37 protein-coding genes and 2 riboswitches (1 of these 39 running past the window's edge) are annotated in these 40,548 nt (G+C 71.5%); of the genes, 24 read left to right on the top strand and 13 right to left on the bottom strand.

The genetic code is table 11. The features are described from left to right. Positions 1-70 precede the first annotated feature (70 nt). Positions 71-778 carry a hypothetical protein gene (locus tag AB0C66_RS29725; protein WP_362445315.1) on the bottom strand — a complete coding sequence of 236 codons (708 nt, stop codon included), beginning with the start codon at positions 776-778 and terminating at the stop codon, positions 71-73. A gap of 479 nt (positions 779-1,257) precedes the next feature. Here AB0C66_RS29725 and AB0C66_RS29720 point away from each other — a divergent pair, with 479 nt between their 5' ends. The 10 genes from AB0C66_RS29720 to AB0C66_RS29675 all read left to right on the top strand — a co-directional run bounded on the left by AB0C66_RS29720 (position 1,258) and on the right by AB0C66_RS29675 (position 12,706). Beyond that, positions 1,258-4,059, top strand: a complete 2,802-nt coding sequence (locus AB0C66_RS29720) for a SpoIIE family protein phosphatase (protein WP_362445312.1) — start codon at positions 1,258-1,260, stop codon at positions 4,057-4,059. Between the two features lie 444 nt (positions 4,060-4,503). Further along, complete coding sequence (locus tag AB0C66_RS29715) at positions 4,504-5,181, top strand: hypothetical protein (protein WP_362445309.1); 678 nt, start codon at positions 4,504-4,506, stop codon at positions 5,179-5,181. Positions 5,182-5,320: 139 nt separating this feature from the next. Beyond that, positions 5,321-5,941 (top strand): DUF4352 domain-containing protein, encoded by a 621-nt coding sequence (locus AB0C66_RS29710; RefSeq protein ID WP_362445306.1) that lies wholly within the window; start codon positions 5,321-5,323, stop codon positions 5,939-5,941. A gap of 57 nt (positions 5,942-5,998) precedes the next feature. Next, positions 5,999-6,790, top strand: a complete 792-nt coding sequence (locus AB0C66_RS29705; RefSeq protein ID WP_362445303.1) for a GntR family transcriptional regulator — start codon at positions 5,999-6,001, stop codon at positions 6,788-6,790. A gap of 175 nt (positions 6,791-6,965) precedes the next feature. After that, positions 6,966-8,096, top strand: coding sequence for a TIGR03364 family FAD-dependent oxidoreductase (locus AB0C66_RS29700; RefSeq protein ID WP_362445300.1), 1,131 nt, complete (start codon positions 6,966-6,968; stop codon positions 8,094-8,096). Positions 8,097-8,101: 5 nt separating this feature from the next. Then, a complete protein-coding gene (locus AB0C66_RS29695) occupies positions 8,102-8,803 on the top strand; it encodes a phosphonatase-like hydrolase (protein ID WP_362445297.1) in 702 nt (233 codons plus the stop codon). A 13-nt stretch (positions 8,804-8,816) separates the two neighbouring features. Further along, a complete protein-coding gene (locus AB0C66_RS29690) occupies positions 8,817-9,953 on the top strand; it encodes an ABC transporter ATP-binding protein (protein ID WP_362445294.1) in 1,137 nt (378 codons plus the stop codon). Beyond that, positions 9,946-10,848, top strand: coding sequence for a 2-aminoethylphosphonate ABC transporter permease subunit (locus AB0C66_RS29685; protein ID WP_362445291.1), 903 nt, complete (start codon positions 9,946-9,948; stop codon positions 10,846-10,848). Before AB0C66_RS29690 ends, AB0C66_RS29685 begins: the two co-directional genes overlap by 8 nt. Further along, complete coding sequence (locus tag AB0C66_RS29680) at positions 10,835-11,632, top strand: ABC transporter permease subunit (RefSeq protein WP_362445288.1); 798 nt, start codon at positions 10,835-10,837, stop codon at positions 11,630-11,632. The genes AB0C66_RS29685 and AB0C66_RS29680 overlap by 14 nt, the downstream gene beginning before the upstream one ends. A 15-nt stretch (positions 11,633-11,647) precedes the next feature. After that, the gene (locus AB0C66_RS29675) at positions 11,648-12,706 is read left to right on the top strand and encodes a 2-aminoethylphosphonate ABC transporter substrate-binding protein (RefSeq protein ID WP_362445285.1); all 1,059 of its coding nucleotides are present in this window, start codon (positions 11,648-11,650) and stop codon (positions 12,704-12,706) included. A gap of 4 nt (positions 12,707-12,710) precedes the next feature. On the opposite strand, the gene AB0C66_RS29670 is transcribed toward AB0C66_RS29675, so the two are convergent. The 4 genes from AB0C66_RS29670 to AB0C66_RS29655 form a co-directional block, all read right to left on the bottom strand. Then, complete coding sequence (locus AB0C66_RS29670) at positions 12,711-13,178, bottom strand: hypothetical protein (protein ID WP_362445282.1); 468 nt, start codon at positions 13,176-13,178, stop codon at positions 12,711-12,713. Positions 13,179-13,313: 135 nt separating this feature from the next. Next, positions 13,314-14,852, bottom strand: a complete 1,539-nt coding sequence (locus AB0C66_RS29665; RefSeq protein WP_362445279.1) for a Rieske 2Fe-2S domain-containing protein — start codon at positions 14,850-14,852, stop codon at positions 13,314-13,316. 230 nt (positions 14,853-15,082) lie between these two features. Beyond that, positions 15,083-15,865 carry a CbtA family protein gene (locus AB0C66_RS29660; RefSeq protein WP_362445276.1) on the bottom strand — a complete coding sequence of 261 codons (783 nt, stop codon included), beginning with the start codon at positions 15,863-15,865 and terminating at the stop codon, positions 15,083-15,085. A 48-nt stretch (positions 15,866-15,913) separates the two neighbouring features. After that, complete coding sequence (locus AB0C66_RS29655; RefSeq protein ID WP_362445273.1) at positions 15,914-16,138, bottom strand: CbtB-domain containing protein; 225 nt, start codon at positions 16,136-16,138, stop codon at positions 15,914-15,916. A gap of 35 nt (positions 16,139-16,173) precedes the next feature. Further along, a riboswitch (cobalamin riboswitch) is annotated at positions 16,174-16,333 on the bottom strand. Between the two features lie 65 nt (positions 16,334-16,398). On the opposite strand from AB0C66_RS29655, the gene AB0C66_RS29650 reads away from it, so the two are divergent. Next, positions 16,399-16,968, top strand: coding sequence for a histidine phosphatase family protein (locus AB0C66_RS29650; RefSeq protein ID WP_362445271.1), 570 nt, complete (start codon positions 16,399-16,401; stop codon positions 16,966-16,968). Positions 16,969-16,977: 9 nt separating this feature from the next. On the opposite strand, the gene metE is transcribed toward AB0C66_RS29650, so the two are convergent. After that, positions 16,978-19,302 (bottom strand): 5-methyltetrahydropteroyltriglutamate--homocysteine S-methyltransferase, encoded by a 2,325-nt coding sequence (gene metE, locus AB0C66_RS29645; protein WP_362445268.1) that lies wholly within the window; start codon positions 19,300-19,302, stop codon positions 16,978-16,980. Positions 19,303-19,462: 160 nt separating this feature from the next. Continuing rightward, positions 19,463-19,649, bottom strand: a riboswitch (cobalamin riboswitch). Positions 19,650-19,810: 161 nt separating this feature from the next. On the opposite strand from metE, the gene AB0C66_RS29640 reads away from it, so the two are divergent. The 3 genes from AB0C66_RS29640 to AB0C66_RS29630 all read left to right on the top strand — a co-directional run bounded on the left by AB0C66_RS29640 (position 19,811) and on the right by AB0C66_RS29630 (position 22,677). Then, positions 19,811-20,320 (top strand): GNAT family N-acetyltransferase, encoded by a 510-nt coding sequence (locus AB0C66_RS29640; protein WP_362445266.1) that lies wholly within the window; start codon positions 19,811-19,813, stop codon positions 20,318-20,320. A 103-nt stretch (positions 20,321-20,423) separates the two neighbouring features. Continuing rightward, positions 20,424-21,764, top strand: coding sequence for a S1 family peptidase (locus tag AB0C66_RS29635; protein ID WP_362445335.1), 1,341 nt, complete (start codon positions 20,424-20,426; stop codon positions 21,762-21,764). A 118-nt stretch (positions 21,765-21,882) separates the two neighbouring features. Beyond that, positions 21,883-22,677, top strand: coding sequence for an SDR family oxidoreductase (locus AB0C66_RS29630; RefSeq protein ID WP_362445263.1), 795 nt, complete (start codon positions 21,883-21,885; stop codon positions 22,675-22,677). 146 nt (positions 22,678-22,823) lie between these two features. Here the strand turns inward: AB0C66_RS29630 and AB0C66_RS29625 are convergent, their stop codons facing one another. From AB0C66_RS29625 to AB0C66_RS29615, 3 genes are all read right to left on the bottom strand, one after another. Next, a complete protein-coding gene (locus AB0C66_RS29625; protein ID WP_362445260.1) occupies positions 22,824-23,057 on the bottom strand; it encodes a hypothetical protein in 234 nt (77 codons plus the stop codon). 89 nt (positions 23,058-23,146) lie between these two features. Continuing rightward, positions 23,147-24,208 carry a cation diffusion facilitator family transporter gene (locus AB0C66_RS29620; RefSeq protein WP_362445257.1) on the bottom strand — a complete coding sequence of 354 codons (1,062 nt, stop codon included), beginning with the start codon at positions 24,206-24,208 and terminating at the stop codon, positions 23,147-23,149. 164 nt (positions 24,209-24,372) lie between these two features. Continuing rightward, positions 24,373-25,005: a hypothetical protein gene (locus AB0C66_RS29615; protein ID WP_362445255.1), complete on the bottom strand. Its 633-nt coding sequence runs from the start codon at positions 25,003-25,005 to the stop codon at positions 24,373-24,375. A gap of 254 nt (positions 25,006-25,259) precedes the next feature. Between AB0C66_RS29615 and AB0C66_RS29610 the strand changes: the two genes are divergently transcribed. Together AB0C66_RS29610 and AB0C66_RS29605 are read left to right on the top strand one after the other, a co-directional pair. Beyond that, complete coding sequence (locus tag AB0C66_RS29610; protein ID WP_362445332.1) at positions 25,260-27,143, top strand: amino acid transporter; 1,884 nt, start codon at positions 25,260-25,262, stop codon at positions 27,141-27,143. Between the two features lie 135 nt (positions 27,144-27,278). Continuing rightward, complete coding sequence (locus tag AB0C66_RS29605; RefSeq protein WP_362445252.1) at positions 27,279-27,845, top strand: hypothetical protein; 567 nt, start codon at positions 27,279-27,281, stop codon at positions 27,843-27,845. 54 nt (positions 27,846-27,899) lie between these two features. On the opposite strand, the gene AB0C66_RS29600 is transcribed toward AB0C66_RS29605, so the two are convergent. Then, positions 27,900-29,243 carry a radical SAM protein gene (locus tag AB0C66_RS29600; protein ID WP_362445329.1) on the bottom strand — a complete coding sequence of 448 codons (1,344 nt, stop codon included), beginning with the start codon at positions 29,241-29,243 and terminating at the stop codon, positions 27,900-27,902. A 199-nt stretch (positions 29,244-29,442) separates the two neighbouring features. Between AB0C66_RS29600 and AB0C66_RS29595 the strand changes: the two genes are divergently transcribed. The 4 genes from AB0C66_RS29595 to AB0C66_RS29580 are packed head-to-tail and all read left to right on the top strand — an operon-like array spanning position 29,443 to position 34,237. Continuing rightward, the gene (locus AB0C66_RS29595; protein ID WP_362445249.1) at positions 29,443-30,492 is read left to right on the top strand and encodes an NAD(+)/NADH kinase; all 1,050 of its coding nucleotides are present in this window, start codon (positions 29,443-29,445) and stop codon (positions 30,490-30,492) included. 30 nt (positions 30,493-30,522) lie between these two features. Next, positions 30,523-31,146, top strand: a complete 624-nt coding sequence (locus tag AB0C66_RS29590; protein WP_362445246.1) for a 2Fe-2S iron-sulfur cluster-binding protein — start codon at positions 30,523-30,525, stop codon at positions 31,144-31,146. After that, entirely contained in the window at positions 31,143-32,141 is a 999-nt protein-coding gene (locus tag AB0C66_RS29585) for a xanthine dehydrogenase family protein subunit M (RefSeq protein ID WP_362445243.1), read from the top strand. Before AB0C66_RS29590 ends, AB0C66_RS29585 begins: the two co-directional genes overlap by 4 nt. Continuing rightward, entirely contained in the window at positions 32,138-34,237 is a 2,100-nt protein-coding gene (locus AB0C66_RS29580; protein ID WP_362445240.1) for a xanthine dehydrogenase family protein molybdopterin-binding subunit, read from the top strand. The genes AB0C66_RS29585 and AB0C66_RS29580 overlap by 4 nt, the downstream gene beginning before the upstream one ends. A 132-nt stretch (positions 34,238-34,369) precedes the next feature. Here AB0C66_RS29580 and AB0C66_RS29575 read toward each other — a convergent pair whose 3' ends face one another. Further along, positions 34,370-35,593 (bottom strand): S1 family peptidase, encoded by a 1,224-nt coding sequence (locus AB0C66_RS29575; RefSeq protein WP_362445238.1) that lies wholly within the window; start codon positions 35,591-35,593, stop codon positions 34,370-34,372. A gap of 300 nt (positions 35,594-35,893) precedes the next feature. Here AB0C66_RS29575 and AB0C66_RS29570 point away from each other — a divergent pair, with 300 nt between their 5' ends. The 4 genes from AB0C66_RS29570 to AB0C66_RS29555 all read left to right on the top strand — a co-directional run bounded on the left by AB0C66_RS29570 (position 35,894) and on the right by AB0C66_RS29555 (position 39,423). Beyond that, positions 35,894-37,111: an MFS transporter gene (locus AB0C66_RS29570; RefSeq protein WP_362445235.1), complete on the top strand. Its 1,218-nt coding sequence runs from the start codon at positions 35,894-35,896 to the stop codon at positions 37,109-37,111. 21 nt (positions 37,112-37,132) lie between these two features. Beyond that, positions 37,133-37,957, top strand: coding sequence for an aldo/keto reductase (locus AB0C66_RS29565; RefSeq protein WP_362445232.1), 825 nt, complete (start codon positions 37,133-37,135; stop codon positions 37,955-37,957). Positions 37,958-38,015: 58 nt separating this feature from the next. After that, positions 38,016-39,002, top strand: coding sequence for an asparaginase (locus AB0C66_RS29560; protein WP_362445229.1), 987 nt, complete (start codon positions 38,016-38,018; stop codon positions 39,000-39,002). Between the two features lie 181 nt (positions 39,003-39,183). Then, on the top strand, positions 39,184-39,423 hold the full coding sequence (locus AB0C66_RS29555; protein ID WP_362445226.1) for a hypothetical protein: 240 nt from the start codon (positions 39,184-39,186) through the stop codon (positions 39,421-39,423). 27 nt (positions 39,424-39,450) lie between these two features. Here the strand turns inward: AB0C66_RS29555 and AB0C66_RS29550 are convergent, their stop codons facing one another. Next, complete coding sequence (locus AB0C66_RS29550) at positions 39,451-40,044, bottom strand: XRE family transcriptional regulator (RefSeq protein ID WP_362445223.1); 594 nt, start codon at positions 40,042-40,044, stop codon at positions 39,451-39,453. A gap of 77 nt (positions 40,045-40,121) precedes the next feature. Continuing rightward, a protein-coding gene (locus AB0C66_RS29545) for an acyltransferase family protein (RefSeq protein WP_362445221.1) crosses the window boundary here: on the bottom strand, positions 40,122-40,548 show its 3' end. It continues 653 nt past the right edge of the window; 427 of the gene's 1,080 nt are visible here — the last part of the coding sequence; its start codon lies beyond the right edge, outside the window; its stop codon occupies positions 40,122-40,124.

The raw sequence follows: 40,548 nt of genomic DNA, 5'->3' as shown, positions 1-40,548 counted from the left end.
CCGAAGTTGTTGGATGAGCGCGTGACACACACCGGCACGCCGTGGGTCTGACAGGGGGGGGGCGGCCGGATCAGCCCACGCGCTCGATCCGGGCATTGCGGATCAGGAACTTCCCGGCCTCGCGGACCTGCTCGAACGCGGCGTTGTTGAGCAGGGCGCAGCTGCCCGAGGCCGAGGTCACGGAGACGGTCGTGGACTTGTTGTTGTCCAGGTTGGTCACCTTCAACTTGGTGCCGACCGGGAAGTCGCCGCTGGAGGCGGCCGGGGCCCCGCCCTCGCCGGAGAGCGTCACGGTCGAGCCCTTGCAGACGACCTCGCCCGCGGCGGCCCCGCCACCGGTGTCGTCGGCGCCGCCCGCCTGGTCGCCCGCGCCGCCCTGGTTGCCCGCGGCCTGGTCACCCGCCCCGGCTTCGTCACCCGCGCCCTGATCGCCCGCTCCGGAGTCGGCCGGGGGTTCGGCTCCGGCCTGACCGGCGCTCTCGCCGACCTCACAGCCCGACGCCTCCTGCTTACGCTTGATCTCCTCGATCACGGCCTCGCGGTTCTCGATCCGCGCCTCGGACTGTGCGTCCGGATCGGCCTTCTGGTCCGCGATGAACTTCTCGTTGTTGGCCAGCGCCTGGGCCAGTCCGGAGCAGGCCGTGGAGGACTCGGCCGCCCCCTCGGTGCTCGCGTTACTGGTCGCCGCCATGACCCCGGCCCCGGTGCCCGCCAAGGCGAGTGAGCCGACCAGCAGGCCGAGCTTCTTCTTGCGGCTGAGCGTCCTCTTACGTGTCATCTCCGACTCCCTTTTCCGACTGTCCGCATGTCCATACGGTCGGGATCCGGAGTCGTTTCAGAGCGTTCGGAAATTTCTGCCACGAATTTTTTGCGGAGGGCATCGAAAGGTGCATTCCGGGCCGGACCTTAAAGCAGCCTTAAGTCTTAATGAAGGCTTAAGGTGTCCTGCCGCGAGCGGTGGTCCAGCAGGTCAGCGCCCTTGTCCGGGCTGGCTGTTGTCCGGAGGAGCCGCGTGCCCGGGACATTGTGCGGTACGGCACAGAAGTGGCGAAGTGGCCCGCCGGAAGCGGAACTCGACCCGCAATTCCGGACCGCCGGAAGGCGGCTTCCGAGGTCCATTGACGGCCCGACGGCGCCCTTTTCCGGTGCCCCTTATGCGGTGCCGGGCGCCTCCGTGCCGGCCGGGCGGGCCGCATGGCGGCGGAGGCGCCCCGCCGAAGATCAACACAACGCCCCCTATGATGTAGGGTTTTTGCTATGAATGGGCGACTTGCCCTGCTTGCTGCCGTGGACCGGAACACCACGGAGAGCGAAGCCTTCCGGCTGGCCCTTCAGCATGCGATGGCCGAGCTCGGCGGGCTCGGCGGCATGGTCCACCTGCGCGGCCCCATGTCCGCGTTGCGTCTGGTGTCCTCGGTCGGACTGCCCCCGGCCCGCACCCTTCCCTGGGAGATCGTCGACCAGGAGGACGACACCGCCCCCGCCGAGGTCGTCCGCCGGGGCCACCAGCTCTGGGTGCCCCCGTCCCCGTCGGACGACGAACCCGGGCCCCGTACCGGTATGGCCGCCGTGCCGGTCTTCGGCGGTGGGCGCACCGTCGGCGCGCTCACCGTCTGGCAGGGGGAGCGCGGAGAGCCGACCGAGCGGCAGTGGGCCTTTCTGCGGGAGGTGGCCTCCTGGGTCGAGGAACGGATGAGCCAGGCGCCCCCGCCGGTCCGCCCGGCGCGGGGGGAGACGCTCGGCAGCCACCTCACCCGCGCCCGCCGGACCCTGGAGGTCGGCTCCTGGGACTGGAACATCCGCACCGGCGAACTCGACTGGGACGAGGCGGCCATGAAGGTCTACGGCACCGACCCGGCCGACTTCGTCCCCAGTGTCGAGAGCTGGATGAAGGTCGTCCACCCCGATGACCTCCCCGCCGCCCTGGCCGCCGCCCAGCAGGCGATCCGCGACCGCGGCGTCTTCGAGGCCGAGTACCGGGTGCGCCGTCCCGAAGGCGGCTATGGCTGGACCCAGGCCCGCGGCCGGGTGGTCGTCGACGACCGGGGCGAACCGGTCCGGATGGTCGGCCACGGATGGGACAGCAACGAGGCCCGCTCGGCCTCCGACGCGCTCAGCCGCGCCCTGCGCCATATGACCGACGGCTTCCTCGCTCTCGACGACACCGCGCGGATCGCCTTCGTCAATCTGACGGCGGAGCGCACCCTCGGCTCCTCCGAGGAGGAACTGGTCGGCCGGACGCTGTGGGAACTGCCCATCCTGCGGCGGGTGCCCGGTCTCGAGGAGCGCTGCCGCGAGGCCATCGCCACCGCCACCCCGGCCGGATTCGAGATCCAGCTGCCGGACTCCGGACGCTGGTACCACCTGCGTCTGGTTCCGGTGCCGGGCGGTACCACCTGCTACTTCTCCGATGTCACCGAGCGGCGGCGGCATGACGCCGAACGCGAGGCCGCCGAACAGGCCGCCGCCCGCCGTGCCGCCCGCATCTCCGAGCTGACCACGGCCCTCGCCAAGGCGACCACCTCCCGGGATGTGGTGGACGCAGTGGCGCGCCGGGTACTGCCGCCGTTCGGCGCCAGTGGACTGATCGTGCAGGCCATCGAGGACAACCGCGGCCACAACGTCGGAGCCGTCGGCTACTCCCGGGAGTTCCTGGCGGAGATGGACGGCGACCTGGTCTCGGAGTCCACCCCGATCGCCCATGCGATGCGCACCGGCGAACCGCTCTTCGTCTCCTCCGCCGCGGAGTATGCCGACCGCTATCCCAATCTGGCCGACCGTCCGCACGCCGTCGGCAAGCAGTCCTGGGCGTTCCTGCCGCTGACCGCCTCCGGCCGCCCCTTCGGCGCCTGTGTGATCAGCTTCGACCAGCCGCGCCGTCTCAACGGTGAGGAACGCACCCTGCTGACCGCGATCGCCGCCCTCGTCGCCCAAGCCCTGGAGCGTGCCCGGCTCTACGACGCCGAGCACATCCGGGCCCAGGAGTTGCAGCGCGGGCTGCTGCCCCGTGAACTCCCCTCGCCACCGGCGTGTACGGCCGTCGCCCGCTATCTCCCGGCCGGACAGGGCATGGAAGTCGGCGGCGACTGGTACGACGTCATCCCGCTCTCCGCGGAACAGGTCGCCTTCGTCATCGGCGATGTGATGGGCCACGGCCTTTCCGAGGCGGCCACCATGGGGCGGCTGCGCACCGCCGTCCACACCCTCGCCCATCTCGAACTGCCCCCCGACGAGATCATGAGCCATCTCAACGAGATCGTGGGCGGACTCGGCGCGGACTCCTACGCCACCTGTCTGTACGCGCTGTACGACTCCACCACCCGCGGCTGGACTTTCGCCCGTGCCGGGCACCCCCCGCCCGCCGTGGTCCACCCCGACGGCACCACGTACTTCCCCGGAGTGATCCCCGACCCGCCGCTGGGCGCCGCGGTCCCGCCCTTCGACACCGTCGATCTGACCCTGCCCGAGGGCAGTCTGCTGGCCTTCTACACCGATGGGCTGGTGGAGTCGGTGGAGCGCGATATCGACGAGGGCATGGAGCGGCTCTCCCGGCTGCTGCGCGATTCCCGGAACCTGGATCTGCACCGCGTCTGCGACGCCGTCATCGCCGGTCTGCTCCCCGTCGAGCAGCAGACCGCCGACGACGCCGCCCTGCTCGTGGCCCGGGTGCGGGCGCTGTCCCCGGAACAGATGGCCTCCTGGCCGCTGCCCGAGGATCCGCAGGCCGCGGGGGAGGCTCGCAAGCACGTCCGCGAACAGCTGACCCTATGGGGCCTCGACGAACTGGCCATGACCACCGAGCTGCTGGTCAGTGAGCTGGTCGGCAATGTGGTGCGGCACGCCAAGGGGCCGGTGCGGCTACGGCTGCTGCGCAGCGCCAGCCTGGTCTGTGAAGTGTCCGACGGCAGTCTGACCACCCCGCGGATCCGCCGGGCCCTGGAGATGGACGAGAGCGGCCGCGGTCTCCAGTTGATCTCCGCGCTCTGCCAGCGGTGGGGCACCCGCTACACCGCCACCGGCAAGAGCATCTGGACCGAGCAGACACTGCCCGGTCGGTGACCGGCGGCCGCGCCAGCGGGTGCGCGGGCCATCTCGTGAGAGGGCGGCGGGGAGAGCGGGGAGGGCGGAACGTGCCACCGTCGACGGGGGGACCGACGCGCACTCAGGTACGGTGCGGGGCACCGTGAACACGTCGGGCCGTGGTGCTCGGCGGCGACGGTGCTGGTCATCGCGCCGGGCCCGCCCGTACGGCGGAGCACCCGTTCCGCGGCTCTCTCCGCCGCGCGCCTCCACTCTCACCCCGCCCCGGCCACCCGCGCAATTCCCTTGTCGCCCCTCTGACACCGGATCCCGAGGGATTTGACGCGAGCTTTACGTCCGGTGCGCCGCGCGGTGCCGCGCCCGGCTCTTCCCGCCGCGGCCAATCGCCCACTGACCAGCGGCGACAGCAGCCCCGATACCCTCGTCGGGCCCCTGGCCCCGAGGTACATGAGGTGAACCCCCGTGGAGTTGCGCCCGTATGAGCTCCAGCGGATCCAACGGAAGCTGGACTCCCCGGCGTCATGGGGCACCTGGTGCCGGATCGGACGGATTCCCCGGCCGCCCGCCGAGGTCCACCGGGCGGCCGGGGGTGGGCGGCTGCGGCCGGGGTGGATCCGTCCGCATGTCCTCTTCGGCTATCTGCTGGTGTCCCCCCTCGTACTGCTGGGCCTGGCGATCCCCCTCGTCCTGGCAGCGATCGGGGCCGCCGTGGAAGCGGTGCACCAGGCGTTCTCGGCCACCGAGCGGGAGAAGGCGCGCCGGGCGAAGCGGGGGAGCGAGGAGCGGGCGGAGGGGTCGGCGGCGCAGCTGTCCGCGCACCGGCTCGACGAGACCTTCGACGGCGACTGGAACGGCCGCGCGGGTCAGCTCGTACTGCGCTGGTACGGGATGTCCCGCTACCCCCGTCGACTGCTGCTGCGCACCGACAGCCAGTTGGTGATCGCCGGACCACGGGGGCGGGTGAGCACCGGAACCCTGCGGAAGTCACGGGTGCTGGAGCGGATACCGCTGACGGAGGTGGCCATCGAGACCCCGCTGCCCGAGCGGGCCGAGCTCAACCGGCTGCGATTTCAGGATGGTTCATGGCTGGTCGTCACCTATGTCCCGGATGAGGGGATGCTCGGCCAGCTCAGCTTCTAGCCCGGCCGTGGCTCACGCGCCCCCGGTGGTGGGCGTGTTGCCGGTCGCGGCATTTCGGTCTGATCCCTACACATCGTCCCGCTCGCCCGATACAGTGCCTCTCCCCCACGAGCCCCAACCACCACATACAGGGGGACACATGTCCATCCGCACCGCGGCGCTCCTCATCGCTGCCCTGGGCCTGTCGCTGACCGCGTGCGGCACCGAGGACGGCACCACCGTGGACGCCGCACCCCAGGCCGGGGCGTCCTCGTCGGCCGCCGGGAGCCCGGAGGGTGCCAACGCCGCCGACGCCCCGCGGGACGAGGCCACCACCGGCGGAGCCCGGGGCCAGGGGGTGTCGACCGTCGGCGACACCATCAGCCTCAAGGGCGCGGAGGACGGCGAGAAGCTGGACGTCACCCTGGTGAAGTGGCTCGACCCGGCCAAGAGCGCCGACAGCCACACCATTCCCAGCCCCGGCAAGCGCTGGGTGGCGGCCCAGCTCCGGCTCGTCAACACCGGCTCCGCGACCTACCGGGACAGCCCGCCGGACTGTGTCCGGGTCGCGGACGCCGACGGGCGCCGCTATGACGCCACCGTCGCCGACATCGCCGCCGGGGACGCGATGGCGACCGATCTGAAGCTGCCCACCGGGGACAAGTCCGTGGGCTGGGTGGTCGCCGAGGTGCCCAAGGGCTCCGCGGTGACCTCGCTCCAGTTCATCCCCGGCGGCGGTGCCGCCGAGGAGACCGGCCAGTGGGCGGTCCGCGCGGGCTGACGGCCGGGAGGCGGGGCCGTCCGCGGTACCGGGCGGCCGTCTGCGACGATCACTGCTGTGGACTACCCGAATGACCAGGCCCCCGGCGCCCCGGTCCGCGCCGGCATCCCCGAACACGGGCGCGTGCCCAAGTACTACGCGGTGAAGACCCAGATCGCCGCGCTCCTGGACGACCTCGGCGAGGGCGGACTGCTGCCCACCGAGCGCGATCTGTCCGAGCGCTACGAGGTCGCCCGCGAGACCGTACGGCAGGCACTGCGCGAGCTGCTGCTCGAAGGCCGGGTGCGACGGGCCGGACGGGGCACCGTGGTGGCGGGCCCCAAGCTGGCGCAGCCGCTGGCGCTGGCCAGCTACACCGAGGGCGTGCGCCGTCAGGGGCTGCGCCCGGGACGTACCCTCATCGGCCTCGACCGGTTCCCGTGTCCGCGGGGGCTGGCGGACGAGGCCGGGCTGGAGCGCGGCGAACCGGTGTGGCACCTGGAGCGCCTGCTGTTCGCCGACGATGAGCGGGTCGGTCTGGAGAGCACCTATGTGGCGGTGGCGCGGGTGCCGCGGCTGGACGCCGACTTCGATCCCGACTCGTCCTTCTACGTCTATCTCCGCGACCGGCTCGGCATCTCCTTCGGCGACGCGGACGAGCGGCTGGAGACGGTGCTCGCCACACCCCGCGAGGCGCTGCTGATCGGGACGCCGCCCGCGCTGCCGATGCTGCTGATCCACCGGGTCTCGCGGGACACCGAGGGGCGTCCGCTGGAGCGTGTCCGCTCGCTGTACCGGGGTGACCGGTTCAGCTTCACCACCCATCTCGGGCGGCGGGCCGGAACGGACGACCGGGACGTCGACGGCTGACACGCTGCCCGAAATATCCGTATAGGACCGCACCAAGAGGGGTGTCGGGCAGCCGACGACGCCCCTCTTTCTATTACGGAAAGATAACGGGTCTAGTCCAAGCTTGGGTAGCCGTTCACCATGGCGTTGCCGTCCGGTCGAGTCCGGTCCACCCGAACAAAGGAGCGTCACAGCCATGCGAGTGATAGTCGTCGGAGCCGGCGTGGTGGGAACCATGCACGCCTGGCATGCCGTGGAACGCGGCCATGAGGTCCTGCACATCGAACGCGAGACGGAGGCCCGGGGCGCCTCCCTGCGCAACTTCGGTCTGGTGTGGGTCAGCGGCCGCGCCGGTGGAGAGGAGCTGGAGACCGCACTGCGCGCCCGGGCCCTGTGGGAGACCATCGGCGAGCGGGTGCCCGCGCTGGGCTTCCGGCCCAACGGCTCCCTCACCGTCTTCCGCGACGAGGCCGAGCTCGCGGTGGCCGAGGCCGCCGCCCAGCGCCCCGACGCCGCCGCCCGCGGCTACAAGCTGCTCGGCGCCGAGGAGACGCGCCTGCTCAACCCGGCCCTGCGCGGCCGGCTGCTCGGCGCCCTGTGGTGCGAGCGCGACGCCGCGGTCGAACCGCGCACCGCGCAGCGGGCGCTGAAGACCGCACTGCTCGCCTCCGGCCGCTACACCTACCTCGGCGGCCGTGAGGTCCGCGAGGTGCGCGACGGCGCGGAAGGTCCCGCCGTCCGCGACGACCACGGCGATCTGCACCGCGGCGACACCGTGGTGCTGTGCACCGGGGCCTGGCTGGGCGGACTGGTCCGGGAGCTGGCCCCCGAACTGCCGGTGCGCCGGGTGCGGTTGCAGATGATGCAGACCGCCCCGCTCGGCGAGGCGCTGACCACCTCCGTCGCCGATGCCGACAGCTTCCGCTACTACCCGGCCTACGGCGGCGCCGCCCTGGACACCCTCACCGCCACCCGGCCGCAGCCGCCCGTCGCCGCCGAACACAAGATGCAGCTGCTCATGGTGCAGCGCGAGGACGGCGGGCTCACCATCGGCGACACCCACGAGTACGAGGACCCCTTCGGCTTCGACGTCGTCGAGGACCCGTACGACCACCTCACCACCACCGTCGAAGGTCTCCTCGGCCGTCCCCTGCCGAGGATCCACCGCCGCTGGGCCGGGGTGTACGCGCAGTGCACCGAACCCTCCCGGGTGATCCACCGGGAGCAGGTGCGTGACGGGGTGTGGCTGGTCACCGGGCCGGGTGGCCGCGGAATGACCTGCGCCCCCGCCATCGCCGAGACCACCGCAGACGAACTGGGCTGGTAGGAGATATGACCGAGAACCACAACACCCCCGCCATCGACCTCGCCGTGCTCGACATGGCCGGGACCACGGTCGCCGACGGCGGCCTCGTGGAGCAGGCGTTCGCCGCGGCCGCCGAACGGCTCGGCGTCACCCCCGGCTCCCCGGAACACACCCGCCAGCTCGACTATGTCCGCGCCACGATGGGGGAGTCCAAGATCTCCGTGTTCCGCCATCTCTTCGGCGACGAGGAGCGCGCCCAGCGTGCCAACGCCGCCTTCGAGGGGGCGTACCACGACCTCGTCGACGGCGGACGGTGCGCCGCGCTGCCCGGTGCCGCCGAGGCCATCGAGACCCTGCGGAAAGCCGGTATCACGGTGGTGCTGACCACCGGTTTCTCCCGGGCCACCCAGGACCGCATCCTCGATGCCCTCGGCTGGCACGAGCTGGCCGATCTGACCCTGTGTCCCGCCGACGCCGGCCGTGGCCGCCCCTACCCCGACATGGTGCTCACCGCGCTGCTGCGCACCGCCACCGACGACGTCCGCTCGGTCGCGGTCTGCGGTGACACCTCGTACGACATGCTCACCGGGGTGCGCGCGGGCGCGTCCGTCGTCGCGGGCGTCCTCACCGGAGCGCACGACCGGGAGCAGCTGACCGGGGCCGGGGCCACCCATGTCCTGTCCTCGATCGCCGGTCTGCCCGAGCTCCTCACCGCCCGGGCGGCCTGAGATGACCGCCGCCATGTCCGAGGCCGCACCGGCCGCCGTCGACACCCGCCCGGGTGGGATCCGTTTCGACCGGGTGTCGGTCGCCTACGGAAACCACACCGTGCTCGACGGACTCGACCTGACCGTGGAACCCGGGGAGCTGATGGCCCTCCTCGGCCCGTCCGGCTCCGGCAAGACCACCGCGCTGCGTGCGGTCGCCGGGTTCGTCCGGCCCGTCTCCGGACGGGTGTTCCTCGGCGGCCGCGATGTCACCGCGCTGCCCCCGCACCGACGGGGCATCGGGATGGTCGTCCAGAGCTACGCGCTCTTCCCGCATATGCGGGTCGCGGACAACGTCGCCTTCGGGCTCAAGGCCCGTAAGCTGCCGCGCCGCGATATCGCCGAACGGGTCGCGGAGGCACTGGAGATGACGGGCATGGCGGCGTACGCCCGGCGGTATCCGCGCGAGCTGTCGGGCGGACAGCAGCAGCGGGTGGCCATCGCGCGCGCCCTGGCGATCCGCCCCTCGGTACTGCTCCTCGACGAGCCGCTGTCCGCGCTCGACGCCCAGCTGCGCTCCGGGATGCTCGCGGAACTGGCCCGGCTGCACCGCGAGTTGCCCGATGTCTCGATCCTCTACGTCACCCATGACCAGATCGAGGCGCTGACCCTCGCCGACCGGATCGCGGTGATGGACAACGCCCGGCTCCAGGACTGCGGCACCCCGCAGGAGCTCTACCGGCGGCCGCGCACCGAGTTCACCGCCTCCTTCGTCGGCAACGCCAATCTGCTGCCGGTGACCCTGGGGGAGGCGGGGTCCGACGGCACCGTCGGCGCCGACCTCGGCGGCACCCGGCTGCGCGCCCACGGCGGCGGGGCGCCCGCCGCCCCCGGCGCGACCGCCACCCTGTGCCTTCGCCCGCATCTGGTCGGGCTCGGACCGGGGCCCAACGCCCTGCGCGGCACCGTCGCCGAGGTGCAGTGGCGCGGCGCGACCCACCGTCTGCTGGTGGACGTCGCGGGCACCCGGCTCAAGGCCGACGTCCGCGAACTGCGCACCCCGCCCGCGCTCGGGGCCGAGGTCGAGCTGCACTTCGCCCCTGAGGACGCGGTGCTGCTCCCGGCCACCGCCGCGCCCGCGGCCGTTCCGGGGGGTGGCGGCCATGGCTGACGTCCTGCGACGGCCCGCCGTGACCCCAGGGAAGGGCGGTGAAGCCGGAAAGGGGGCGGCGAACGCCGGAGGGCGTTCGGTGCCCGGCTGGCTGTGGGCGCTCCCGCCGGTCGCCGCGCTCGGGGTGTTCTTCCTCCATCCGCTCGCCCTTGTCGTGCGGCAGTCCTTCACCCCGGAGGAGGGCGGCACCTCGGTCGAGCCCTACACCGAGCTGTTCGCCTCCGAGGTCTTCCACGAGGCACTGACGACCACCGTCTGGATCGCCCTCGCCTCCACAGCGGGCTGTCTGCTGCTGGGCTTCGTGCTCGCCCTCGTCATCGCGTTCGTCCCGTTCCCCGGCGGGAAGGCGGTGGCGAAGTTCATCGATGTCTTCCTCTCCTTCCCGTCCTTCCTGATCACCCTGGCGCTGCTGTTCCTCTACGGCACCACCGGTGTGGCCAACGGACTGTGGACCAGCGCCACCGGAGCGGCCACCGGACCCGTCGACTTCCTCACCACCCCCTGGGGTGTGGTGCTCGCCGAGATCACCTACTTCACGCCCTTCGTGATGCGTCCGCTGCTCGCCGCCTTCTCCCAGATCGACACCGCACAGCTCGATGTCGCCTCCTCGCTCGGCGCGCGCCCGTCGCGGATCGTGCGGCGGGTCATCCTCCCCGAGGCGCTGCCCGCCCTCGCCGCCGGAGGCAGCCTGGTGCTGGTGATGTGCCTCAACGAGTTCGGCATCGTGCTCTTCACCGGGGCCAAGGGTGTGACCACCCTGCCGATGCTCGTCTACAGCAAGGCCATCCTCGAGTCCGACTACCCCTCCGCCTGCGCCGTCGCCGTGGTCAACGTCCTTCTCTCGGTGGGTCTCTACGGCCTGTACAGGGTGGTGAGCCGTCGTGCTGGTGCATAGCCGCGCCGCCCGCTGGGGCGTCCGGGCCGTCTTCCTGCTGCTCTTCCTGCCGTTGTTCGCGCTGCCGCTGCTCATCATCGTGGCCGCGTCGCTCTCGAGCTCATGGAGCGGTGTCCTGCCGTCCGGGCCGACCGTCGACCACTACACCACCGCCGTCCACGGCGACGCCCTCACGGCGCTGACCACCAGCCTGATCACGGCCGTGGCCGCGAGCTTCATCGCCCTGGCCGCCGGTACCTGGGCCGCGCTCGCCGCAGCCCGCGCCGGACGGTGGCCGCGCCGGGTGCTCGACGCGCTGTTCATGCTGCCGGTGGCCGTCCCGTCGGTGGTGGTCGGTCTCGCCGTGCTGGTGGCGTTCAGCGAGCCGCCGATCCTGCTCAACGGCACCCCGTCGATCGTGATCGTCGCGCATACCGTCCTGGTCACCGCCTTCGCCCACCAGTCCGTCTCGGCGGCCATCGCCCGGCTGGACCCCACCTACGAACAGGCGGCCGCCGGTCTCGGCGCCCGCCCCGGCCGGGTGCTGTGGCGGGTCACCCTGCCCCTGCTGCTCCCGTCGCTCACCGCGGCGGCGGGTCTGTGCTTCGCCCTGTCCATGGGCGAGCTCAGCGCCACGATGATGCTCTATCCGCCGGACTGGCTGCCGCTGCCGGTCCGGATCTTCTCGGCCACCGACCGGGGCTCCCTCTTCACCGGCTCCGCGGTCGCCGTCGTCCTCATGGGAACGACGCTGCTCGTCCTGCTCGCCGTCTCCCGCATCCGCACCAGAGCCACCTTCCGCTAGGAGAAGCGAAACGTCATGTCCAGCGCACTCAAGCCGATCACCGCCGTCGGCGGGATCCTCGCCCTCGCCGCGTCCCTCACCGCCTGCGGTGGCGCCGCCGCCGATCCGAACGCCAAGGTCGTCACCGTCTACAGCGCCGACGGGCTCAAGGGCGAGAACGGCGACGGCTGGTACGACAAGGTCTTCAAGGACTTCGAGAAGCGGACCGGCATCAAGGTCAAGTACGTGGAGGGCGGCTCCGGCGAGATCGTGCAGCGCGCCGTCCGTGAGAAGGCCAACGCCCAGGCCGATGTGCTCGTCACCCTGCCGCCGTTCATCCAGCAGGCCGACGCCAAGGGGCTGCTGGGCTCCTACGCGCCGAAGGGGGCGGACAAGGTCGCGGCCTCCGCCAGGTCCGCCGACGACACCTGGACCTCCGTCGTCAACAACTACGCCGGGTTCATCTACAACAAGAAGAGGCTGAAGACCCCGCCCACCACCTGGGAGCAGCTGCTCGACGACTCGTACCGGGACAAGGTGCAGTACAGCACCCCCGGGGTCGCGGGCGACGGCACCGCGGTCCTGCTCAAGGCCATCCATGACTTCGGCGGCAAGGAAGCCGCGCTGGACTACCTGAAGAAGCTCCAGTCCAACAACGTCGGCCCGTCCTCCTCGACCAGCAAGCTGGCGCCGAAGGTCGACAAGGGCGAGATCCATGTCGCCAACGGCGATGTCCAGATGAACTACGCCCAGTCCCGCTCCATGCCCAACCTCGGCATATGGTTCCCGGCCGAGCAGGGCGGCAAGCCCAGCACCTTCCCGCTGCCCTACGCCGCCGGCCTGGTGAAGAACGCCCCGCACGAGGGGAACGCCAAGAAGCTCCTGGACCACCTGCTCGGCGCGGCCGCGCAGAAGCAGGTCAGCGAGATCGGTGGCGGCTTCCCGGCCCGTACGGACATCGAGACCGACGACGCCAACGCCCGCGCGCTGAAGGAGATCATGAAGGGCGTCCAGGTCTTCCACCCCGACTGGAAGGACGTCGACGAGAACCTCGACGAGTACATCGACGGCTGGAAGTCGGCCACCGGCAGCTGACCCCCTAGACCACCGGATAGCCGCCGTCGACCCGGATACCGGTGATCCCGCTGATGTGCCGGGCACCGCACCGGTCCTGGGGCAGCACCAGCTGCGGGCCGTGACGGTCGAGCGGGGTGTCATCGATCCGGGTGGCGAGCAGCACCGGCGCCCGCCCGAAGTCCGGGTCGATCTCGCCCCAGGACAGCAGGGCGCGATGGCCGTCCGCACCGGTGACGGCGATGAGGAAGCGCAGCCGGTCCTTGCGCCGGGTGCGGTCGAACCCCGGCCCGGCGCCGAGGAGCACCTCATGCAGCAGCGGGCCCTCGAAACGGTGGCGCCGGACACCACTGGTCGCACACTCGAAGCTCACCTCCGCCCGGTGCCGGGGCCAGCCGGACAGATCGGCCACGGTCAGCCGGGCCGGGCGGGCGAGATCGCCGGTGAGGACGACCGCGGCCATCGGACCGGCGGGCGCGAGGGATTGGCTCATGGGCATCCACCTCCCGCATGACGGTACCCGCGGCGGCCGTTCGTGCAAACGCAGATGCGGCACGTGATCCCCAGGCCGAGCAGCAGATGCGAGCACCTCATCCATGAAGTGCTCGCATCTGCGGATCGCGAGATATCAGCGGATCGGAGTGGCCCTGATGTCGTGCCCGTCGGCCGTCAGACAGCGTCCGGTGGTCAGGTCGTAGCGCCAGCCGTGCAGGGTGCAGGTGAGCACCTCGCCGTCGATCTGCCCGAACCGGCCGAGGTCGGCGCTGAGATGGGGACAGCGGCGCTGGATCCGCCAGCCGCCGGTCTCGATGTCCTGGCCGTCGTCCTGGCTCGCGTCGTAGTAGTTCTCCACGTACTCGATGCGTTCCATCGACAGACATTTGAAGAACACGTACAGGAACTCGTTGTACGGTCCGATCCGGCTCGCGGTGAAACGCATCGACAGCAGCAGGCTGTTGGACCAGTCCACCTCGCGCCGCGCGATATTGGTGGCCACCAGATCGCCCGTGGTGGACAGGGTGTAGCGGCAGCGCTCCCCGTCCCACAGCCGGACCTCCCGCGCCGGGAAGTCGACCACGATCGGCACCTCGCCCACATCCAGCCGGGCCGGGCCGCCCACCCCCGTACAGATGTGCTCCGCGCGCGCCAACAGCGGTTCCCACCACTCCTTCAGCTCCGCCAGCAGCCGGTCACGGGGCAACTCGGGGGAGCGCGCGGCGCGTTCCGCGGCGAGCACATCCTGCTGTCGGCGGGCGAAGTCCTCCAGATAGGCGCGCTTGTCGTGGAAGATATGGTCGATCTCCCGGTCGGTATGGCGGTGGGTGAGCTTGCACGCGGTGTCCTCCGGCTCCGCTACCGTGCCCGGCAGCAGCAGATGCGCCTGCACCTCGGGCCGCGCCACGGCCAGTTCCCGCAGGAACTCCACCTGGTCGACGAAGATGCTCTCCCCGTCCCGGCCGGTGCCGTTGTGCTGGAAGAGCGCCTCGTCGAGGAAGCAGGGCGGACCCGCGTTGGGGAACACATGCGCCGCCTGCACCGCGTCGATATACCGCAGCGCCCGCTCGAACTGGCCCTTGCGCTTGCGCGCGGCGAACTCCTGCTTCGCGGACAGCGGCAGCTGGTACACCATCGGATACCAGATCGCTCCCGAGAACTGCACGAAGTACGCGTCCACCTCGCCGAACTCCCGGATGGCCGCGATGTCCAGCGGATGCGCGTCGTTCTGGTTGAGCAGTACGGTCCGCCCGTCGTCGAGCGAGAGCGCGGAGTCGCCGATGGGGCCGTCACCGGGCCCGGTCAGCGCGGTGATCATGATGCGCAGACCGTCGCGCTCCACCGGCACACCGGTCCGGGTGCGCAGGAAGCGGGTGAAGCCGAGCCCCCGCAGTTCACGCTCCAGTTCATCGGTGGCGAAGGCGGGCAGCAGCACCGTGATGTCCTTGCGGACGTTCCGGCGCAGATTCTCCGCGTCGAAGTGGTCCCGGTGCAGATGGGAGACGTACAGATAGTCGGCAGAGCGCCCGTAGTGGGCCCAGTCCAGGTCGGTGTTGTCCGGGAACGGGAACCATGAGCCGAAGAAGGCGGGGTTGACCCACGGGTCGCAGAGCACCGATCCCGCCGCGGTTTCGATGAACAGTCCAGCGTGCCCCAGTCCGGTTACGCGCATTCCACAGCACCCCAGCCAGCTAGGCGACATCGGATATGTCAACCGTGCGGGGGTTCTGGCCGGTCTGCACCCGTAGTTGCGCTCCGCGGGTGGCGGCGGTCCGCCACCCGGGTCATCCCGGTGCGGAGGGTGCTATCGGTGCGGCCACCGCGGGTGTCCGGAAACGCGCCGGGCCGCCACCGCTCCGGTGGAATCCGGATGCGGTGGCGGCCCGGGTATCGGCCGTGAGATCAGCGGGCGGCGGTGGCGGCGCCGTTCGCGTCGGCCGCCTCCGGTGTCCGGTCGACCGTACCGGCCGCCGGACGCGGGGTGAGCTGACGCTCGGCGAGCTGGCCGAAGATCAGCCCGAAGGAGATCCACAGGGTGCACTGGATGGCGAGGGCCGCCAGCCGGAACTCCCACAGCAGGGCCGCCGGGAAGTGCTCGGGCACCTCGTTGAACGACGGGAGGAAGGCATAGGCCAGCCCGACCGCCGCCACGAAGGCCACCGATGCGGCCACGGCCGCGTTCCAATTGCCCAGCCGCGGCGCCAGCCGCTTGCCGAGGATGACCGCGGCCACCGCCAGCAGCACCCCGAGCACCACCATCAGGAAGTACAGCGTGGTGCGCTGGTCGAGAGTGGACGGGTCGCCGACGGACGGCGGATTGGCCGGGTACTTGAAGAACGGCACGAGGTACACCGCCACCAGCGCGCCGAGCGAGACCAGTGCGGCGGTGGCGCGCGGCCCGAACCGGCCGATGCGGCCGAGGGCCACACAGACGGCCAGTGAGGCGATGCCACCGAAGGCGACGCCGTAGATCAGCACCCCGGTGGCGAGGCCACCGGTCGACTGCATGGTGCGGCTGACGAGTTCGACGCCGCCGTGCTCATGGCTGTGCGCCTCCTCGAAGGAGATCGCCGAGTCGATACGCGGTTCGCCCAGCAGATAGGCCACCACGAGGGCCAGCGCTCCGGCGGCGAGGCCCGCGAGCATGCCCCGGACGAGCAACGCCCGGACGGATATGGAGTTCATGACGGTTCCGATTCCCCTGAACTGGAGGTGACGAGGGTGCGGCCGGGGTCAGTGGCAGGGGAAACCGAGCAGGTGGCGCCCGTCGTGCACCCACTCGTGCACATCCTCGCCGGAGACGAGGGCGGTGGCGCCCTGCTCGGCGCCGACGAAGTAGAGCAGGATCAGCATGAGGATGCCGAAGAAGACGGCCCAGGGGGCGATGGCCTTGAGCGATATCGGAGTGATCTCCGGCACCGGCTGTGCGCTGGGCGCGGGAACGGCGGACTGAGCCATGGTGGAACCTCCTGGGGAACGCGCGTCCCGGTCGTGGGTACTCGAACGACGGCGCCGGGTCTGACTCGTCCGGCGGCGGCTCCCGGGTGCGGGATCCTCCGACGGACACACAGTGGCGCGACCGTGCCGGGCTCTCACCGGACTTCCGTCGCGCCGTCGTTGTCATGAGACGGTAGCGCGTGACAGTCGTTCACCGCTACGGCGCGGGTAGCAGAATGTGCGCCCCTACGTGGGCGAATGGTGCAGATGAGGGGGACAGGGTGGTGCGTATCACGCTGGTCACGCCCGCGGTCAACGCCGCGTTGCGGCAGGTGAGGTTCGACGACGCCCCGCCGGACCCGTCCGCCCTCCGCCGCGCCGAGGCCGCCGCGGGCGCCCTGCCGCACCACGACACCAGCCTGACCGCCCCGTCCGTACGCTGCCGCGGGACCGCACGGGCGCTGGGCCTGGACGCCGCGGTGACCGAGGAACTGCGCGATCTGGACGTGGGCCGCTGGCGGGGCCGCTCGCTGGACGAGGTCGGCCGCCAGACACCGGAGGAGATGGCGGCCTGGCTGACCGATCCGGCGGCGGCCCCGCACGGCGGTGAGTCACTGCTGGAACTGCTGGAGCGGGTCGGGGCCTGGCTTTCGGACCGGGCAGGGCACGAGGAGAGGGTGCTCGCCGTCGCGGACCCGCCGGTGGTCCGGGCGGCACTGGTGCACGCCCTCGGCGTCCCCGCCGCCACCTTCTGGCGGCTCGACACCGCCCCGCTGACCGCCACCGAGCTCAGCGGCCGCGCCGGGCGCTGGAATCTGCGCTGCGGGCGGCCGCTGACGGCGGCGGAGTGAGCCGGGGCCTCAGCCGGCGCTTCCCGGCGGCGCGGCCCGCACCTCCCGGGCGGCGGCCACCAGATTCTCCAGCGAGGCCCGCACCTCGGGCCAGCCACGGGTCTTCAGACCGCAGTCCGGGTTGACCCACAGCCGCTCGGCCGGAATGGCCCCGAGACCCCTGCGCAACAGGGCGGCCACCTCGTCGGTGCCCGGCACCCGCGGGGAGTGGATGTCATAGACCCCGGGGCCGACCTCGCGCGGATACCCGGCCCCGGCCAGCTCCCCGGCCACCTGCATATGCGAACGGGCCGCCTCCAGACTGATCACATCGGCGTCGAGGTCGTCGATGGCCCGGAGGATGTCGCCGAACTCGGCGTAGCACATATGGGTGTGGATCTGGGTGTCCGGGCGCACCCCGGAGGTGGTGAGCCGGAAAGCCTCGGTGGCCCAGGCCAGATAGCCGGGACGGTCGGCGGCGCGCAGCGGCAGGGTCTCCCGCAGGGCGGGCTCGTCGACCTGGATCACCGATGTCCCGGCCGCCTCCAGGTCGGCCACCTCGTCGCGCAGGGCGAGCGCCACCTGCCGGGCCGTCTCCGCGAGCGGCTGGTCGTCGCGGACGAAGGACCAGGCCAGCATGGTGACCGGACCGGTAAGCATGCCCTTGACCGGCCGGTCCGTGAGCGACTGGGCGTACGCGGTCCAGCGGACCGTCATCGGCTCGGGGCGGGAGATGTCCCCGGCCAGGATCGGCGGACGGACATAGCGCGTGCCGTACGACTGGACCCAGCCGGACTGGGTGGCCAGATAGCCCGAGAGCCGTTCGGCGAAGTACTGCACCATGTCGTTGCGCTCGGGTTCGCCATGCACCAGGACGTCGATCCCGGCCTTCTCCTGGAAGGCGACCACCTCCCGGATCTCGGCGCCCACCCGCTCCTCGTACCCCGCGGTGTCCAGCCGCCCGGCCCGCAGTCCGGCGCGCGCGGTGCGCAGTCCGTCCGTCTGCGGGAAGGAGCCGATGGTCGTGGTCGGCAGCAGGGGCAGCCGCAGCCGGGCCCGCTGGGCGGCGGTGCGTTCGGCGTACGGCAGCGAGCGGCGCGCGTCGGCCGCGGTGACGGCGGCGGTACGGGACCGCACCGCCGGGTCGCGGGTGAGCGTGGACCCGGCCCGCGAGGCCAGATCGGCGCGGTTGGCGGCGAGCCGTGCGGTGATGGTGTGCGTACCGTCGGCCAGTCCGCGGGCGAGGGTGGCCACCTCGTCGGTCTTCTGCCGGGCGAACGCCAGCCAGCGCGCGATCTGCGGATCGACCTCGCGCTCGGCCCTGGCGTCCAGCGGGACGTGCAGCAGCGAGCAGGAGGCGGAGACATCCACCCGGTCGGCGAGGCCCAGCAGGGTGCCCAGGGTGGACAGCGACGCGGACAGGTCGTTGATCCACACATTGCGGCCGTCCACCACCCCCGCGACCAGCCGCTTGCCGGGCAGTCCGCCCACCGCGGCGAGATCGTCGACCTGGGCGGCGGCCGGTCCGGTGAAGTCCAGCGCCAGCCCCTCCACGGGGGCCTTGGCCAGCACCGGAAGGGCCTCCCCGAGCCGGCCGAAGTACGAGGCGAGCAGCAGCCGGGGCCGGTCGGTCAGGGCGCCCAGCTCACGGTAGGCACGTGCGGCGGCGTTCAACTCGGCCGGGGTGCGGTCCTGGACCAGTGCGGGTTCGTCCAGCTGCACCCAGGTGGCACCGGCCGCCCGCAGATCAGCCAGCACCTCCGCGTAGACCGGGATCAGCCGGTCCAGCAGGGTGAGCGGCTGGAACGAGGCGTCCACCCCGGGTGCGGCCTTGGCGAGCAGCAGATAGCTGACCGGGCCGACCAGCACCGGGCGGGCGGTGTGGCCGAGCCCGAGGGCCTCCTTCAACTCGGCCACCTGCCGGGCGGAGTCGGCGCGGAAGACGGTGTCCGGGCCCAGCTCCGGCACCAGGTAGTGGTAGTTGGTGTCGAACCACTTGGTCATCTCCAGCGGGGCCACCTCGCTGGTGCCGCGCGCCATGGCGAAGTAGCCGTCCAGCGGATCGGCCGCGACGGCGGCGCGGTGGCGGTCCGGTACGGCACCCACCATCACACTGGTGTCCAGTACGTGGTCGTAGAGCGAGAAGTCACCGGTGGGCACCTCGCCCACCCCGTCGTCGGCGAGCTGCCGCCAGTTGGCGCGGCGCAGCCCGGCGGCGGTCCGGCGCAGCTCCTCGGCGGTGACCCGGCCCTTCCAGTAGCCCTCGACCGCCTTCTTCAGCTCCCGGTTCGCCCCCTGGCGGGGGTAGCCGTACACGGTCGCCGTGGCGGTGGTGGCCGCGGAATCGGTTGTCACGGAACTCTCCTTCGCGAGCACTCGTCATGAGGTCCCGGGACCGGGCCGAGGGGTGCGGAGGGAGGCGAGGACGGCGTGACACCTCAGGTGTCCGCCCGCGCCGCCGACCCGCCCTCGAGGTCACCGAGACATCCGCGCGCGGACCTCCGCGCACGGGCAGTGGCAGGTCTTCGGACTCACGGGCGCGCCTGCCGATCCCGGAAGGCACCTACTGGCCGTCGCTTCCCAGACCCGGCCGGGCCCAGTGCGTATGACGGCGGTCGTTCCCGCTCACCGCTGCGGGGCAGTCCCGGATTCCCACCGGGTTCCCTCTTACGACGCGTCTGCCTGGCGGACAGGGCGAACCAGCTGCGCGTCCCAGCCTAGGCGTCCGGTGCGGCCCGGGGGAAACCGGCCCGCGGGCATAGGAGTTCACTTCGGCGGAATGATCTCTACAGACCGTCGCGACCGACGCAGACCCGCCGCGACCGATGTCAGCAGACCGATGTCAGCAGAGGAGCTGAACCGCATGTCCCAGGTACGCCGGGCCCATCTCTCCGACCACCGCGCCATCGTCGAGCGCGTCCAGACGTGGTGGGGCGATTCGCGCACCCCCGAACAGGCCCGTGAGCTGTCCCTGTTGCTGCCCAAGCTGTTCCTCCAGTTCTTCTCCGGCACCAGCCTGGTCCGGGAGAACGCGGATGGATCCATCGCCGCCTTCCTGGTCGGCTTCTACTCCGCCGACAACGACGACGAGGCGTATGTCCACTTCGTCGGCGTCGACCCGGCCCTGCGCGGTCAGGGCGTGGCCCGCGGGCTGTACGCGGAGTTCTTCCGGCGCGCCGCGGAGGCGGGCCGCGGTGAGGTCCGCGCCATCACCTCGCCGCGGAACACCGGCTCCATCGCCTTCCACCGCGCCATGGGCTTCGCCCTGGAGCCGGGCGACCGCGAGCTCGACGGTCTGCCCGTGCACGGCGACTACGACGGCCCGGGGCAGCACCGGGTCTGCTTCCACCGGCCGATCACCCGCACGAAGTGAACAACCCGCGCCCGCGGTGAGCGCCACGCCGGTCCGGCCCGTATAGGGAGAAGGTCCTCGCCGTCCGGGGCCCGGGGCGGATCGACGTGAAGGAGGCAGGGTGGTGAAGCACACGCGGCGACGCGTGCGCCATGGCGTACGGTTCGCGGCCGTCGGGGCGCTGGTGGCCGGCGGTCTGATGGTCTCGCAGTCGGTGTCGAACGGATCGGTCCAGGGGTCCGGGGGAGGCGATGCGCCCAGGGTCCTCGGCGACCGGGACGCGGGCCTCGGCGGCCGTCTGGAGACGACGCTCGGCGCCTCCCGTACGGCCGGGAGCTGGCTCGGGACCGATGGGCGTACGGTCGTCGCGGTGACCGACGAGAAGGCCGCCGCCGAGGTCACCCGGGCCGGGGCACACGCCAAGCGGGTGCGCTACAGCATGGAGCAGCTGGACTCCGCGGCGCGGACGTTCCGGGCCGCGCCCCGGGTGGCCGGGACCGCGTGGATGGTGGATCCCACCTCCAACAAGGTCGTGGTGCTCGGCGACAGCACCGTCTCCACCGACCGCTGGTCACGGATGAAGGGCGTCGGCGCGCGGGTGGGCGGGGAGGTGCACATGGAACGCACCACGGGCGCGTTCACCACCAGAACCACCGGCGCCTCGCCGATCTTCGCCACCGGCAGCCGCTGTTCCGCCGGGTTCAACGTGACCGACGGACAGAACGGCTACATCCTGACGGCCGGACACTGTGGCCCCAACGGCACCAGCTGGTTCACCGACACCTCGGGGAAGACCGGTATCGGCACCACCGTCCAGAGCAGCTTCCCCGGCAATGACTTCTCCCTGATCCGCTACGACAACGGAGCCCAGGACCGCAGCGGTGTGGTGGACGTCGGCGGCGGCCGGACGGTGCGGATCACCGGGGTCGCGGACCCCGTCGTGGGCCAGGAGGTGTTCCGCAGCGGCAGCACCACCGGGCTCCGCTCCGGCAAGGTGACCGGGCTGAACGCCACCGTCAACTACCCCGAGGGCACCGTCAGCGGCCTCATCCGCACCACCGTATGCGCCGAGCCCGGCGACAGTGGCGGTCCGCTGCTCGCCCAGGGCGTGGCGCTCGGGGTCACCTCCGGCGGCAGCGGCGACTGCGACCGGGGCGGAGTGACCTTCTTCCAGCCCGTCACCAAGGCGCTCACCGCCCTCGGGGTGACCATCCCGGGGGCCAAGACCGGCGGCGCCAAGGCGGGCGGCGCGCCCACCGGCCCCGCGGGCGGCGCCGTCGCCCCCGACGGCACCGGGACCGAGGACCGCTCGCTCTCCGTCGACGGGGTGGTGAACCGCTTCCGGGACCTCGGCCCCGGAGCGCTGATCATCGGCGCCGGACTGGCCGGGCTGCTGGCCACCCTCACCATCCGGCCCGGCCGGAAGCGCCGTTACCCCGACCACTACTCCACCGGCTGGCGCTGAGCGGGTCCTCCGCCCCGGCGCGCCGTGCCCGTGCACTGCGCCGCGGTGGAGGACCGGTTGCGTACGGTCGGGGCGTGCGTACCGCCGAACGACGGCGATGAACAGGAAGGGCACAGACGTGCGGATCGACCTCACCGGCAGGACCGCTGTTGTCACCGGCTCCTCCCAGGGTATCGGCCTCGCCATCGCCACCGGTCTGGCCGAGGCCGGTGCCACCGTCGCCCTGACGGGCCGTCGTGCGGAGAGCCTGGCCGCGGCGGCGGACCGGCTGCGCGAACAGGTGCCCGCGGCCGACGTCCTCACCGTCGTCGGGGACCTGACCGCGGAGGAGGGGGCCGCCACGCTGTACGACGCGGTGCCCGCCGCCGACATCCTCGTCAACAACCTGGGCATCTTCGGCGCCCAGCCGCCGCTGGAGATCACCGACGCCGAGTGGCGCGCCTATTTCGACACCAACGTGCTCAGCGCCGTACGGCTGATCCGCGCCTATCTGCCGGGGATGACCGAACGCGGCTGGGGGCGGATCCAGAACATCGCCAGCGACTCCGCCATCGTCATCCCGGCCGAGATGATCCACTACGGAATGTCCAAGACGGCCCTGCTCGCGGTCTCCCGGGGCTTCGCCAAGGAGGCCGCCGGGACCGGAGTGACCGTCAACTCCGTGATCGCGGGCCCCACCCACACCGGGGGAGTGGAGGACTTCGTACGGCAGCTGGTCGGCGATGAGCTGCCGTGGGACGAGGCACAGCGCGCGTTCATGCGGCAGCACCGTCCGCAGTCCCTGCTGCGACGGCTCATCGAGCCCGAGGAGATCGCCCATATGGTCGTCTACCTCAGCTCGCCCCAGGCGTCGGCGACGACCGGCGCCGCGGTGCGGGTGGACGGCGGCTATGTGGACGCGATCGTGCCCTGAGCACCCGGCCCGGCCCGGACACCGGCGGGGCGCCCGGGTCGCATACCGCGACGCCCCGTGCCACCGGGCCGCCCTGCACCACAGGCATCACAGCCGAGATGGCCCCCGCCGTCACGGGAGCCATCTCGGCGATAGGGGTGCCGCGGTCAGAGCGTGTGGTGATGCCGGTGCTCCGGGTCCTCGACCACGGGCGCCTGGGCCGTCGGCGAGATCACACGCCGCCGCTTGTAGACGCTGACGTACGCGGCCATGCCGATGACACCGACGGCCATCAGGATCAGACCCACCAAGTGGACGTTGAGGCCATTGGCGTCCCAATCCGTAGCGAAGGTGAGGATGCCCCCCACCGCGATCATGAGTATGCAACCACCCAAGCCCATGGGTATGCCTCCGTACACGAGTTGGCTGATCCGGGCTGGTAGGAAGTCGGGTACCCGCACCCGGCGGGGTCATTCCCGCCCCGCCGTTCTCAGCCGTCACGGTCACCCTCCGCGTCCTCGGACCGGGCCGCCACCACCTCCTCCAGCGCCTTACGGTCCCGGTGTGCCCGCGCCCGGTCCCCGGCGGAGGCGTCGGTGACGTCCAGGAAGATCTGGTCGGCGTACGGCCAGGCGCGCGCCATCGCCGCCTTGACGCGGACGAGCACCCGCTCGACCTCCTCGCTGTCCAGTCCGGGGACCAGGTCGATACGGGCCGCGACCAGGGTGGAGTCATTGCCCAGACGCATCGTCAGCAGTGAGGTCACGGTGTCGATCTCCGGCTGTTCGTCGAGGAACACCCGCAGTTCATGGCGCTGGACCGGATCGATGGCCTCCCCGATGAGCCGCCCGCGGGACTCCATCGCCAACCGGTAGGCCACATAGCCCAGCAGAGCCCCGATCAGGAACGAGGCCGCGGCCTCGTAGGCCGCGTTTCCGGTGACCATGTGCAGCCACATCCCGGCGATGGCGAACAGCACACCGAGACAGGCGGTGGAGTCCTCGGCCAGTACGGTGCGCAGCGTCGGATCGTCGCCGCGGCGCAGTTCGGCGAGGGTGCCATGGCCCGCCTCGCGGGCGTGGCCGCGGACCTGGACCAGCGCCCGGACCAGTGAGGAGCCCTCGGCGAGCAGGGCCACGCCCAGTACCGCGAGACCCACCAGATAGCCGCTGTGGTCCTCCGAACTCCCCGTGTGCAACGCCTCGAAGCCCTGGAAGACGGAGAAGCAGCCGCCCATCACGAAGATGCCGACCGCGGCCAGCAGCGACCAGAAGTAGCGCTCCTTGCCGTAGCCGAAGGGGTGCTGGTCGTCGGGGGCCTTCTTGCTGCGCTTGAGGGAGGCGAGCAGGAACACCTCGTTGAGGCTGTCGGCCACGGAGTGGGCGGCCTCGGACAGCAGCGCGGGGGAGCCCGCGAAGACCCCGCCCACCGCCTTGGCCACGGCGATGACGAGGTTGGCGGCGAGCGCGACGAGGACGGTGACCGCGGTCTTCGCGTCCGGGTCCGGATCCTTCCCCGATCCATCGGCGGAACGCGGTGTGGCATCACTCATCGGCGGGATCTCCGTCTGTCGTCCTGGTGGCCTCCACGCCGTCAGCGGCCGGACGCCCGGGTCCTTCCGCTTCTGTCCAGGCTCCGGGAGGTCAATCGTCACCCATGGGTGGGCCGGACGCCCCTTCGGGAACGTCCGGCCCACGGTGGGGTGTCCGGTGGGGGTCAGCCGGTGGCGCCACCGGGGGCGGAGGGAACCGTGGGGAGCGCGGTGAACAGGTCGAGTCCCATCGCCGTGGCGATGAGCAGCCCGAGCACGCCGAGTGCCACGGCGCCCCATGCCACCGCCGTGACCCAGGTGGCGGGAGCCGGCGCGTGGGCGTCCGTCGCCGCGGCGCGGCGGCGTACCAGCACCACCGCGGCGATCACCACGGCGGCCAGTGCGAAGAGCCCGTTGACGAGGGCGGCGGTGTGCCACGGGGTGCCGTACAACGCGGCGACCTGGTCCCCGGCCTTGCCGGTCTGGGCCGCGATCTGCCCGGACAGCTGCTTGCGCTCCTGCATCATCGTGCCGAGCCAGGTGCCGCTGACGGAGGCGAAGCCCAGTCCGGCGGCCACGACCGCGGCGGCGCCCGGCAGCGCGCCGGGGGCGGCCGTCCGCGGTGCGAGGTGATGGTCCCGGTCGTCCACCGCGGGATCGTCGTCGTGGTCGTCCCCGGCGGGGTCCCCGCCAGGGGTCTCCGTGCGGTCCTCGACCGCGTCCGGGACATCCTCCGCCGTCTTCTGCACGGCGTCCTCGGGTGCTTCCCCCGTCTTCACGGGGTCGGTCGAATGGTCGGTCCTGGTGGTGGTGTCCATAGGCCGGACCGTAGGTACCGAAGATGAGAGTCGGCTGAGAAAGCGGTGTCATCCGACCGCGCCGGAACGGCGGCGCCGGCCGCGTGCGGACCGCCCCGGGCACATACGCTGGCCGAAGCGTCTCTCCGATGGCCGAAAACCTTCGCTGGACGACAGGAGCACACACCGTGGTCAGCCCCACCCACGACGGCGCCGCCCCTGCCGGAGGACCGCGGCACCGCCTCCGTGCGTGGCTGCTGGAGGGGCTGACGGACATGGCGAAGCGCCAGCCCGGCCCCTACGCCCAGGAGGAATCCGCGCACCGGGGGCAGTCCTGGTGGCGAGTGATGTGCCTGACCGGTCTGGACTACTTCTCCACCCTCGGTTACCAGCCGGGGATCGCCGCGCTCGCGGCCGGACTGCTCTCCCCGGTGGCCACCGTGGTGCTGGTGGTGGTCACCCTGGTGGGCGCCCTGCCGGTGTACCGGAGGGTGGCCGAGGAGAGCCCGCACGGCCAGGGGTCGATCGCCATGCTGGAGCGGCTGCTCACCTTCTGGAAGGGCAAGCTGTTCGTCCTCACCCTGCTGGGCTTCGCCGCCACCGACTTCCTCATCACCATCACCCTGTCGGCCGCCGACGCCACCGCACACCTGGTGGAGAACCCCCATCTCACCAGCGCTCTGCACGGCCACGAGGTGGCCGTCACACTGATCCTCGTCGGCATGCTCGGCGCGGTGTTCCTCAAGGGGTTCACCGAGGCCATCGGGATCGCGGTGGTGCTGGTCGGGGCGTATCTGCTGCTCAATGTCGTGGTCGTGGTCGTGGGGCTGTGGCATGTGTTCAGCGCGCCACATGTCATCCCCGACTGGTCCCACGCCCTGACCGCCGAACGCGGCAGCCCGCTGCTCATGGTCGGTGTGGCCCTGATCATCTTCCCCAAGTTGGCGCTCGGCCTCTCCGGATTCGAGACCGGCGTGGCCGTCATGCCGCATATCGAGGGCAAGCCCGGGGACACCGAGGAACGCCCCGCCGGGCGGATCCAGGGCGCCCGGAAGCTGCTGACCACCGCCGCGGTGATCATGAGTGTCTTCCTGATCACCTCCAGTTTCATCACCACCCTGCTGATCCCGCAGAAGGCGTTCGAGGAGGGCGGCCCGGCGAACGGGCGTGCCCTCGCCTATCTCGCCCACGAGTACCTGGGATCGGCGTTCGGCAGCGTCTATGACGCCTCCACCATCGCCATCCTCTGGTTCGCCGGGGCCTCGGCGATGGCCGGGCTGCTCAACCTCATGCCCCGCTATCTGCCGCGCTACGGTATGGCGCCCCACTGGGCGCGCGCGGTCCGCCCCATGGTGCTGGTCTTCATCCTCGTCGCGTTCCTGGTGACCTGGCTCTTCGAGGCCAATGTCGACGCCCAGGGCGGCGCCTACGCCACCGGTGTCCTGGTCCTCATCACCTCCGCCGCCATCGCCGTCACCATCGCCGCCCGGCGGGCCCGGCAGCGCGGCTGGACGATCGGTTTCGGGATCATCGCGGTGATCTTCCTGTACACCACGGCGGTCAACGTCGTCGAGCGGCCCGACGGCGTCAAGATCGGCGCCTGTTTCATCGGCGGCATCATGGCGGTCTCGCTGCTCTCGCGCGTCGCCCGCGCCTTTGAGCTACGGGTGACCAGCGTGTCCTTCGACCCCATGGCCGAGCGGTTCATCCGCGACACCGCCCACCGCAGGATCCGCCTCATCGCCAACAAGCCCGAACGCCGCGACCTGGCCGAGTACCGCGAGAAACAGCACCAGATCCGCTCCGACAACGACATCCCGCCGGACGAGGACATCATCTTCGTCGAGGTCACCGTCGCCGACCCGTCGGAGTTCGAGAGCGAGCTGCGGGTGTGCGGAGAGGTGGTGCACGGCCGCTACCGGGTGCTCACCCTCCAGAGCGCCACCATCGCCAACGCACTGGCGGCCCTGCTGCTGCGGGTGCGGGACGAGACCGGGCAGCGGCCGCATATCTACTTCGAGTGGACCGAGGGCCATCCGCTCGCCCACTTCCTGCGCTTCTTCCTCTTCGGACAGGGCGAGGTCGCGCCGGTCACCCGCGAGGTGCTGCGGGAGGCCGAACCCGACCGCGCCCGCCGCCCCCATGTCCACGTCGGCTGAACGGTCCACGCCTGAACGGTCCACGCCGGGCCGAACGTCAGGGTTCCGTCAAGTCCGGGCCCTCCCGCGTACGGAACGCGTCAGTACGCCCGGCCACGAGAGGCACCCGGCCCCCGTTCGGCCTAGCGTGGAGACATGGGACGGGGAACGGACCGAGCGGCCCCGGTGCCCGGCGGGCAGCGCGCCGGGCACCCGGTGTCCGCGCACTCCGACAGTGACCGCCGGTGGCGCGGGGACGCCCGGTGCGCCGCGTACTGCGCGCTGATGTTCGTGGCGCTGACCACCCTGCTCGACTGGGGGTCGGGAGGGCTCACCGTCGGCCGTGCCGATCTGTGGGCGCTGATCGGTGCCGTGGTGTTCACGGTGCTCCGCCCGGCCCGGGTCACCGCCGGCGACGGCTGGCTCGCCGTCCAGGGACTGCTGCGCGAACGACGGGTGCGCACCGACGCCCTGGTCACGGTGGTGCAGTACGGATCCGTCTCCACCCGCCTTGTGCTGCGCGACGCACACGGGCACGCGGTGGAGCTCGACCCCGAGGTGCTGGTGGCCAACCCCCTGCTGTGGCACCGGCTGGACGCGGGCGCCCGCCGCTCCCGTCAGCGCGGCACGCTGCGGCGGGGCTCCGCCGTACTGGACCGGCTGGGCGAGCGTATCGACGGCGACACCGCCCGCGCGATCCTCAAGGCGTCCGGGCTGGACTGAGCGTCCCGCCTGTCCCGGAGCGCGCGCCGCGCAGTCCGCGCGGTGCGGGCCGGGTCAGGGCGCCACGGGCGCGGTGTCCGGCTCCGGGTCCGCCGCGGGCAGGCTGTCCATGAAGGAGCTCACCGAGAACACCGCCCGGCCCGGCCCCGGCGGACCGTAACCGGGCGGCGAGGTCAGCCCGAAGTCCTCCAGCGTCGCCCGGTAGGTCTCCAGCAGCCGGATGTGGTACTCCAGCGGCGCGCCCTGCGGATTGGCCTTGCCCAGCGGGGTGGTCGGCTCCGGACACCAGGTGGTGAACCGGGGCACCACCCCGTGCGACATGAAGAACCGCAGCCCCTCGGCGGTCGAGTCGATGGCCTCGCCCACCGAGGTGAAGCCGAACGGCTCGGCCATCTCCACGCCCGCCACGAAGTTCGGGATCACATTGCGGGCGCCGAACACCTCGGTCGAGTCCAGGATGCGGCGGTGCCACTCGTCACGGCCGACGTAGCGCTCCTTGCCCGGACAGTACAGCTCGAACAGACGCCGGTCCCACACCTCGAAGTTGGGGTGGTAGATCCGGACCCCGTAGTCGTGGAACCGCTGTACGTCAGCCTTGGGCAGCGCCTGCGCCACCACCTTGCCGATCCACCGGCCCGGGAAGCGCTCCTCGATGGCCTTCGCGTATTGGCCGTAGAAGTCGGCCTCGTCCCGGCCGCCCACCTGCGAGGTGATGGCGCCGCCGGTGAGGGTGTACGCCTGGGAGGCGCGGCCGGTGTCATACCGGTCGATGATCTCCAGCGCCTCCAGCACCTCATCGACCGGCTTCACCCCGGTGTACGGACGCCCGGCCGCCTTGTGCTGACGCCAGTTGTGGTTGATGTCGCAGTACTGGCACTCCTCCTTGGCGCCGAAGTACTGGCACACCCGGAACACCGTCAGATAGACGAGATATCCCCACTGGATGGTCGGCGCCACCTCCATCACCGACTTGCCGTTCGCCAGGGTGTGACGGTAGTAGTCCGGCATCGGCGGCAGCCCGACGTCCGCGATCCGCCGCCCGTCCAGATACAGGCCCAGCGCCCCGTCCTCACCGGCCCGCACCACGTACGGCGACGCCGGATTGACCCGTACGGACACCACCGTGCGGCGCAGGTCGTAGGGGCCGCCGGTGAGCACGATCTCCTCGGGCGGCCGGTTCAGGGCGGCGGCTCCCAGCTCCGGCAGAGTGCGGTGGTCGAAGGAGAAGATGAAGTACGACTTCGGCTTGACGTCGCCGTCCTCGTTGCCACTGAGCGCCGACTCGTCGAATGCCATACCACCGCGCAGCAGATCCTCTTTGAGGACGGCCTCCCGGGGCACCTGGGGGAAGCGGTCCATCAGGTCCTCGACCAGCGCGGTACGTCCTTGGCTCTCCATCAGCTGCACCATCCCTGGCTTTGTAGGGGCTCGGTACGGACTTGGCGGCACCTCCGCAGGTCATCCGCGTGCAACACCTTAGAACAGCGCCTCTGTTCACCCGCAGGCGCGCCCCTTCACATGGCGTCCCCGCTCCGGGACGGCCACCTCCGGACCGGCCGTAGCGCGCCCCGCGGCGGTCCGCTCTACGGTGGAGGGCATGGCCGTCACCCGGCTCGGCCTGGTGGTCCACCGGGCCCGGCCCGCCGCCGTCGAGGCGTCCCGTGTCGCGAGTTCATGGGCCGCCGCCCATGGCCTCGCCTGCACCGAGATCGACGTATGGCGCGGCGACCATCCGCGGCGCAGCGCCCAGGAGGAGGCCGAGGCCGCCGGGCACCCCGATCTGATCGTCACCTTCGGCGGCGACGGCACCTTTCTGCGCGGCGCCCGTATCGCCGCCAAGGACGGGGGATCCGCGCTGGGGGTGAACGTCGGCCGGGTCGGCTTCCTCACCGAGATCACCCCCGACCAGGTGGAACACGCGCTGGACACCGTGCACGCGGGCGATGCCACGGTCGAGGAGCGGATGCTGCTCACCCTGCGCTCCTCGCGGCTCCTGGAGATGCCCACCGGCATGGACGCGCTGCTGCGCTACGGCCGGGGCCCGGTCCTGCCACCACCGAAGATCCGCCCCGGCGGCCCCGAGGAGGTCGGCTGGGGCGTGGCGCTCGACGTCGTCGCCGTGAACGACGTGGTCTTCGAGAAACTGGCCCGCGACCGGCAGGCCAGCCTCGGGGTGTACGTGGCCGGTCAGCTGCTGGCCGCCTACTCGGCAGACGCGATCATCGTGGCCACTCCCACCGGCTCCACCGCCTACAGCTTCGCCGCCGGTGGCCCCGTGGTCTCCCCGTCCATGGACGCGCTGGTGTTCACCCCGGTGGCCCCGCACATCGCCTTCGACCGCACGGTCGTGGCCGCCGTCGACGAGGCCGTCGCCGTACGGGTGCTGCCCCACTCGGGGCGGGTGGCGGTGAGCATCGACGGCCAGCTGCGCGGAGTCCTGGAGCCGGGGGACTGGGTGGCCGCCTACCGGGCACCGGACCGGCTGCGGCTGGTGCGACTGGAGCCCATGGAGTTCTACCGGCGGCTGCGCGACCGCTTCCGGCTCGCCGACTCGCCCGCCGCCGACGCGGCACCGCCGTTCTACCGTCCGCGCACCCCGGTCCCCGCTGATCTGGCCCATCTGCGGCTGCCCCCGCCACTGCCCTAGGAGTCATGACGGTGGCGCGGTCCGCTGGAGATGCGGGGCCCCCACCCCGGTGCCACGCTGAAGGGTGTGACAGCTCACACGTATCACACCGATCTCACGCTGCGTGTCAACGGTGGAGAGCGGGCCCTCACGCTCGACAACCGGGTGACGCTGCTGGACGCCCTTCGCGAACACCTGGCCCTGACCGGTGTCAAGAAGGGCTGTGACCACGGGCAGTGCGGAGCCTGTACGGTCCTCGTCGACGGCGAGCGCGTCAACAGCTGCCTGGTGCTGGCGGTGGCGGCGGCCGGTCATGACATCACCACCATCGAAGGGGTCGCGGCCCTGGCGGCGACGGGTGAACTCCACCCGCTCCAGCAGGCGTTCCTCGACCACGACGGCTTCCAGTGCGGCTACTGCACACCGGGCCAGATCTGCTCGGCCGTCGGCGCCCTCACCGAGGCGGCACGCGGCTGGCCCAGCCATGTCACCGAGGACGTGGCCGCCGGTGTGCCCGCGGCACAGGCCCTGGACGCCGACGAGATCCGGGAGCGGATGAGCGGCAACCTCTGCCGCTGCGGCGCCTACCCGGGCATCGTGGCGGCGATCCACGAAGTCTCCCGGGGCAACGGCGGCCGGGCCGCCCGTGCCACGGCACCGGGTGGCGCCCGATGAAGCCCTTCGCCTACGAACGCGTCACGGCGCCCGACGCCGCCGCCACCCTCGTCACGGACACCACCGACGCCATGTATCTGGCCGGTGGCACCAACCTGGTGGACCTGATGAAGCTGGGCGTGGCCGAGCCCGCCATGCTCGTCGACATCACCGGGCTGCCCTACGACCGTATCGAGCACCGTGCCGACGGCAGCGCGCTGATCGGCTCGCTGGTCTCCAACAGTGTGCTCTCCGGTGACCGCGGTATCCGCGAACGGTTCCCCGCGGTGTCCGAGGCGGTGCTCGCCGGAGCCTCCGGACAGCTGCGCACACGGGCCACCACCGGCGGTAATCTGCTCCAGCGCACCCGCTGCGGGTACTTCCAGGACGTCACCAAGGCGTGCAACAAACGGGAGCCGGGGAGCGGGTGTTCGGCCCTCGGGGGCAGCCACCGCGACCTCGCCGTCCTCGGTACCTCCGACGCCTGTGTGGCCACGCACCCGTCCGATATGGCGGTGCCGATGGCCGCGCTCGACGCCGTCGTCCACCTCCGGCGCGCCGACGGGGACTCCCGCACGGTGCCGCTGACCGGCTTCTATCTGCTGCCCGGCGACACCCCGGACCAGGAGACGGTGCTCGAGGCCGGGGAGCTGATCACCGGGGTGGAGCTGCCCCCGCCGCCCGCGGGAGCCGCCATGCGCTACCGCAAGGTCCGCGACCGCTGGTCCTACGCCTTCGCACTGGTGTCGGTCGCCGCGGTGGCCGCCACCGGGCCCGACGGCACGCTGAGCGGGATCCGGCTGGCGCTCGGCGGAGTGGCGCCACTGCCCTGGCGGGCCCGGCAGGCCGAGGAGCGGCTGCTCGGCAGCCGTCCGACCGAGGAGACGCTGCGCTCGGCGGCCCGCGCCGAGTTCGCGTCGGCACGCCCGTTGCCACGGAACGCGTTCAAGATCGACCTCGCGGTGGACCTCATCACCGCCACCGTGCTGGACCTTGTCGGAGGGGAAGGGCGATGACCACGCTCGAACGGACCGTGGGCGCCGAGGTGACCCGGGTCGAAGGACGCGACAAGGTCACCGGCGCGGCGCTCTACGCGTATGAGTACCCGGTGCGGGACGCCCTCTACGTCTGGGCGGTGCAGTCCACCGTGGCCCGCGGCCGGGTGCGTGTCGTCGACGGCGGCGCCGCGCTGGCCCTGCCCGGAGTGGCGGCCGTGCTCGACAGTGGCAATGTGCAGCGGCTGCACCCCATCGACGACCCCGAGCTCTCGGTGCTCCAGTCCACCGATGTCGCCTACCGCGGCCAGATCGTGGCCGCCGTCGTCGCGGACACCTATGAGACGGCGTGCCAGGCCGCGGCGCTGGTGCGCGTCGAGTACGAGGAGTTCGACCACGACGTCGAATTGCGCGACGACGATCCGGACGCCTTCATCCCGGACACCGTCAACGCGGGCTATCCCGGGCTGCTGGAGACCGGCGATGTGGACACCGCGTTCGCCACCGCCCCGGTGACCGTCGACGTCACGTACACCACACCCCCCGAACACGCCGCCCCGATGGAGCCCCACGCCACCATCGCCGTCTGGGACGGTGATGTGCTCACCCTCTACAACGCCGACCAGGGCCCCTGGATGACGGCAAGCGCGCTCGCCGAGCTGTTCGGCCTGCCCCAGGGCGGCGTACGGATCGTGGCCGACCACGTCGGCGGCGGCTTCGGCTCCAAGGCGGTGCCCCGGCCGCCCACCGTGCTCGCCGCGCTGGCCGCCCGCGCCGTGGGCCGCCCGGTGAAACTGGCGGTGACCCGGCAGCAGATGTTCAGCATGGTGTCGTACCGGACGCCCACCGTGCAGCGCGTCAGACTCGGCGCCGAGCGGGACGGCCGGCTCACCGCCATCTCGCACAACGCGCTCCAGCAGAGCTCCCGGCTCACCCCCTACTGCGAGCAGACCGTCGCCGCCACCCGCATCATGTACGCCGCGCCCCACCGCCGCACCATCCACCGGCTGGCCCAGCTGGACGTCCCCACCCCGTCCTGGGTGCGGGCCCCCGGCGAGGCGCCGGGGATGTTCGCCCTGGAGAGCGCGATGGACGAACTGGCGTACGCGCTGGGCATGGATCCGGTGGAGCTCCGGGTGGTCAACGAACCGGCCGTGGACCCCGAGTCCGGACGCCCGTTCAGCAGCCGCAGCCTGGTGGCCTGTCTGCGCGAGGGCGCGGCCCGCTTCGGCTGGGAGGGGCGCGACCCGGCACCCGGCCGCCGCCGGGACGGGCGGTGGCTGCTCGGCACCGGAGTGGCGGCGGGCAACTATCCCGTCTACACCATGCCCGCCACCGCGACCGCCCGCGCCGAACCCGACGGGACGTTCGTGGTGCGGATCGCCGCGGCGGACATCGGCACCGGCGCGCGCACCATGCTGACCCAGGTGGCAGCCGATGAACTCGGCGTGCCCCTGGACCGGGTCACCCTGGACATCGGCCGCAGTGTCTACGGGAACGCCCCCGTGGCGGGCGGCTCGATGGGCACCAGCTCCTGGGGGTGGGCGGTCAGCAAGGTGTGCCGTGCGCTCGCCAAGCAGCTCGACGAGGCATCCGGCGCCGTGCCGCCCGGTGGGCTGGAGCTGAGCGCGGACACCACCGAGGACGTGCAGGCACAGAAGAAACTCACCCGCTGCTCCTTCGGCGCCCAGTTCGCCGGAGTACGGGTGCACACCGTCACCGGTCAGGTGCGGGTCGACCGGCTGCTCGGGGTGTTCGCGGCCGGACACATCATCAACCCCAAGACCACCCGCTCCCAGCTGCGCGGCGGGATGTCCATGGGACTGTCCATGGCCCTGCACGAGATGCTCGAAATGGACCCGCGCTACGGCGACTTCACCAATCACGACTTCGCGGGGTACCACGTGGCGGCCAACGCCGATGTGCGGGACATCGAGGCGTACTGCCTCGACGAGGAGGACAACGCGCTCAACCCGCTGGGCACCAAGGGCGTCGGTGAGCTGGGGATCGTCGGTACGGCCGCGGCGGTGGCCAACGCCGTGCACCACGCCACGGGGGTACGGGTCCGCGATCTGCCGATCACCGTGGAGCGGGTGCGGGCGGGACTGCCGGGCTGACGACGGCCCGCCCGGTGTTCCGCCGGGGAACGACCGGTGGGCCGATGTCTTCTGGTGTCCGGTGTCCTCCGGTTGTCCCGCGGTGACGGCGCGGGACAACCGTGGAGTGACCGAAGTCCGACGATGCGCGGATCAGCCGTTGGCGGCCGCGCCGCCCTGCTCCTCGCCTGCCGCGCCACCGTCACCGGCGGCACCGCCCTGGTCGTCCGCCGCGCCGCCGCCGTCGCCTCCGGCCGCCCCGCCGTCGTCACCGATGGTGGCGCCGACCGCGGTCAGTGCGGTGGTCACCGGCTGGAAGAAGGTCTCGCCACCGGAGGTGCAGTCGCCGCTGCCGCCCGAGGTCAGACCGATGGCGCTGCCGTCCTGGCTGAACAGCGGGCCGCCGCTGTCGCCGGGCTCGGCGCACACATCGGTCTGGATGAGCCCGCTGACGGTGCCCTCCGGGTAGTTGACGGTCGCGTCCAGTCCGGTGACCGAGCCGTCGTTGAGCCCGGTGGTGCTGCCCATCCGGCTCACCTGCTGGCCCACCGTGGCGTCGGCCGCCTTGGCGATGTCCACCGTCTTGCCGTCACCGGTGTTGACCGTGCTGGGGGCCTCGGTGCCGGGGTCGTCGTAGGTGACGAGCGCGAAGTCGCCGTCACCGGGGAAGGTGGCGTCCTGCACGGTGCCGATCGCGGCACCGCCCTGGGAGTCCGACCACTCCTTGGCGGCCACCCCGCAGTGACCGGCGGTGATGAAACCGGGCGCACCGCTGTCGGTGGTGACGTTGAAACCGAGCGAACAGCGCGAGCCGCCGCCGAAGATGGCGTCGCCGCCCTCGGCGAACGGCTTGAACTGGCCCTGGGACTTCTTGATGGTGGCCACGCCCTTGCCGAGGGCGTTGACGGTGGACTCGAGCGTGTCCCACTTCGCGCCGGTGACGGTGCGGTCCGCGGTGACCCGGATCTCATTGGTCTTGGGATCGACGGACCACGCGGTGCCGGGGATGGTCGCCTTCGTCTTCAGCGTCTTCGCGGCGGACTTGAGGTCGGCGGTGCTGTTCTTGACGCTTCTGGCCACCGCCCCGGCCTTCTTGACGTCCACGTCCACATCGTTGCCATCCCCGATGACATTGACGATGACCTGCTGCTTGTCCTTGTCGTAGTAGGTGCCGGCGAACGCCTCGCCCAGCTTGGACGCCAACTGCGAGGCGATGTCCGCGGCGGACGCCGCGTTGACCTTCTTGGGCTGGAGGTCGGTCTGGTCACCGTCCTGCGAGGCGTTGGCATTCGGCAGCAGAATCGCCGCCGCGACGATCGCCGCCGCACCGGCCCCCGCGAAGACGACCTTGCGCTTCGGTACGCGTTTGTGGCTCAACTCATGACCTCCTGTCAGGGCGGGCACCGAGTTCGCTCGTCCGCAACGGACGAGGCTCGACCCGGCAGTTGATACGCGGGGGGCGCCGGTTGTGTTCAGAGCGACTTCGGCCGTAACACCGCCGGTGTCTTCGCGACCGCCGCCACCAGCGGTTCCCGGCGGGCTCTGTCGAGCGGCCCGCGTGGGCTCACGGCGGCGTGATACACAGCATCGGCAATATAGCGCGCTTGCAATTAAATTCTCACGCAAGTATTGTCGGCGCACGTAAGACGCAGAGGCAATCGCTTGGAGTGAACCCACATGCCCATCGCACTGCTGGCGCTGGCCATCGGAGCCTTCGGGATCGGAACCACCGAGTTCGTGATCATGGGCTTGTTGCCCGAGGTCGCCGGTGACTTCGGTGTCTCCATCCCCACCGCCGGGTTCCTGGTGACCGGCTACGCACTCGGAGTGATGTTCGGCGCACCGCTGATGACCGCACTCGGCACCAAGATCTCCCGCAAGCGCATGCTGATGCTGCTGATGGGCCTGTTCATCGTGGGCAATGTGGTCTCGGCCGCCGCCCCGGCCTTCGGTGTGATGGCCGCCGGGCGGATCGTCGCCTCCTTCGCCCACGGCGCGTTCTTCGGCATCGGATCGGTGGTCGCGGCCGACCTGGTCGCCCCCGAAAAGAAGGCCGGTGCCATCTCGATGATGTTCACCGGTCTGACCGTCGCCAATGTCGTCGGCGTACCGCTCGGCACCTCCATCGGCCAGTCACTGGGCTGGCGCATCACCTTCTACCTGGTCGCCGCCCTCGGTGTGATCGGACTCGCGGGCATCGCCAAGCTGGTCCCCGAGATCCCCAAGCCGGAGGGTGTACACCTCCGCCATGAACTGGCCGCCTTCCGCAATGTGCAGGTGCTGCTCGCCATGGCGATGACGGTTCTGGGCTTCGGCGGTGTCTTCGCCGCCATCACCTACATCGCGCCGATGATGACCGAGGTCGCCGGATTGGCCGACTCCTCCGTCACCTGGCTGCTGGTCCTCTTCGGGCTCGGCATGGTCGGCGGCAACCTGGTCGGCGGGAAGTTCGCGGACCGCGCCCTGATGCCGATGCTGTACGTATCGCTGGGCGCCCTGGCACTGGTCCTGGGGCTGTTCACACTCACCGCCCACCACAAGGTCGCGGCCGCTGTCACCATCGCCCTGATCGGCGCGCTCGGCTTCGCCACCGTCCCCCCGCTCCAGAAGCGGGTGCTGGACCACGCGGCGGGCGCCCCCACCCTCGCCTCCGCCGTCAACATCGGCGCCTTCAACCTGGGCAACGCGCTCTCTGCCTGGCTGGGTGGTCTGGTGATCTCGGCCGGACTCGGCTACACCGCCCCGAACTGGGTCGGCGCGGCACTCGCCGCCTCCGCGCTGGCACTCGCGGTGCTCTCCAGCGCACTGGAACGCCGTGACGTCCACCACCGCCCCGCACCGGTCACCGCCGCGTCATCCGCCGAGCCGGTCCGCATCGCCACCGACCACCGCTGATCCCACACCCCGAAGGACATCATGACCTCCGTTCCCATCCTCACCCTCAACAACGGACTCGAGATCCCCCAACTCGGCTTCGGTGTCTTCCAGGTCGAGGACGCCCTGACCACCGACGCCGTCCGCACCGCCCTGGAGTCCGGCTACCGCAGCATCGACACCGCGGCCGTCTACGGCAACGAAGCCGGTGTCGGACGGGCGCTCGCCACCTCCGGCGTACCACGCGAGGAGGTGTTCCTGACCACCAAGCTGTGGAACGACGACCAGGGCTACGACGCCACCCTCACGGCCTTCGACACCAGCCTCGCGAAGCTGGGCACCGACTATGTGGACCTCTATCTGATCCACTGGCCCACCCCCGCCCGCGACCGCTACCCGGACACCTGGCGCGCGATGGAGAAGCTGCTCGCCGACGGCCGTACCCGTGCCATCGGCGTGTCCAACTTCCAGCCCGCCCATCTGGAACGGCTGTTGGAGCAGAGCGGTGTGGTCCCGTCCGTCAACCAGGTGGAGCTCCACCCCTACCTCCAGCAGGCGCCCCTGCGGGCCGTCCACGCCGGACACGGCATCGCCACCGAGGCATGGAGCCCGCTCGCGCAGGGCGCCCTCCTCCAGGACCCGGCGCTCGACGCCATCGCCCGGCGCCATGGCAGGACGCCCGCCCAGGTGGTGCTGCGCTGGCATCTCCACCTCGGCAACATCGTGATCCCCAAGTCCGTGACCCCGGCCCGGATCCGGCAGAACATCGACGTCTTCGACTTCGCCCTCACCGCGGAGGACATCGAGGCCATCACCGCCCTGGAGCGCGGTGAGCGGACCGGACCCGACCCGGACACCCTGAACTGACCCCGACGAGGTGCTGCCGCTCTTCCCGACACCCGCCGTCTCCTGATGTAGTCGGCGCATGAGCATCGCACTGTTCACCCTCGGGGGCACCATCGCCATGGCCGGGCACGGCGGCGGCGGGGTGGTGGCCCGGCTGACCGGAGCCGACCTCACCGCGGCGGTGCCCGGCCTCGCCGACCTCGGCGTACCGCTGGAGGTGCGGGACACCCACGCCGTGCCCAGCGCCCATCTGACGTTTCCGCAACTGCTCACCGTGGTCGAGGCCGCGTCGTCCGCGGTGGCCGAGGGGGCGGAGGGCGCGGTGGTCACCCAGGGAACCGACACCCTGGAGGAGACGGCCTATCTCGCCGATCTGGTCTGGGCCCATGACGCACCGCTGGTGTTCACCGGCGCCATGCGCAATCCGACCCTCGCGGGCGCGGACGGCCCGGCCAATCTGCTCGCGGCCGCCCGGGTCGCCGCCGCGCCCGAAGCCCGCGGCCTGGGGGCCCTGGTCGTCTTCAACGACGAGATCCACGCGGCGCGTTGGGTCCGCAAGACCCACAGCACCAGTACGGCCACCTTCGCCTCCCCGAACACCGGCCCGATCGGCCACGTCATCGAGGGCCGGGTCCGTCTGCTCACCGCGCCGCCGCGCCATGAACCCCGGCCGGTGCCGTCCGGGGCGGGGGAGGACACCACCGCTCGGGTGGCGCTGTACACCGTGTCATTCGACGACGACGGTGTGCTGCTCGACGGACTCGCCGACACCCAACAGGGCCTGGTCGTCGCGGGGTTCGGGGTCGGCCATGTGCCGGGCACCCTCGCACCGGTGCTGGGCGCGCTGGCCGAGCGCATCCCGGTGGTGCTGACCTCGCGCTCCGGCAGTGGCTCGGTGCTGCGCCACACCTATGGCGCGGTCGGGTCCGAGACCGATCTGCGGCGGCGCGGCCTGATCGACGGCGGACTGCTCGATCCGTACAAGGCGCGGGTGCTGCTCCGGCTGCTGCTGGCCTCCGGGGCGGACCGCGACACCGTCACCGCCGCCTTCGCCCGCCACGGCTGACCGCCGTACCCGCACCTGGATCCCACCGCTGAGCGGCCCCCGGCCACCGTGGGTGGTCACCGGGATGCCGTTCCGGAAGGGGTACGCGACCATATGCGGGGGCCCGGCCGTGCATCGGCGCGGATGTGCTGGGTACCGGCCCGGGTATGCCCTTGCACACGCCGAAGACAGGAGCGGCACCGTGAACGAGGACCGTCGGCGCGAAGAACCCGGGGAGGACGGCCGCGGTATTCCGCGGGACCTGCCCGACCAGCAGGCGGGGGGAGGCCCGGATCCGCTGGACGCGGACGGCGCGGATCCGGCGCCGGAGCACGCGGAGGACGTCCCCGACCTGGACGAGTCCGGGACCGGGCGGCGGGGAAAGCCGCAGACCGGAGGCGTCCACCCGGAGCAGCCCGTCCCCGACGAACCCTCGGGGTGAGCACCCGGGCACACGTGGCGGCGTACGTCAGGTGGCTTCCGGGCGCGCCCGGACGTGCATCCGCTCGCCCTGCGCCCCGAACAGGGAGAGGAATTCCACCGGCCGGTCTCCCGCGTTGCCGAAGCCGTGCGGGGTCCGGGTGTCGAACTCGGCGGCCTCGCCCGAGGTGAGGACGAGGTCATGCTCGCCCAGCGCCAGCCGCAGCCGCCCGGAGAGCACATACAGCCACTCATAGCCCTCGTGCACCCGCTGCTCCGGCCGCCCGCGTTCGGCGGGCGGCCGGGGCGGAAGGATCAGCTTGTAGGCGTTCAGCCCGCCCAGATAGCGGGTGAGCGGCACAAACGTCTGGCCGTTGCGGGTGAAGGGCCGCGGATGGACCCGTGGATCGCCCGTGGCGGGCGCCCCGACCAACTCGTCCAGCGGTACGCCGTACGCCTTGGCCAGTGGCAGCAGCAGTTCCAGGGTCGGCTTCCGCTGCCCCGACTCCAGCCGCGAGAGGGTGCTCAGCGAGATCCCGGTCGCCTCGCTGAGCCGCGCCAGGGTGAAGTCACGTGTCTGCCGCAGCGAGCGAAGCCGCGGTCCCACGGCGGTCAGCACATCGGCGAGGTCTTGGTCGGCCATACCCTTCATTTGCCGCCCCGGCAAAGATGTTTGTCAAGTGGTGGCGCCCGCGCGCACGCGCCTCGCGGAGGCGGGCCCTACTTCTCCGTGCGGCGGAACGCCCAGTCCACCCGGGGCTCGACCAGGGGACGGAAGAGCCGCCGCACCGGGGCGGTGCACAACACGGTGATCATGCCCACGGCGGCCACGGTCACCGTCAGCTCACCCAGCGGGGTGCGCACCCACGGATGGTCGTACCAGCCCCAGAAGCGGGACGACTTGATGACAAAGCCGTGCAGCAGATAGCCGTAGATCGTGCCCGTGCCGAGCGCGGTGAACCACAGCGCCCGCCCCGGCACCCAGGCGAGGAAACAGGCGGTCAGGGCCAGTGCCAGCAGGAACAGCGCGGGCGTGGTGAGCAGACCCGCCCAGCGCGGGACGTCCAGCCCGGCGACGCTCGTGCGGTGGTAGAGCCACTCCGCGTCGAACCACGGCGCCACCGCGTAACCCGCGCACAGCACGAAG

The sequence above is a fragment of the Streptomyces sp. NPDC048636 genome (assembly GCF_040650655.1).
Taxonomy (GTDB): Bacteria; Actinomycetota; Actinomycetes; order Streptomycetales; family Streptomycetaceae; genus Streptomyces.
Note: the sequence above shows the minus strand (reverse complement) of the source record. Positions and strands in the feature narration are given on the sequence as shown.

Excerpts from the sequence above, each read along its gene's own strand:
- AB0C66_RS29725 (WP_362445315.1), bottom strand. The coding sequence starts at position 778 with ATGACACGTAAGAGGACGCTCAGCCGCAAGAAGAAGCTCGGCCTGCTG.
- AB0C66_RS29720 (WP_362445312.1), top strand. The coding sequence starts at position 1,258 with ATGAATGGGCGACTTGCCCTGCTTGCTGCCGTGGACCGGAACACCACG.
- AB0C66_RS29710 (WP_362445306.1), top strand. The coding sequence starts at position 5,321 with ATGTCCATCCGCACCGCGGCGCTCCTCATCGCTGCCCTGGGCCTGTCG.
- AB0C66_RS29700 (WP_362445300.1), top strand. The coding sequence starts at position 6,966 with ATGCGAGTGATAGTCGTCGGAGCCGGCGTGGTGGGAACCATGCACGCC.
- AB0C66_RS29695 (WP_362445297.1), top strand. The coding sequence starts at position 8,102 with ATGACCGAGAACCACAACACCCCCGCCATCGACCTCGCCGTGCTCGAC.
- AB0C66_RS29690 (WP_362445294.1), top strand. The coding sequence starts at position 8,817 with ATGTCCGAGGCCGCACCGGCCGCCGTCGACACCCGCCCGGGTGGGATC.
- AB0C66_RS29685 (WP_362445291.1), top strand. The coding sequence starts at position 9,946 with ATGGCTGACGTCCTGCGACGGCCCGCCGTGACCCCAGGGAAGGGCGGT.
- AB0C66_RS29675 (WP_362445285.1), top strand. The coding sequence starts at position 11,648 with ATGTCCAGCGCACTCAAGCCGATCACCGCCGTCGGCGGGATCCTCGCC.
- AB0C66_RS29670 (WP_362445282.1), bottom strand. The coding sequence starts at position 13,178 with ATGAGCCAATCCCTCGCGCCCGCCGGTCCGATGGCCGCGGTCGTCCTC.
- AB0C66_RS29665 (WP_362445279.1), bottom strand. The coding sequence starts at position 14,852 with ATGCGCGTAACCGGACTGGGGCACGCTGGACTGTTCATCGAAACCGCG.
- AB0C66_RS29660 (WP_362445276.1), bottom strand. The coding sequence starts at position 15,865 with ATGAACTCCATATCCGTCCGGGCGTTGCTCGTCCGGGGCATGCTCGCG.
- AB0C66_RS29655 (WP_362445273.1), bottom strand. The coding sequence starts at position 16,138 with ATGGCTCAGTCCGCCGTTCCCGCGCCCAGCGCACAGCCGGTGCCGGAG.
- AB0C66_RS29640 (WP_362445266.1), top strand. The coding sequence starts at position 19,811 with ATGTCCCAGGTACGCCGGGCCCATCTCTCCGACCACCGCGCCATCGTC.
- AB0C66_RS29625 (WP_362445260.1), bottom strand. The coding sequence starts at position 23,057 with ATGGGCTTGGGTGGTTGCATACTCATGATCGCGGTGGGGGGCATCCTC.
- AB0C66_RS29620 (WP_362445257.1), bottom strand. The coding sequence starts at position 24,208 with ATGAGTGATGCCACACCGCGTTCCGCCGATGGATCGGGGAAGGATCCG.
- AB0C66_RS29615 (WP_362445255.1), bottom strand. The coding sequence starts at position 25,005 with ATGGACACCACCACCAGGACCGACCATTCGACCGACCCCGTGAAGACG.
- AB0C66_RS29610 (WP_362445332.1), top strand. The coding sequence starts at position 25,260 with ATGGCGAAGCGCCAGCCCGGCCCCTACGCCCAGGAGGAATCCGCGCAC.
- AB0C66_RS29605 (WP_362445252.1), top strand. The coding sequence starts at position 27,279 with ATGGGACGGGGAACGGACCGAGCGGCCCCGGTGCCCGGCGGGCAGCGC.
- AB0C66_RS29600 (WP_362445329.1), bottom strand. The coding sequence starts at position 29,243 with ATGGAGAGCCAAGGACGTACCGCGCTGGTCGAGGACCTGATGGACCGC.
- AB0C66_RS29595 (WP_362445249.1), top strand. The coding sequence starts at position 29,443 with ATGGCCGTCACCCGGCTCGGCCTGGTGGTCCACCGGGCCCGGCCCGCC.
- AB0C66_RS29590 (WP_362445246.1), top strand. The coding sequence starts at position 30,523 with ATGCGGGGCCCCCACCCCGGTGCCACGCTGAAGGGTGTGACAGCTCAC.
- AB0C66_RS29585 (WP_362445243.1), top strand. The coding sequence starts at position 31,143 with ATGAAGCCCTTCGCCTACGAACGCGTCACGGCGCCCGACGCCGCCGCC.
- AB0C66_RS29580 (WP_362445240.1), top strand. The coding sequence starts at position 32,138 with ATGACCACGCTCGAACGGACCGTGGGCGCCGAGGTGACCCGGGTCGAA.
- AB0C66_RS29570 (WP_362445235.1), top strand. The coding sequence starts at position 35,894 with ATGCCCATCGCACTGCTGGCGCTGGCCATCGGAGCCTTCGGGATCGGA.
- AB0C66_RS29565 (WP_362445232.1), top strand. The coding sequence starts at position 37,133 with ATGACCTCCGTTCCCATCCTCACCCTCAACAACGGACTCGAGATCCCC.
- AB0C66_RS29560 (WP_362445229.1), top strand. The coding sequence starts at position 38,016 with ATGAGCATCGCACTGTTCACCCTCGGGGGCACCATCGCCATGGCCGGG.
- AB0C66_RS29550 (WP_362445223.1), bottom strand. The coding sequence starts at position 40,044 with ATGGCCGACCAAGACCTCGCCGATGTGCTGACCGCCGTGGGACCGCGG.